We start from the raw sequence: 57,671 nt of genomic DNA on the forward strand, positions 1-57,671 counted from the left end.
ATCATTTACGCCCAAACAACTTATGTTATTTACAATGACGCCGCTAAAGGAAAAGCGCCATCCGGCATACACCAACCACAACACACATACAATGCATCACGGCCAGCATGAATAAAATCAACCAACACAAAAAGTACATTGGCACACTATTGAGTTCTCAAACATCGTTCGCACACCACAAACAAAATTAACCAAACGTTAACCTCTCTGCAGCGGCCCGAACAACCTTACCCAACAAGCTCAACCAAAGTCAAACCCGCCGAACAAACATTGTCCGAACATCTACCACCAGTTAACCTCCCGGCTACCTCGCGGCGACTCGGATAAATATACGCACACCCCCAACAAACAACAAATCCCCAGGAAAATACGCATTTTGGCGCTCTTCCTGGGGCGGTTTTCTGACTGTCGGGCAGTCCACCCGAATGTTAATAGCTAGTGGTAGCAGGCCAAGAGCCCATCCGGTCCGTCGATGACTGTGATGGGAGTTTCAAAGATTGGAGTCAGGATGTCATCGCGCATGATGTCCTCCGGCCCACCGAAGGCAACGATGCTACCGTCCTTGGCCGCACAGATATAGTCGGCGTAGCGGGCAGCGAAGTTGATGTCGTGCAACACGATGATGATCGTGCGGCCGAATTCCTTGGCGGCCTTTCGCAGGTGCTTCATCATCTCGACCGAATGAGAAATGTCGAGGTTATTGAGGGGTTCGTCGAGAAGCACGTAGTCCGTCTCCTGGCACAGCACCATCGCCACGTAGGCGCGCTGTCGCTGGCCGCCGGAGAGTTCATCGAGGTAGCGGTTCTCCAGTTCGCCAAGGCGGAAGAAGTCAATGTAGCGCGAGACTACCTCTTCGTCTTCTGCAGTCAGTCGCCCCTTTGAGTAAGGGAACCGGCCGAAGCTCACCAGCTGGCGCACGGTCAGCTTGGTAATGAAGTGGTTTTCTTGGCGCAGGATGGAGAGGATCTTTGCCAGATCCTGCGACTTCGTGGAAGCGACGTCGTAGCCGGCGACCTCGATGGTGCCCTCGTCGACGTCGAGAAGCCGACCAATCATCGTCAGCATCGTAGATTTGCCCGCGCCATTCGGACCGATGAGGGCCGTGATGCCACCGGAGGGGATCTCCAGATCGATGGGACCGATGTTGGCCTCGCCGGAGTAGGACTTCGAGACATTGGAAAGCTTGATCACAGCTTGCCCTTTCGCAGAATGACCAGGAGGAAGACGCTGCCGCCCACCAACTCAATGATGATGGAGACCACGCCCTGTGCATAAAAGACGTGCTCCATCAGGAAGTAGGCGCCGGTGAGTACAGCGAAGGCGGTGGCAATAGCCATTGGGAAGAGGAAACGGTGGTCATAAGTCTCCGCCGCCTGGTAGGCCAACGTTGCTACGAGGAATCCGAGGAAGGTCATGGGCCCAACGAGCGCGGTGCTCGTGGCCATGAGGATGGAGACCAAAATCAGCGTGTAGATGGCGTTGACCTTGTGGTTAACGCCCAGGTTTGTGGCGGCATCTCTTCCTAATGCCAACACGTTGAGCTGACGGGAGTTGAGGAACATCAACAGTGTCACCGCAATGACCAGCGGAATCGCGATGGGATAGTACTCACTTTCCGCGTTGTTAACGGAGCCAAAAAGCCGCGCGGTGAGCACGTCGAACTCGCTGGGGGTGAGCATGCGCTGCATAAACGTTGCCAACGAGCCGAGGCCGCCGCCGATAATGATGCCCACGAGCAACATCGCATGCATGTTGTTGCGGCGGCTAGTCAGCAGCCACGAATACAGCACCACAGACAGCGCCACCATGAGCACGAGCTGCATGAGAAAGGTTCCCATGGTCCGCGCCTGGGTCAGGCCGGCAGCACCGAGGAAGAAAACCGTAGCCGTATTGATGGCCACGTACAAGGATTCAAAGCCCATGATGGAGGGCGTGAGGATTCGGTTGTTGGTCACCGTGTGGAAAGCCACCGTGGCGACTGCTTGGCACACGGCGACAACCGCCATGGCGGTCACCGCATCAGCGCGGCGACGCGCAATGAGCCACCACTTCCGGGTCCCAAAGTCCATGGGGTTGTCATAGGCCAAGAGGCCGAAGGCGAAGAGCAGCCCGGCGAAGATCAAAGCACCGAGGATGATCCAGTACTTTCGCGCCGCAGCCGCAGACTGGAAGCTGCCCACGTTTCGCCGGGCTCGTGAAACTTGCACAGCTTCCTTCGTCGCAGGGATAGAGATACTCACACTCACTTGGTCGACCTCACGATCAAGACGACGAAAACGATAGCACCCACAACGCCCAGGATGACCGATACGGGCATCTCAAACGGGGCAATGATGATGCGGCCAATCAGGTCGCACAAGGTCACCGTGGCGATGCCGAGCAGGCAGACCCACGGAAGATTAGAGCGCAGATCATCGCCGCGCACCATGCTCACCACATTGGGCACGATGAGGCCCAGGAAAGGCAGGGCGCCAACGACGACGGTGACCACGCCCGTCGCCACCGCGATGAGGCCGGTTCCCAGCAGGATCATCCGCTGGTAATTCAGGCCGATATTGGTGGCGATGTCCTCCCCTAGCCCGGCGACGGTGAGTTTATCCGCGTAGAAATACACCGCCAGCAAAACCAGCAGCACGATCCACAGGACTTCGTATTGCCCCTCATAGACAGAGGTAAAGGATCCCATGAACCAGATGCCGAGCTGCTGCAAGGTATCCGTCGCTAGCGCCACGTAGGACGATACCGCACTGACGACCGCGCCCAGCATGATGCCGATGATCGGCACGATGAGTGAAGAGCGCAACGCCACGCGGCGCAAGAACGCGAAGAACACCATGGTGCCCACAAATGCGAAGAGCACCGAAATGATCATCTTCACCAACACCGATGCGTGCGGGAAGAGGATAAGGGAAAAGAGTAGGCCTAACCCGGCCCACTCGGTGGTACCCGTCGTCGTGGGTTCCACGAAGCGGTTTTGAGTCAGCAGCTGCATAACCAAACCGCTCATTGCCATCGCAGCGCCCGCCAAGACGAGCGCTACGGTGCGCGGCACGCGAGTGGTGAAGAACATGTCCCAGCCATCCTCGTTATCGAGGATGCTGTACTCGCCCACCATGAGGGAAAGGAGGAGTAGCGCGACGACGCCAAGTACGCCAAGGCCCAGCTTCCAGGTCAGCACAGAACCGCGCGAGCTGCGCTTGTTCGCGGCTGGCCGCTGTGCAGCAGCGCTACTCTTCACCGTCACGTTGTGAATCTTCTCCTTCGCTAACGCAGAACTGTTTAGGCTTGGGCCTTCTCGAAGGCGTCGGCAAGCGCGTTCAAGATCTCGGTGTAGGTAATGATGGACTCATCAATGTAGGTGTCATTCGGCGCCACGTAAACGTTGCCGTCCTTTACCGCGCTCACGCTCTTCAGCGCCGCATTGTCCTTGACCAGCTTCTCACCCGGGGTGACCTGCTCGCCTTCCTTGGAAATGGCAGCGTCGCGGTCCATAACGAGGATCCAATCCGGGTTGGACTGAGCAATCGCCTCAACGGAGATATCGTCACCCTCGTGGTCGTCAGAAGCATTGTCGACCTCTAGGGCTGGGGTCAGGCCGAGCAAATCGAAGACCGGCCCATACACGCGCCCGATACCAGGGGCGATGTAGCCGATTTCACCACCGGAGGTATTCACGGCCATCACCTTCTGCTCAGGGTCATAGGCCTTCTTAGCGCGCTCAGCGGCAGCGTCGAAGTCCGCGATGAGCTTCTCAGCGTCTTCCTCGTGACCAAAGACCTGGCCCAGCGCCTCGGTGTGGCGCTTGAGCTCTTCGAAAAAGTCCTTGTCATCGCGCGGTTCGAAGTCAACAACTGGAACATCTTCGAGCAGCTTCTCGATGTCCTCCTGGTGCTGCTCGAAACGCTGACCGTTCCACACCACGTCCGGCTCCGCCGCCACGAGTCCTTCAAGGTCCGGTTCCTTATGGGAGCCCAGATCAACCTCGACGGTGTCCTTGTTGTAGGTATCACGCAGGGACTTCGGCACCAGCGGAAGCGGCGCGGCGGCAAGGTCGATATCCCACTGAGCCAGAACGGAGAAGGCGCGGTTATCCGTCACCGCGGGGTTCTCTACCGGTAGCGCGACCTCCTTCGAACCAAAGTTATCCTCCAGCGTGATCGTGGAGGAGTCCGCGGCTGCGGAGTTGGTCGGCTCAGCAGAATCCTGGGACTGGTTTGCGGAGCAACCCGTTAGAGCGAGCGCAGCCACGGAGAGGGTGGCGGCAACTTTGGTGACGGTCGCGCCTGCGGCACGGCGAGAAAGAGTAAACATAGCTTCCTTGCATATTAGGTGTGGCTAACCACAGCTGGCAAATAATGTCAGCGCATAACCTAACCTATGTAAGGCTTACCTTTCAAGCACACAATTGTTTCTTAATTCATCGCGGGGGTACGCATACGCTGGGCGACGCCCCGTGACGTGCCATTACAAGAACGCGGCCCACTACCCCTTCTCCGCGATGAGGTCGGCCACCGATACCGGCCCTTCCCTGTCAAAGTCTTCCTGCGCCGCACGGCGAAAGTCTGAGTCCACCAAGAAATCTAGCGCTACTTGCGCCAACCCGGCAGCCGAATCGACAGCCGCATCCACCGCCTGCGGCGTGGCCGCCCAGCGGGCGAAGTCCTCGGTGTGCAAGGCCACGTCGGTGGGTGAAACCTGCACCATCGGGTGTAGCCCCGGAACTAGGTGGGACACGTTGCCGAAGTCCGTCGAGGCAGCCACCGTATCCGGCACCGTCCCAGCGGGCAGCGCGGTGCGCCCCCGGCGCACTTGCGTCGCCGTCCAGCGGTCCACCAGCGCCGCATTGTTGCGCACGGGCAGCGTCATCGGATGCTCGTCCCAATCCACATCCACCTCAACGCCGGCCATGAGCGCTGCACCCTGGACGATATCTTCCACCCTGGCGGACAAATCCATGAGCGTGCACGTTCCCAACGAGCGCACGTAAATAGTCATCTCCGCCTCGCTCGGAATAATGGAAGGGCGGTCACCACCGCTCATGATGGCGTGCACACGATCCGAAGGCGGCATCTGCTGCCGCATCAGACCAATGCCCTGGTAGGCCAAGCTCGCAGCGTCGAGGGCATTGCGACCCATAAACGGCTGGGAGCTCGCATGTGCAGCCACACCACGAAATGTCACACGCAAGATGCGGCGGCCTACCCAGGCGTGCGCGCCGATGTCATAACCAAAGCCATGGATCATCACCGCGGCATCCACGCCGTCGAGGCTGCCGCCGCGAATCATGTATTCCTTGCCGGAATGGCCTTCCTCCGCTGGGGTGCCCTGGAGAAGGACGCGGCCGGATAAGGAAGGAGCAGAGTCAAGCGCGGCTACTGCAGCGAGAAAACCAGTAACACCTGCCGCGGCGATGACATTGTGCCCGCACGCGTGCCCAATATGTGGCAGGGCATCATATTCCGCCAGGATGGCCACGGTGGGATGCTGCTCGGGATCGAAATCTGCGCTCTGCCACGAGGCTTCGAACGCGGTCTCCACACCATAGGCCCCGCGGCGCGTGGAAAAACCATGCTCCTCCACGAGATCCGCGAGTACCGCCATGGAGCGATGCTCCTCAAAAGCGGTTTCGGGGTGGGCGTGCAGATCCGCAACGATGTGCGCTGCCTGCTCCCGCAGGGCATCTGCCTGTGCGGCAGCAGCGTCCCAGAGCCGCGATTGGCCCGGGTAGTCCTCTCCGTGCTTTTCCGGTGGGGCGGCGGACGCCACGCGCTTGGCGACGCCCTCCTCCATCGCTTCCAAATACGCTGTCGACGGATTGTTACGTTCGCCCATTCGATTAACCAATCATGACGTTGTTGCCCGGTCCCAGCGGAAGGTCCACATAGAACCAGATGGCCAGCAGAATTGCCCAAGCGGTAAAGAACGGGATAACGAAGGGCACAAGGCGCGACATCAGTGTTCCCAGGCCTGCCCCGCGCTCATAGCGCTGGAGGAAGCCAAGCATGACGATCATGTACGGGTTCAGCGGGGTGATGATCTGGGTCGCGGAATCACCAACGCGGAACGCACCCTGAATGAAGGCCGGCTCATAACCCAGCAGGGCAAACATCGGAACGAAGACCGCTGCCATGAGCGTCCACATGGAGGAACCGGAAATGATCAGCAGGTTCAGGCACGACGCGAGCGCGATGAAGGCGAAAATGGCTGGGAAGCCGGTAAGCCCGATGGATTCGAGGAAGGCCGCACCCTTCACGGCAGTAAAGGTACCGATACCGGTCCACGCAAAGAGCGCCACGAACTGGCCCAGGATGAAGGCCAGAATAAGGAAGCTCATCATGTCTTTGAGAGCACCGATCATCATGTTCACGACGTCGGTGATCCCCTTGACCGTGCCCACAACCTTGCCGTAGACAACGCCGAGCACCAAGAAGTAGGCGAAAACGATGAAGACGATGGAATTCAGTAGCGGGGACTTGGGCAAGAAGCTGCCCTCCTCATTGCGCCACGGCGATTCTGGTAGAAGGACCGCGAAGAGGATGATAGCGGTGAGGATGACCGTGGCCACACCGGACCAGATGAGGCCCTTGGATTCGGCCGGGCGCAGTTCAGCGGTGAGCTCCTCGCCGTTTTCATCGCGGTCACCACGCTCAGCGGCGTCCTCGGGATCAATATCTTCCTCAGTGGGAACTTCCTGCTGCCACATGCGCGGCTCGATGACCTTGTCGATGATGAAACCAGCCAGCACACCCAGCACGATGGAGGAGGCCACGTTGAAGTAGTAATTCGACATGGCGTTAACCGGCGCGAAGTCGGTATTCGGCAGCGTCTCCATGACCGCGGTCGTAATACCGGCAAAGAGCGCATCCAAGGAAGTCGGCACCAAGGATGTGGAATAGCCAGCGCCCACGGCGGCGAAGCCACCAATCAGGCCAGCCACTGGGTGGCGGCCCGCGGCCTTGAAGACCATCGCCGCCAGCGGCGGGACGATAACGAAGGCGGCATCCGCCATGACCGAAGCGGTCACGCCGATGACGCCGACCGCATAGGGCAGCAGCCACGGCTTCGCAGAACCGAAGAGCTTACGGATGAGCGCCGAGAGCATGCCGGAGCGCTCCGCCACACCTACCGCCAGCATGATGGGAAGTACCGTCACCAGCGGCGGAAAGTTGATATAGTTCTCCCCCATTGTCGTGGTGAACCAGGTCAGCCCCTCACCGGTGAACAGGCCTTTAACTGGCTGAATTTCATCGCTACCGGGAATCTTAATTTCCACGCCCATCTTCGCCATGATGGTGGAAAGCACACCTGTGATCAGGAAGAGGATCAGGAAGATGGTGAAGGGCTCCGGCAGCTTGTTGCCGATGTATTCGACACCATTGAGGAACTTATCCAGCATTCCCCCGCTGGATTGTTGGCTCTGCTTTTGCTCAGCCTTTGCGGGATGCGACTTCGGCTTTTCCGCGGTACCAGCGCCGCCTTGTGGCGCTGCATTGGATGGGCTGTTCATGGGTACTCCTGTCGTAGGGGTCAGTCCCAGTGCTCCACGTCACACTGTTGGGGAAAGGCTACCACGGGAATGTAACTTGGGTAACAAATATTTTCCTTCTTCGTCACATTTTCCCGGCCAGCCGTCCTCCGCTTTCGCCCCGCGCCCCTACACCCCTCACGGGATTCTCATTACGCTCACTGCAAATAGCGCCCCAAAATCGACGCCGTTTTTAGCCCCTTATCTACCGTGAACAACACTGAGAGGTGTCCATTAGCCCTGAGTTGGCAATGATGCTCGCTTTTCACGATTTTGTTGGAGACTATCTGCGCTCCCAACGGACTTCGCCGTCAACGACCTGTGCCGTGGGGCTCATCCCTGCATAGGCAGCGACATGCTGTGAGGCTAAGTGCTCGGGATGGATATGAGCGATGAGATGCGTAATGCCTCGCTCCGCAAGATAAGCGCTAAGCAGTTTCACGGCTTCCTTGGCGTATCCATGCCCCTGCCACTGTTTCCCAATCACCCATGCGATCTCCGTCGCATCACCGCTGCGGGGCACAGTCGCCTGGACGTAACCTATCGGTTGCTTACTCGAACCGAGGGTGACGATGAGATTGATCCATTCTTCGGTACCGTCGCTCGAGCCGCCTCGGGTTTGGAACGCGTACCGTCGCGCAAGCTCATCAGCAGAAGGCGGCTCACCACCCGTAAACGTGTACAGGGCACGGCTGGAAAGCACAGTAGCCATCTCGGTAGCATCCTCGACACGAAGCGGCCTTAAGTCGATAGGCATCTTTATCGCCATAGTTCACCACGCAAGATTTGATCAGTCACTAGAACATTAACGCTTCTGCTGACGACGAAGTTCCGAGCGCCCTCTCACCAAGAGCGCTTTTCACCCATCGCTACACTCACGGTAAATAGTGGCCCAAAATCGACCGTTTTTAGCACCTTATCTACCGTGAGCGTCATCGGCTTCCCAGACGTCACTCCCCGCATTCAGCGTCGTCAACGCTCGAGGGCACCAGCCCATAAAGCCGGGCGAAAGGATCCCACTCGCAATCGCGATGCGGCTCGAATTCCGCAAAGTTGGCAGCGTCGATGGCAACAGCTTCGGAGCTGAGGTACTCAATGAGTGCGACCGTCATATCCATCCCCGCCGCCACGCCTGAGGAAGTCCACCGATTACGGTCCTGCACCCACCGCGCCTTGGGCTTCCAAATCACGGACTCCCCGAAGGAGCTCGCCCACGCAAAGGCACGCTTGTTGCTCGTCGCGGCGTAGCCTTCCAAAAGCCCCGCTGCCGCCAAGACCGCAGAACCCGTGCACACGGAGGCAACCCACGGTGCTTGTGCGCCCAACCCACGAAGCCACGACAGAAAAGATTCGTCCCCTACGAGCTGCCGGGTTCCTTTACCGCCGGGAACGAGGAGAGCGTCGGTCAGCCCAATCTGCCCATAAGAAATCGTCGGCACCACTTCCACGCCCTGCGAGCTTGCAACTGGCTCGCCCGTCGGCCCGGCGAAAACCACGGTGATGTCAGGCACCGCTTGAAGCAGCTGGACGGGTCCGAAGACGTCGAGAAGCTCAAAGCCTTCAAACAAGACGACAGCGATGCGGAGAGATTCGGTATCCATGCGGCCATCCTAAAGCAGGCCCTATGAGCACGGACGAGCATCTGGGACCCGGGTTCAATTCCCGGCGGCTCCACACACGAAGAGACCCCAGATAGAACGCTTTCTAACTGGGGATTTTGGCGGAGCAGCCTTAGACCGTGACAATCTGCTGATGGGGCGCTACCCTGGTTGTTGATACGTCACCAATAGGAGTGTTTAGCCAATGAAAGCATTCGGATTCTTAAGCTTCGGACACTACGCCTTCGGCGGCCAGCGTGGACCGTCCGCCGAAAAAGTCGCGAAGATCCACCTGGAAATCGCCCAGGCTGCAGATGAGATCGGCGTGAACAACGCGTCTTTCCGCGTCCACCACTTCGTACCGCAAGCCTCAGCCCCGATGCCGCTGCTCGGCGCAGTCGCCGCCACCACCAAGAACATTGAGGTGGGCACCGGCGTGATCGACATGCGCTACGAAAACCCACTCTACCTCGCCGAAGAGGCCGCATCCCTCTACCAAATCTCCGGCGGCCGCGTGGCCTTGGGCGTCTCGCGCGGCACCCCGGAGGTTGCCGAGCGTGGTTGGGAGGCTTTCGGCTACAAGGGCGAGGCCCCCAACGGCGCGGACGTGGCACGAGCTCACCTCGAGGCGTTCATGGCTGCGGTGGACGGCAACGGGTTTGCCACCGCCGCACCTCTAGACCGCCAGTACCCGAATATGTTCCAGCCCGGCTCCGCCCTCCCTGTCTTCCCCATTGCCCCTGATCTACGCAAGCACATCTTCTACGGCTCCGGTACTCATACTTCGGCAGAGCAGACCGCCAGGGACGGACTGAACCTGATGTCTTCCACCTTGGTTTCCGAGACCACCGCCGCGACCTTAGGTGAGATCCAGGCAGACCAGATCAGCCGCTACCGTGCTGCCTGGAAGGAAGCGGGCCACGACTGGGCCCCGCGCGCGTCCGTCTCCCGCTCCATCTTCCCCATCGTGGACGGCGCCGATATGCAGCGATTCGGCATGCAGGCCTCCGGCTCCGACCAAGTGGGCATGCTGCCCGACGTCGGTGCGTCCACCTTCGGCCGCACCTATGCCGCCGAGCCCGACAAGCTCATCGAGCAGCTCAAGGCCGACCCGGCCGTCATGTCCGCCGACACCCTACTGATCACCATCCCGACCGGCATGGGCGTGGACGTCAACGTGAAGATTCTCGAAAGCTTCGCCACCCATATCGCCCCTGCGCTGGGCTGGCAGCCAAACACTGAGGGCCCGGTCACCGGTTACCCGATCGGTTAATCCACCCCCTTCACACAAGAAACCCGCGGCCTAAACGACAGGATGTGTTGGTGAGGTTGGGTGGTTAGCTGGTCTGGCGTGCTGGTATTAGGATGATTTCACTTATCCGGAGGGATACCCCAGTCTCGGGCCGGAAATACTGCCGGGGAAGTGCCGGTGTGCTAGCTGCCTAGGTTCACGATGAGAGGATGAGTAAGAATCATCCTCGATGCCCCGTCTGTAGCGGGGTGTGCATCAAATACGGAACGACAAGTACTGGTCGCCAACGATGGCGATGCCGCACTTGCAAGGCCACTTTCACCCGCACCAATGACGACGCAGTTCAAGCAAAATGGTTTCGCCTTTTCATCTCGTGGCTCATGTCAGGCCACAGCCTGACAGAGACAGCTAAGACCTGCGGAGTTTCATCACGAACTCTGCAACGCCGGTTCAAAACGTTCTGGCTTATCCAACCTCCCCGAAGCGTTGATAAGCAGCGAATCTACGATCAAATCTTCATCGACGGCACCTACTTCAACACCAAGTGCCTTGTCGTGGCTGCTGACTCCTGCCATGTCATCAACTGGTTCTGGTGCACTAAGGAATCCTCCTGGTCATACATGCGCCTGCTGGACGAACTAGCCCCACCACAACTGGTGACCTGTGATGGGGATTCCGGAGGACTTAAAGCACTACGCCGCCTGTGGCCTGATACCCCGGTTCAACGCTGCATTGTCCACGTCAAACGCAACATTCAGCGCGCCACAGGCCTGCACCCCACCTCGCCGATGGGCAAAGCACTGCGACGGCTTTCCTTCGAACTGCTAGCCGTTACCAACCTAGATGAAGCAGCCGAATGGACTGCCAAGCTACACCAATTCGGCACTGTATTTAGCACCCAGCTCAAAGCCAGAACTTACGTCAAAGACGTCCCTTTCGAGCAGATTCCTAAATCCAAACGTGGCAACAAAAAATGGTGGTACACCCACGATGTTCACCGCGGAATCTACCTACAGCTGAAGAAAATGAGTCAACACGGACACCTCTTTGCCTACCTCACCCAAGCTAAAGAAGGCCAACGCTTAGAGCGCACAACCAACAGCCTGGAAGGCGGAGTGAACTCGCAAATCAAGAAACTGATGCACGCCCACCGAGGACTGCGCGACGAGCAACAACGCATCGCCTGTGACTGGTGGCTGTACTTACACACGCAGCTGCCTGACGACCCCGTAGAAATCGCCAGGCAGCAAAACTGGGGCCAGGACGCACTCGCCAAAGCACAAACCCTAGCCGACCAGGAAACACAAGCCACCAGCGGCCATGAAGACGGCCGACCAGCAACCTACGACAGCGCCATCGACACTGCCTACAACCACTCTATGGGAATACGTAAAGGTCACATACGCTAAACCCCAACCCCCACCAACACAATCTGTCGTTTAACTCGACACGCCGGAAAACAACACGTTTTGTCGTTTAGGCCAAACCCGCTGGCCGTTATGACCAGCGGGTTTCTTGCTCTTCAGTGGAGCCGCCGGGAATTGAACCCGGGTCCTTCGTCACCTCGCCAGGGCTTCTCCGTGCGCAGTCTGCACAGGATCTCTACTCGGCCCTCCGGCTCGGGCAAACTCGCTCCGGATGATGGGCCCAGTTGCTCTTAAAGTCCCCAACCGGCCGAACAACAAACCGGTCAGGCAAGTTCCCTAGTCGATGCCAGGATCTAGGTCAGGAACCAAACCTAGGCTGACAGACACGCGTCGCTGAAATTAGGCAGCGAGGGCGTAGTCACGCTGAGAGTTCTTCTCTGCGTTTATTGGTTGCTACGACGCTTAACGGTGGTCTCTAGCCTGCACCGGCACGCTTCCCCTGGCTCAATGTACGAAGTCGAAACCATGTCGACCCCTCGATTACACATTGCTGTGAAAGCTGCGCAGCACGCGCCTTTGCGCGCCCTACGGTTCGTTCAACGCTACTGCACCCGCCCCTATTCCCGCAAGCTTCACCCCAGGCCACATGAGGCATAGCTTTCATAAGCACCCCCTTGTGATTAACATCAACTTAAACGCTGTTAAGGTGTGTGAGTCCTATTCACCTACTTTGTTAAAGGCTGCAAAGTGAGCGCAACCACCGAAACCTCTAGCTCCCAAGAAACCGCCCACCATCAAGCGAGCAATACCGAATGGGCCATCTCCCTCTTTGGTACCGCCGTGGGCGCCGGCATTTTGTTCCTTCCCATCAACGCCGGCAGCTTCGGCTTCTGGCCGCTACTCGTGGCAACCATCCTGATCGGCCCGATGACGTACTTCTCCCACCGCGGGCTCGCCCGCATGATTTGTGCGTCGCCACGCCAGGGTGAGGACATCACCGCGGTGGTCACGGACTACTTCGGCAAAAGCGCAGGATTTATCATCTCGGTGGTTTATTTCTGCGCAATTTTCCCCATCGTCCTCATTTATGGCGTTTCGATCACCAATACGGTTGATAGTTTCATCGTCAACCAGCTACACGGGCCCTCGGTTCCGCGTCCTCTATTGTCGTTCCTCCTCGTGGGCATCATGACCATCGTCTTCACCTTTGGCCAACGCATGGTGCTCGCCGTCACGCAGTTCCTGGTGTATCCGCTGATCTTCTGTCTCGGCGCGCTGTCCATTTATCTCATCCCGCGCTGGGATATCGCCTCCTTCATGGAAGTTGGCAACAATGATTGGCGCGTCGTCGGTGCTGTCGCCCTCATCATCCCCGTGTTGGTTTTCTCCTTTAACCACTCCCCCGCCATCTCCCAGTTTTCCTTGGCTATGGTCGCTGCACACGGCCGCGAGAAGAGCTCCGAGAATGCGTCGCGCGCGCTGGCGCTGACAGCGATTCTGCTCACCGTGTTCACCATGTTCTTCGTGTGGTCGTGCACCCTCACGCTCGGTGCAGACGGGCTCGCGGAGGCCCGCGAGCAGAACCTGCCGGTCTTGTCCTACTTGGCCAACGTCACCGGCGTTCCGGTCTTGGCCTTCCTTTCCCCCATCATCGCGATGATCGCCATCATCTCCTCCTACTTCGGCCACGTGTTGGGGGCCACCGAGGGCGGCAACTTCCTGCTGCGCAGCGCCGCACCGCACGCTACGGCGAAGCTCTCGGAAAAGCAGCTCAATTCCATCATGCACGGCATCATCTTCGTGGCCGCGTGGGTTGTCGCGATCATCGATCCATCGATCCTGGGGCTTATCGAAGCCATCGGTGGCCCCTTCATCGCCTCGATCCTCTACCTGCTGCCGATGTATGCCATCCACCGCATCGATGCTCTCAAGCAATTCCGCGGCCGCCCCAGCAACGTGTTCGTCGTCGTCACGGGCCTCATCGCCGTAGGCGCCACCATTTGGGGACTATTCGCCTAGCTCTCCTCTAACCACGCCTTCAACACAGTGGCGTGGTTGACCTCGCGGTCCTTGGCAGCAAAGAGGAGGGTGACGTCGCCAAGCTCAGCAAGGTGGCGCAGTTGTTCCAGCTCCTCGCTGTCATTCGCGTCGAGCTCCGCGCGGTAACGCCGGGCAAACTCTTCGAAAGCATCGACATCGTGCCCCCACCACTTACGCAACCCCGGACTGGGCGCGACATCCTTGAACCAGTGGTCATAGGGCAGGCGCTCCTTGGCCACGCCACGGGGCCAGAGCTTATCGACGAGCACCGCTACCCCACGCGGTTGCTCCTCGCCCCGAATAACGTCATGAACCTTGGCCGTATAAATCATGGCTCCCAGGTTAGGCGTTGATCCCCTTGACGCGGCGACCCAGCTCGCGGGTAATGTCGCGGTCCTGGTCACGGCGCTTAATTGCTTCACGCTTGTCATAGTCCTGTTTACCCTTGGCCAGGCCGAGTTCACACTTGGCGCGTCCGTCCTTCAGGTAGACCTTGAGCGGGATCAGGGTCTTGTTGCCGTCGCGCACCTGCCCCATGAGTTTGTCTATCTCCCGGCGGTGCAAGAGCAACTTGCGCGTGCGCTTGGGCGAGTGATTCGTCCACGTTCCCTGGGAGTACTCCGGGATGTGGAGATTGCGGATGTAGACCTCGCCGTCGTCAATAGTGGCGAAGGCATCCGTAAGGGAAATCTTGCCTTCGCGCATCGACTTAATTTCGGTGCCCACGAGCACCATGCCGCATTCCAGGGTGTCGAGGATGGTGTAGTCGTGGCGGGCACGTCGGTTGGTGGCAAGGGTCGAGTTATTGTCGACGGCCGCCTTTTTCTTCTTTGCCTTCTTCGCCATAGTTCGGACTATATTACGCTACTGCCAGGCAAAATCCACATCGCCCCTGCAGCTCTAGGTCCGCACGTAGGCGCGCATGGTCACCTGTGCGGTCAGCGCAGCACACACAATTGCCACAAGCCCGACGATGGGCAGCGCCGTCCAGACGTCCCCAGAGGTCACCGGGGCTAGAAGCTGGTTGTGGTACAGGTCCTTGAGGGCGGGATCGAGCACGGTGTTCTTGCCCAGGATGACGCCAATACCGGCGAGGACAACGCCGCCGACAGCACCGAGGACTGCTTCCATGATGAAGGGCGCGTGAGTAACCCATCGCGAGGCACCGACGATACGCATAATCGCGGTCTCTCGCTGGCGCTGGTAGGCGGCGATCTGCACCATGTTCGCAATCAACATGATGGCTGCGAGCGCCATGACCGCGGCAAGGATGAAGGTGGCATTCCGGATGGCGTCCAAGTTGCCAGCGGCGCTGCGAACCTCCTCCTGCTGGTCGACGATGTCGCTAACAGCGGGGTCGGAAGCAATGGCGTCGATAGGCGCGGTATCCGTCGGATCCTTCAACCGCACGTGGAAGGCAGCCGGCAGCGCATCCGGGGAGGTTTCCTCAACCATGACCGGATCGGTGTCCTTGAACAGCTCCACGAAGCGCTGATAGGAATCCTCGCGGTTGCGGTAGCTCACGGACTCAATGTCCTCATCCGCTTCCAGTTTCTTCTTCAGCCCGGCACACGCGGCATCCTTACAGTCCGGATCGTTGGCTGAAATCTCCTCATTGAGCTGGACCATGACCTCGACACGCTCGAGGTAGATGTCCTTGGTGTCATTGGTCATCTGGGTGACCAAGACGCCGGCCACTACCAACGCCACCGAAATGGCGGTGGTAATCACCATGGCGATAGTCATGGTGATGTTGCGCCCGAGCCCCTTAAAGGCTTCCCTGAAAACAAAGCCTAGATTCACCTAGACCGCCTCCCCGTACATTGCATTCTTCTCGTCACGCACGAGCGTGCCGTTGTGCAGCTCGATGACGCGCTGGCGGGCCTCGTTGACCGCGCGCGCGTTGTGCGTCGACATCACCACGGTGGTTCCGCGGCGATTGATCTTGGTGAGCAAGGCCATGATCTCCGCGGCAGTGGAGGGATCGAGGTTGCCCGTGGGTTCGTCGGCAAGCAGCAGCTTGGGGCGGTTGACAAAGGCCCTCGCAATCGCCACGCGCTGCTGCTCACCGCCGGAAAGCTCGTGCGGCATGCGATGCTGCTTGGCGCCTAGGCCGACCATGTCGAGGACCTCGGGCACTTGCTTGGCAATCCGCGCCTTGCGTTTGCCAATGACCTCGAGGGCAAAGGCGACGTTGTCGTAGACGTTGAGCTTGGGCAGAAGCCGGAAATCCTGGAAGACGTAGCCGATGGATTGGCGCAGGCTATTGACCTCGCGGCCTTTCAACGTGTTGACGTGGAAGTCCCCGAAGTAAATGTCTCCCGAGCTCACATTGGTTTCGCGCACCATGAGCTGGAGGAAGGTCGACTTGCCGGAGCCGGACGGGCCGATGAGGAAGACGAATTCGCCGTCCTCAATCTCAAAGGACACGTTGTCCAGAGCGGGCCTAGTGGAGGTCGGATAGACCTTGGACACATTCTCGAAAGTGATCACTTAAGCCACATTAGCAACATTTGCCACTCGGGCCTAGGCCTCCTGCTGCGCCATGCGCCACCGGATTCCGGATTCAAGGAAGCCATCGATATCTCCGTCCAAGACCTTGGAGGGATCCCCTACCTCGTAATTCGTCCGCAGATCCTTGACCATCTGGTACGGATGCAGCACATAAGAGCGCATCTGGTTGCCCCAGGATGCATTGCCACCGGCGCCCAGCGCATCAAGCTCCGCGCGCTCCTCCTGACGCTTGCGCTCCAACAGCTTCGCCTGCAGCACGCGCATGGCAGAGGCCTTGTTCTGGATCTGGGACTTCTCATTCTGACAGGTCACCACGATTCCCGTCGGGATGTGTGTCAGGCGCACCGCCGAGTCCGTCGTATTCACGGACTGACCACCAGGACCCGAAGAGCGGTAGACATCCACGCGCACCTCCGAATCCGGAACCTCGATGGAGTCAGTCTGCTCCACCACCGGCAGCACCTCCACCTCCGCGAAGGAGGTCTGGCGGCGGCCTTGGTTATCAAAAGGCGAGATGCGCACGAGGCGGTGCGCACCCTGTTCCACGGAGAGCTGGCCATACATGTATTCGCCGTGCACCACGAAGGTGGCAGACTTGATACCGGCCTCTTCGGCATAGGAAATGTCATAGACATCGACCTTGTGTCCGTGCTTTTCCGCCCAGCGCGTGTACATACGCATGAGCATCTCCGCCCAGTCCGCCGCATCCACGCCCCCCGCGCCGGAGCGGATGTTGATGACGGCCTCGCGCTCGTCATACTCGCCGGAGAGCATCGTAGTTACCTCAAGCGCCTCGATGGCCGCGCCAAGCTCTTTCAGTTCTGTGTCCACGAGTTCCTTGGAGGCTTCATCGCCCTCCTCCTCCGCCAGCTCGGACATGACCGGAAGGTCCTCGATCCGCCCCCGCAGGGAATTCAGCTTGCGCAGTTTTGCCTGCTGCGCTGAGAGCTCCGAGGTCACCTTCTGCGCATGGTCTGGGTCGTCCCACAGCGACGGATCCCCCGCCTGGGCCTCGAGTTCGCGCACGCGCTCGGACACCGCTTCCGGGTCCATCACCTTTTCTATGGAGGTCAAAGTGGCGCTGAGTTCCTCAAGTCGTGCTGTTTGTTCCGGACGCATAGCCCCCTACTCTACTTATTCTTTCTCCCTGATTAGCCATCGGCCGCGTTTAGCGCGACAATAGGCGGCATGAGTGACCAGCCAAGCCTCACCGAGATGATCGATGCCATCATCAAGACCTTTATCGTTGCCCACGCGGACGATACCGACGCCCACCTTGCCCAGGCGCTTGTCTATAACGCAGGCCGCCTGGCCTGGCGCCTCCGCGAGCAGGGAGTAGACATAGAGCAAAAGACCTCCGTCTCCGATGTCGTCACCGACGCCGACTTCGCCGCCGAGCGCTTCGTCGCCGGTGTGCTCGAAGCCCTGCGCGGAGAGGACGGCATCGTGGGCGAGGAAGGCGCGAACCGCGAGTCGAAGTCCGGCCGGACCTGGGTCATCGACCCCGTCGACGGCACCTACAACTTTGCCTCCGGATCCGATTATTGGTGCTCTGCGCTAGCGCTTGTCGACGCTGAAGGAGTCATCCTCGGCGCCGTCCACCGCCCCGCCATGGGCTACACGTGGTTTGGTGGCCGTGACTTCCCCACCAGCCTGGATGGCAAGGACGTCACCAAGCTCACCGACGCCCCCGCCGACAAGCTGTGCTTGTCGACGTACCTGCACCCCACCTCCATCACGGATCCCGCCATCGCCTCCGCTTGGGAGAAGGTGGCCCCGCACTTTGCCACCGTGCGCATGCTAGGCGCAGGGTCCGTGGACCTCTCCTGCGTGGCGGATGGCACGTGGGGAGCATGGATGCAGCATTCCGTGAAGGATTGGGATTGGTATCCGGGCCAAGCGCTGGTGCTCGCGGCAGGCGGCGCGGCGCGCAAGGTTGAAGCCGGCGGTGTGGAATGGTGTATCGCGGGCAATAAACAGGTAGTTGATCAGATGGAGGAATGGCTCCGTGGGTAAGTACAAAGAAGACCTCGGCTTGGCCTTGGAGATGGCCGGGCATGCGGATGCCATCACGATGCACCGCTTTGAGGCAGCAGACCTGTCCGTCAAGGAGAAGCCGGACATGACTCCGGTATGCGACGCCGACCTGGCCTGCGAAAAGGCCATCCGCGAGGCGCTGAAACGCTCGCGCCCGCGCGATGAAGTTCTGGGTGAAGAATTCGGCGGCGAGGCTTGCTTCGAGGGCCGCCAGTGGGTTATCGATCCCATCGATGGCACGAAGAATTTCGTGCGCGGCGTCCCCGTCTGGGCCACGCTGATCTCACTACTGGAGGACGGCGAGCCGGTCGTCGCCGTCGTCTCCGCCCCGGCCCTGCGCCGCCGCTGGTATGCGGCCAAGGGGGGCGGCGCCTACCGCGTCTTCGGCGGGGAACCCAAGCGCCTACGCGTCTCCGAGGTCTCCGACGTGGCGGATGCCTCCCTTGCTATGAGTTCCTTGTCCGGTTGGGGCTCAAACCGCGATGCTTTCGTGTCCTTGACGGACAAGGTTTGGCGTCTGCGCGGCTACGGCGACTTCTGGAATTACTGCCTCGTGGCCGAGGGTGCCGTCGACATCGCCGCCGAACCCGAGGTCTCCTTGTGGGACTTGGCCGCCCCGGCGCTCCTCGTCACCGAGGCCGGTGGCCGCTTCACCAACGTTCGCGGTGAAGATGGGCCCCACGGCGGCTCAGCGCTTGCCTCCAACGGCAAGCTTCATGGCGTCGCCCTCTCCGCCCTCTCCTAACTCCCCTGCGGCACCGCAGCGCGGCGCCGCACGCCAGCGTCATTCCCCAGCGTCGCGCCCGGTGACGCTTCGATCAAATAGTGCCCCAGATCTTTAAAGATCTGGGGCACTATTTGTTAGAAACGTACTCTCCCGGCCACGCGCCCACGGCTCCGTGACCGGTTTCGCAGTGGTGGTTAGTTCTCCGGAAGCGCGAAACCGGAACCTACGCCCTCGCGGCGGTTCAGATCCGCGATGATGGCATCGGTGTTAGACACAACCGTGGGGTTGTGCAGCGCGCCCTGCCACGGGGTGTGGCACGACGGCAGCCCCGGAATCAGGCCGCGGGATACCGAGCCGACGATGCGGCCGTTGCGGAAGACCGGAGCGCCGGAGTCTCCAACCATGGCGCACACCTGGTTGACGGTGACGCGCTCGGTGTGCTGGAAGGTCATGCCACAGGTACGGCCGGTGGCCACGCCGTTCTTGCAGGTGATATCGCCCGGTTGGGTGGTGCCACCAACCCCATTAGCGGTCACGCCGTTGTAGCTACGGGACACCTCGGCCTTGGAGCCGAACTCGATGAGCGAATAATCCAGCTGCTCATTCTTTGACACCACGGTGCCGGTCGGGCCAACCTGCCAGGAGTCTGCCGAAGAGACCGGATCGCCGACATTTCCGCAGTGACCAGCGGTAATACCGACCTTGCGGCCTTCCGCATCGGTGCCGGCTGCCGTCAGCGTGCACATGGTGTCCTCATGAATGTAGAGCGGGGTACCCGGGCCATACAGGGACTTGCCTTCGGTCATCGCTACATTAGATTCCTCCGGAATCTGAGGAGCGTCATAGTAGGAACCAGGCACTCGGTGCAGGACATAGTCCGCCTGCGGTTTACCGGCAGCGATCTTGGAAAACAGGTCATTCTTCCACGCATAGTTCGGATCAGTGCCCTGTGGCACGAATTCCGGCTGCGTGGCCTCCTCCAGCAATCCGATGGGGACAGGATTCGTCAGCGGTTCACCCGTTCTGGCGTCGGCACCAGCGTAGTCCTGCGGTGCTGCCGGAACCGGTAACTGGGTATCCAGGTTTGCTCGCCCCGCAAGGCGCTGCGCCGCAGGGGAATTCACGGCCCCAGCAACTGCCTGGGACGCATCATTCGACACCGCTGCGGCGGCGCCGTTGACTGTTGAATCGACGGAGTCTGTCAGCCCCTTGTCCACGGGCATGGTCTCAATGCCCACGGACTGCAGATCCTCGCGTACCTGATCAACAAAACCTGCCGAATCAATCTCCGGGATTGTGGGAAGTTCCTGGGCATCCGCCGCTGGGTTACCCAGGAAGAACGCACCTGCGAAAGCCGAGCCCACGAGGACTTTCTTAAGGTGCGGAATTTTTCGCATATTGAGCAATTCCTCTTTCACTTCTTCTCGTAATGGTCTATAAGCCTTCCCCTATGATGGCACGTGCCTTGGACGGCCGTTTTCTAACGTGTGTGACTGTGTCCAACCCGTTACATTACTGACAGCTTTCGGGTGCCCCCTCTCTTTCTTCACCGCTCTCCGCACCCCGCGCAGACCTACTATGGAGGCATGTCTGAGACCTCCAATTCTCCTTCACCCTCTGCAGACATTGAGGAAATTGTCGCCGTTGTTCTGCGTGATACCCACGGCCGCGTGCTCGTCCTCCGCATCACCTCCACCCCGGAGTTTGTCCTGCCGTATGGCTCCATCGATGACACGATCAATCCCGCCCACGCAGCCCAGCTCATCGCTCACGAGGCCGTGCGCGCCGTGGTCGACATATCGAAGCTTCGCCGCCTGGCCACGTATATCTCACCGGCGGCTAACAGCGCCCCACACAACATCCACGCACACGTCTATGTCTACGAGGAAGAAATCTCTGTCGCGCATCCAGACAAGGAGATCGCGGAGCTAGCGTGGGTCGATCCCGCTGCCCCGGATGTCGACATCGCCCCTTTGCTCAAGGAGCGCGTATTCCCCGCTTTGCAAGAACTCTAAAAGCTCAACGCCTAGACTCCGCACCATGACTACACAGCGACTACTCCCCGTTTTCGCCGCATCCCTCGCTCTAGCGCTCACCGGCTGCGCCACCGATGAAAACACTGATGCCACGCTTGACGCTGCCTCCCCTACCACCACCCAACCCGCCGGCACGGAGACTGCAGGTCTAGTTCCCGCGGACCAGCAGACCCCCGACGCAGATCCAGCAGACCCCAGTCAGGCACAGCCTGATACAGGCACGACCGCCCAGGCCGCGGCCAATGGCACGTGCGCCACGGAACAACTCGTCATCGGGCTATCCAACGAGCAGGGTGCCGCGGGCTCACGCTTAGCCGACATCACTTTTACCAACACCTCCTCCGAGCCCTGTACATTGAACGGCTTCCCTGGCGTTTCGGCCGTCACCAATGACGACGGCACCCAACTTGGCGCCGCCGCCGAGCGCGAAACCGGCCAAGAAACGGCACCCGTCACGCTAGAGCCAGGCCACACCGCTTCGGCGAGCCTCAAAATGACCAACGTCGGCGTCCTCGATCCCGCTTCCTGTCAGCCCCAAGCAGCCGACGGCTTGCGCGTCTACCCACCCGGCGAGACCGCCAGCGCCTTCATCCGAGTTCCCGGCTTCGAAGGCTGCGCGGGCGACGTGAACTACCTCTCAATCCAGCCCGTCTCGGCAGGCTAGAACGCTTAACCTTGTTAAGGATCCAAAACGGTCTACACTCGCGCCCATGGAATCCACGAAGCTAACATCACTCGTGTTTGGCAATGTTGTATTGGAATCGCACATGACGAAGACGATCATTGTCGTTTATTCGGAAGACATGCGGTCATGGTACTTCCGCCCGAGTCCGTACACGGAGCTTAAGGTGCCGCTCGATGAGCTGCGCGGGCAGCTGAGTAGAGAGCGCGCGGAACTCATCTCGGAACGTATCTTTGATAACGTAAAACTCGAGCTAGAGGAAAACTACCCCGGTGGCGTGGACCGCGCGCAGAAGGAGCTCTGCGGCTGGCTTCTGCGCGAGAAATCAGCCGTTTAAACCAACATCAAGCCGACCCGAGAGCCGACTTAGACTCAATACGACACGTTGGGCCGTACGCCAGCCGGCGATGCGCCCACTCGAACGGGCCAGGTTTGCCCCAAGCCTCAAGCAGAGCAGCGAGCAGCAGCGTAAGGACAAAGACCAGCAGACCGATTCCAAGCTTGCCGCTCACCGAAGCATCCGCGCCTAGTCCGAAGCCGGCTGGGGTGACAAGAACAATAAACAAAACCGATTGCGCAATGTAGCCCGACATAGAGCGCTTGCCCAACGCCACGAAAGCAAAGGCCCACCCAGGAACGCGATTGTTGAGTTTCTCCGTGAGCAGTGCCAAAACCGCCAGAATGCCAGGACCCGTAAGAAAGCCAAAAGCTTGGTTCAGCATCAAGAACACCGGTTCCAATTCGGTTGACACAACGCCAGCGGCCGCAAGCCCCCACGGAAGACCAACAAAGACAATGACCATACCTGCAATAACAACCCAGGTGACCAAGGTTCGGCGGTGCGCAGAAACGTTTGCAAGCACGCCCTCCCGCGCCCAGATATATCCGATGAGTAAAACGCCTACCAGCCCCACAAATGTGATGGGGATCTGCCCCAGAGCAGCAACCTCACCGCGCAGGTTGCGGGCGAAATAGTCACCGAATGTGACAAGATCAGCGGTCATCGGACGCGAGTTGGGCAGAGGATTGAAGTAGCCAAAATAGGCTCCCACCGCGCCCGAACCGGCGAAAACCGCATAGCCGCCAAAGAACCAGTAGGCAATGCGCCGCAGCGTGCGCGTCGAAAGCGTAAAGCACCAAGCCAAGGCGATGCCCATGAGGCCATAGACCAGCATGATGTCACCGTCGAAAAGCGCGAAGCCATGCGCCAGACCAAAAACTGCAAGCAGCCCGTAGCGGCGGATGAGTACGCGCCGCGATTCTTTAATGGTGTAGCCCTTACGCTGCAAACTAGCAGCAATGAGACCAATGCCGAATCCCAACAGCATGCAGAACATGGGCAGGCCTCGCACACGTACAAACATGCCGGTGAACACCGCCGCCACGATGTCTAAGGTGTTATCGGGACGCACACCGCCCACGGTGGAGCTGGGACCTATCGACCAATCATTGACTACCCAACTCTGCACGGCGTTCGCCATGGCAATCCCCAAAAGCGCCGTGCCGCGCGCTAAGTCAGGAACGATAAGTCGTTGTCGTTTCTCCTGCATACACCCTATTTTACTCTTCTCAAGCATCATCTAAGGGCGGTTTGACTAGGCTAAGCCCCATGCCTGAGCCACTGTCGTACTCCTCCACCGAGGGCTTCCCGCAGCTGCACATGTCCCGCGTCATAGACGCTGAATTCGATGACGCCGCGGACAAACTCTTCCGCTGGGGCCTGCAGCGCAGCGGTCTCTTCCGGGTACGGCCCAGCCACGCCACGGTGGAGGAAGGCGCTGAGGTCAGCCTCGGGCTGGGGCCGTGGAAGTTTCGCTGCCGGGTCGTGGATGTCTTCCGCGAGGAGCGCCGGTGTGGCTTTACCTACGGCACCCTTCCCGGCCATATTGAGCGCGGCGAGGAGACCTTTACCCTGGAGCGCCTACGGGATGGGCGCACGCTGCTGCTTGTCGACGCCTCCTCCCAACCCGCCCGCCTCCCCTTCCTGCGCCCGCTTCTCGATATTCCCCGGCGCGCGCTGATTGGATTCTTTTACCTTAAAGCGCTGGACTGATCCCGCCCGGCGACCTCACCGTCGAATGGCGGCTAGGCGGTGAATCCATCCTTGGGATTCCACGTCTTGCTCACTGCTAGCGATACCGAAGCATCTTCAGCTTCCACATCAGAAACTCGGTAGTAGTGCATGTCCACGTGGTCAGCGAAAAGGTGTGCCACGGCGTAGCCGTGGGAGTCATAGTCCAAGTGCTTCACCCACGGATTCGCGTCTTTGATTGCACCTTCAATAAGCAGCGAAGTCGAATTATCCTCCCCGTGGTAGGTGCCTGTGTAGGTGGTGAGGATTTCGTCGACGTTGGGCGCCGTAATTGAGGTAGTCACCAGCTCACAGGCCACGCGCTTGTCGTGCAGGTAGATGTCGTTGGCCCATTCCGAGTGAATATCACCGGTAATGAAGAAGGAGTTGCCCTCGCGAGCATCAAGAGCCTCGAGTACACGGTCACGGTCGGCGGCGTATCCATCCCATTGATCCGAATTCACGGCGAAGCCAGAAGTATTGCCCTTGACAAAGCGCAAGCCCTCATTGGCGGCATCATTACCTGGGATGGTCAGCAGGCGCATGGGAGCCATCATCACCGAGTTGCCCATCACCATCCACGTGGCGTCTGACATCGAAATAGTGTCCCGCAGCCACTGCAGCTGTTCGTTACCCACGATGGTTCGATTCGGGTCCCCGAAGTTAGCAGCGGTGGTTTCCTGATCGCGGTAGGTACGCAAGTCCATCATGGTGAGCTCCATGAGGGAGCCGAAGCGCAGGTTGCGGTAAAGCTTACCGCCCTCGCTCAGCTGCTTTTGGCGCAGCGGCATCCATTCGTAATAGGCCTGCAAGGCGTCGTTCCAACGGCGGGACCACTCGCCCTCTGCAAACCCAGGTGTGTGGTTTTCGGCGCCCTCGCGCCAGGAGTTGTTGGCTGTCTCGTGGTCATCCCACACCACGACCCACGGGGCCGCAGCATGCGCAGCCTGCAGGTGCTCGTCGGTGCGGTAGCGGCCGTAGCGGATGCGGTAATCCTCCAGCGTGACGATCTCCCACACGGGGTGGTGCTCACGTGCCACACCACTCTTGCCCACGTACTCCCCCGTGGGATATTCGTAGATGTAATCCCCAAGGAAGACCACGAAGTCAAGCTCCCCGGAGCGTCCACGCTCCGCCATGTCCTTGTAGGCGTTAAAGAAGCCCGATTCGTAGTTGGCGCACGAGGCCACGGCGAATTTCAGGTTGTCTACCTGGGCATCGACAGCTGGCGCAGTTTTCGTCCTGCCCACGGGCGAATACGCCCCGCTATGCTCACCCGAGGTCACCTGGAAGCGGTAGTAGTACACGGTGTCCGGGTTCAGGCCAAAGGGATCTACGTGAACGGTATGGTCGTGCTCCGCGGAGGCAACCTCTTGGCCGTGTGCCACCACGGAACCCATCGCCTCATCTGTAGCAATCTCCCATGCCACGTGAACGTCGTCTCCCATGCCAGAACCAGGCAGGGCATCCCGGTCCGGGGTGACGCGGGTCCACAGCACCACCGAGGTGGGCAGCGGATCGCCGGACGCAACGCCGTGGAGGAAAGGCAGCTGGGCGCCGGTGTACTGGTTATACGCTTCCAACGGGGCCTGGCGCGGGGTGCCGTGCTGGGCAGTTGCTGCCGACAGCCCATAGCCAGCGGCCGCGGTGGATGCACCAACGGCGCCCCAACGCAGCGCGGTGCGTCGATTAAAGCGGATAGCGCGAGAGTTTCTTAAAGATTCTGAAGAGTCTGGGGTATCTGTGGACCCGAATTCGTGGGACATGGGGCTAAACATAAGCTCACCAAAACTGCTATTTCAACGCGAAACAGCGCGTGATATCCCCTATACCGGGGGCATGTTCCACAGATTTCTATTCTGCTTAACCGAAGGTTCACCTTGAGATGTTTCTGTGACTAGGTCATGTCTGTTTCTCTGTTTTCTCAGCAGAGAAACACTCTCACATTCAACTTCCGATATTCATCGCAAAAGGCACACAAAGCAATAATGAAGCGTTTTAGTTTTTCTCCCGCCTCCGCTGGCGTAGCCACCATGACCGCGGCCGCTCTTGTCTTCACCTCACAGGTAAGCGTTCCCGTTCTGGCTACCGCTCAAACTAGCCCCATTTCCCGGATGGTGCTCCAACCGGGAAGCAAGGAAAGCTCCGTCATTGTCTCGTGGCGCACCCAGGGCCCGGCAGACAAGGAAGTCCTCGAGGTCACCGGCCCAGGCGGCGCCCAGACCTTTGAAGCAGAGGAAAAGGACGGTGGCGCTATTGCCTACGTGTCCAACTACGCCACCGCTACGGGTCTAAAGGAAAACACCGAGTACACCTACCGCGTCGGCTCCGAGGAGGGCGGCTGGTCCGAGCCTGAAAGCTTTAACACCGGCAGCTTTGGCCAGGACTGGAGCTTCGTCACGGTTTCTGACGCGCAGATTGGAGTCGATGCCGACATCAAGGGTCAGACCGAGCAGTGGAACAAGACCATCGGCAACGCGGTTGCCGACGCCCCTCAAGCCAGCATGATCTGGTCCCTCGGTGACCAGGTTGAGGGCTGGGGCGCGACGATCGCGCAGTACGACGGCTACTTCTCCTCACCGGAGATTCGAAACATTCCCACCAACGCACTGCCGGGCAATCACGAGACGTACCCGTCAGACCTGGCAATGAAGCACTACGATGAGCACTTCATCAACCCGAATCAGGAGCCAGACCTGCGGGATTTCTACTTTGAGCGCAACAACGTTCTCTTCCTTGGGCTCGACACCAACGCCAGCAGTGACGCGGACATTGAGCGCCATGCGGAGTTCATGCGTAAGACCATTGAAAACCGCGGAGCTTTCAATGACTGGATCATCGTGGGCATGCACCACGCCTTCTTCTCTCAAGGCACCCACTACACCGATGGCGATGTAACCAAGCTCCGTGAAAAGCTCGCTCCGGTCATGTCCGAACTGGACGTCGATGCCGTACTCAGCGGCCACGATCACATCTACACCCGTACCCATCTCATGAACGGCCTTGAGCCGGTGAAGGCTCCTGCGAAGCGTGGCGACGTCCTCGCCCCCAATGACGGTGAGGTCCTCTACATCACCACCACCTCGGCGGGCGGCGGCAAGTTCTATGACTTCCAGGGTGAGGACGGGAAGAAGTACCCCAATGCCCGCATGGAAAACATGGACCCTGCTCTGCCGCACGAGTCCACGGCGATCTGGCGCCAGGACTACGACGAGGACTACATGGTCGTCGATGTGACCGGTGATGAGCTCACCTTCCGCACCTACAACGCCAACAACCCGAACTTGGTGGACAAGGTCACGCTGAAGAACAACGACCACGCCATTGCGGACCCGCGCGAAGAGAAGCCGACGACCCCGGCACCGGCGACCACAACTGAGGTCGTCACCACGGAGGTACCGACCACCGTGACCACCACGGAAACCAAAGAGGTCCCCACCACGGTGACCACCACGCTCCCAGCGGAGAAGACCACCAAGACAGTGACCTCGATGGTGCCCACCACTGAGGAAAAGACCATCACCACCAAGGTGCCGACGACCATTACCACTACCAAAACTGCCGAGCCCTCCGAGCCTTCGGATCCCTCCAAGCCAGCCAAGCCAGGTGAGCCAGCCAAGCCGGATGAGAACTGTGACGAGGGCTCTGCGGGGGCGTCGGCAAGCTCGGCAGGCTCCTCCGATGGGTCCTCGGATGATTCGTGCTCGTCCTCTCGCGGCGGCATGATTGGCTTCCTGTTGGGGGCCATCAGCGCGCTGATTGTCGCCGGCGGTGTGGCGGCGCTGGACCCGAACAGCCCGGTCCGCAACAACATTCAGAGCATGCTCGACTCGCTTTACCGGATGTATACCCGGTTGTTCTAAGGCCCCCTAAAACACGCAAACGGAAACGGAATGCACGGGGGTTAATCCCCCTGTATTCCCCGTTCCCAAGCGCAGATCGCCTCCTGTGTGTAATTTAACTCACATGCACACAAAGTCACGTTTCATACCAAAACCATTGCTCACGGCGATTCTTTTCCTCGCAGCAGTCGCTCTCTCCGTCGTAAGCGTTCTCTTTCCCCTCACCGCCACCGCCGAAGATTCACGCTCAACCTCCACTAGTAGCTCCGTGCCGAGCTCCCCCACTGCTTCTAGTGACATGGCCCCGACCATGGTGGTCTTCGATTCCTCCGGTTCCATGATCACCAACGATGCCGGCGGCCAGACCCGCATCGACGCCGCCAAAGATGCCGCCCGCACCTTCATCACCGAAGCCGGGGACGACGCCCCTCTGGGACTTGTCACCTACGGTGGGAACACCGGCGAGGCTCCTGAAGATGAAGCTGCCGGTTGCCAGGACATCACCGTGGTAACGCCACCCGAGGCCGGCAATTCTGAGAAGATGATTGGCCACATGGATGGCCTCCAACCGCGCGGCTTTACGCCCATCGGTGAATCTCTGCGCAAGGCCGCGGCTGAGCTTCCAAAGGAAGGCCAGCGCAGCATCATCTTGGTCTCGGATGGCGTTGCGACATGTACCCCGCCACCGGTCTGCGATGTGGCGAAGGAACTCAAGGAACAGGGTATCGACCTGGTCATCAACACCGTCGGCTTCAACGTTGAGCCCGAGGCTCAGCAGGAACTGCAGTGCATTGCCGACGCCACCGGCGGCACCTATGCCGACGCCTCCGACGCCGATAGCTTGGCCAAGGAGCTTAGCCGCGCAGCACCGCGCACCTTCAACGCCTACGAGTCAGACTTAGAGGAGATCGAAGGCGGCGAAACCGAAGGTTCCCCGGCCACGGTAGACCGTGACGTAGAGGCCTTCTCCACCACTCTTCTTCCGACGGAGGGCAAAGGGCACTCAGCTGAATCCACTACCTTCTTCACTACCCCATTGCTGAAGGCGAGCGCGTGGTGATTGGGCCTGACCCCTTTTTGGTGGACACCTTTCATTCCAGCCCAGTCGGGCTGGGAAGAAAGGTAATCTACCACCATGTCCAGGTACTCCGAACAGTTCAAACGCGATGCTGTGGCCCTCTATGAAAACAATGAGGACCTCTCGCTGAACGCAGCATCAGCAGAGCTCGGTATCAACCGTGCCTCGCTGCATTCTTGGGTCACCAAGTACGGCACCGGAAAGCGTGCCCGCATTAGAGCCGTGCATGATAAAGCCCAAGCGGCGACTGATTCTGAGCGAATCCGCCAGCTGGAAAAAGAAAACGCGAAGCTGCGCGAAGAACGCGATATTCTACGTAAAGCTGCTAAATATTTTGCCGAAGAGACACGCTGGTGATCCGCTTCCAGTTTGTCTATGACCACCGAACCGAATACTCGGTCAAGCGGATGTGCCACGTTTTAAAGCTCAATCGCTCCTCGTTCTATAAATGGGTCCAAACCCGTGAAAAGCGCAGGTTAAAGATGTGTTCCGATGCCCTTATTGGTGCGAGAATTACAACCATCTTCGATGATGAGCACGGGCTTTATGGTGCTAAACGCATCGCTGCAAGCCTCAACGACGATACGGACTTTCCTCCGATCAACCACAAGAAGGTCGCACGCATCATGAAATCCATGGGACTTAAAGGCTTTACCAAGCGCCGCCGATGTGTCACTACCAGGCGCAAGCCTGGCCACCGTGTCATGCCGGACTTAGTAGGCCGTACATTCACAGCCAACGAGCCGAACCGCGTTTATCTTGGCGACATTACCTACCCGCCCTGTAAGGGTGGCAAGAACATGTATTTGGCCACAGTCATTGACACGTATTCACGAAACTTGCAGGTTATGCGATCGCAGACCACATGCGAGTGTCACTGGTCGTCGATGCACTAGCCCACGCGCACGGTGTGCGTGGCAGTCTTGACGGGGCTGTATTCCATTCCGATCACGGCAGTGTGTACACCTCACAAGCCTTTAGGGACCACTGCACCCAGCTTGGTGTTCGCCAATCCATGGGAGCGGTGGGAACGAGTGCTGATAATGCCCTGGCAGAATCATTTAACGCCACCTTAAAGCGTGAAGTCCTGCGTGATCGGAAAGTCTTTGACAATCCCATCGTCTGCCGCCAAGAAGTCTTTCGATGGTGCATGCGCTACAACACGCGCAGACGGCATTCCTGGTGCAACCTTCTAGCCCCCGATGACTTCGAAGCACTCACATCAGCTACACTGACCCAAGCAGCATAGCTAACCCCCGACGTGTCCACTGTCCGGGGGTCAGGCCCGTCTCCACCTCGTACGCCTCAATCCCATCATCACGCGCAGCGAGCTCGTGGAGGCCACCGGACTGTCCCAGCCCACCATCACCCGCGCCACCGCCGCTCTCCTCAAGGCCGGCCTCATCCAAGAGCGCACGGACCTCACCCGCTCCCAAGGTCGCGGCCGCCCCACGGTTCCGCTCGAGGCCTCCGATAACGGCTGGCTCCTTTCCGGCATCGCGGTCGGCACCACCTCGACGTATATCGGCCTCTACGACACCCGCGGCCGCATTATCCGCGAAGACAACGTTCCCACCCCGGTCTCGAAGCTCAGCCCCGATGACTTCGTCGAGCACGTCATCGCTGGCGTCAACCGGCTCACCACCGGTGTCGACCGCACACTCGTTTCCGTCGGCGTGACCACCTCCGGCTCCGTCGACGAAGAAGGCAAGGTCCACGCGGCCAACCTCGGCTGGGACGGCATGGATATCGCAGGACGCCTCGACTTCCAGTTCGGCGTCCCCGTCACTGTCACCCCGGCCGTGCCCGCCATCCTCGCTTCGGAGACGCAGGCCGCTCCTCTCGGCGACGAAGCCCGCACGCTCGTCCTCTTCGCGGATGACTCGATTGGCGCCGCCCTGTCCGATGAGGACGGCGTTGCCTCCATCGAGCTCCCACAGTTCGACGGCGCCGACCCACGCGACACCCTCGTCAACGCCGCGCTTGCGCCCCGTCTCGCTGAGGCTGCCGATGCCCCCTCGGTCCTTGCCCAGCGCGCCTCCGACCTCGGCCGCCTTACGGCCCAGCTTATCGATGCCCACCGCCCCGACACCGTGGTCATCGCCGGCTCCGCCTTCTACGACGTGCCCACCGCGCCGAAGCTCTTTGCCTCGGCCGCACGCGGCGAGCTCGACCCCGATCTCGCGTCCGCGACGGAGCTGCGCATGATCCCCAACCACAAGGAGATCGTCCGCTCCATCGCCCGCGCCGTCGCGCTCGACCCGCTCCTGCGCACGCCGCTTGAGCTGAACACCGCGAAGGTGCGCGCCGCCTAGGCCAGCCCGCACTCCGCACGCAGTTCGGCAAGGTTGCCGTCGTAGAGATACCCGCGCAGCCCTGCCGCCCGTGCTGCGTCGACGTTGCCCTGGGTGTCATCAATAAAGAGTGTGTCTTTCGCACTCGCACCCAACGCGTCCATCGCCACGTCGAAGGCCCGCTTGTCGGGCTTGACCACGCCAATCTCGCCACTGAGCACCACGGCGGTGAATTCCTTGAGTCACGAGTCGTTGCGCTCGCGCACCATACGACCGAGTCCCACCGGAATATTGGACAGCACGCCCACCGCATTGCCCGCGCCAAGCAACTCCTGGGCGACCCCACGACGTCGAGGTCCGGCGCCGTACACGGCTCGAAGTCCTGAGCGACGGCCTCAGAGATATCGAAGTCCGGAAGGCCTAGGCGCACCTGCATCTGGCGCCACCAGCGTTCGTCGCTCACCACGCCCGCGTCATAGGCCGGGCGCAATTCGTTATACGCCGTCCAAAAAGCGGCCGGATCCTCGGCACCGACGAGACGTAGCAGCGCCTCCTTCGGCTCCGGTGGGCGATGACGGAGCAAGACTCCGTAGAAATCGAAAAGATACGTCGACATACATCCAGACTACGGAAAGCCGCGCAGACTCGTCCCAAAACGACAGAGTTCTAGAAACGGAACAAGCGTCCGGGCAGCCCCGTGGGCACGAGCAGCACCGCCACGGCACCCAGCGCCGCGCCTCCTGCATACAGCGGCACAATGGCGTCCGGAATGATGCCGAGCGGCGTGAAGATCACCAAGCCCACGGCGGCAAGCACGAGCGCGCCGCCGACTGACGCAATGGACTTCTGCGGCAGGCTCACCGCGATGAGCGCAGCAAAAAGAAAGAGACCCGCCCCCGCGAAGGGCCCCAGCATGAGTGCCGCACCAAGCAGAAAAGTGCCGAGCGCAACGTGCGTACTGCTCAACGCCATGCCGACGCCCAAGGCGACGGCGAGCGCGAGGAGCACGACCACGGTCCAGGTTTTCTGCTTCATAGACATATAAAACGCAGTCTCCCACCAACCATGGGGTTGGTGGGAGATATTAGGACAATCTTGATGGGTTTGTTACCGCATGGTCACTGTCCCTTGACCTTTGTGTATTAGCTAGGCCTTGATGGCCACGCGTGACTACTTTGCGCGGGAGCCCAGAGTGGCGTCGATGCGCAGGAGGCCGGAGCCATCGTTGCCCACGAGCTTGATCTGGTCAATAATCTCGGTGACGGTGTCCTCTTCCTCAATCTGCTCGTCGAGGAACCAGTTCACGATCTGGCGGGACTCAAGGTCCTTCACCTCATCAGCGGTACGAGCGATCTCGCGGATCTGCTCGGAGACCTTCTGCTCGTGTGCGTAGGCAGCCTCGAAAGCGTCGAGCGGGGTCGCGGCCTTCACAGACGGAACCGGGACATCGGTGAGCTCCACGCGGTAACCGCGTGCGAGGAGGTGGTTGGCAAACTTCTGAGCGTGCTCGCGCTCCTCCGCAGCCTGAGCGTAGAACCAGTCACGCATGCCCGGGAAGGAAAGATCATCCATCTCGTAGGCCAGCTGGGTGTAGATGAGGGCGGCGCCGTGCTCGTTAATAACCTGTGCGTTCAGCAGGCTCTGCAGCTTCTCGTTCATTGAATATCCTTGCCTTTCGGTACCTGTTCAATAGGTAAATTTCTGTCTTTTCCGACGGCTATCCAACGGGTTTCCGGCGGTATAGTCTCCCATAATACAGATATTCAAAAATGCCGCTAGCTAGGTTAGGGTTCCCAAACATGCAGGCCAAAGACAATTTTGGTCACGGTAACCTAAGTTACCGCAACCTGATCAACGCCCGAATCCACACAAACGGAAGCAATCGAACTAGAGTCGGATGCCCGCCCGCTTGAGCGCATCAAGCACCAAAGGCATCCCTGCCACCGCGGTACCCACGAGCGCCACAACGCCCGCAATCACCCCCACGAGGATGCCGATACCCTCGCTCGACGGTTCCTCCGAGCTCAGCGTTCCCAACTGCGCGGAAGCCCGGGCAAGTCCCGTCGACTTATGCCCCTCGACTACCCCGGCATCCTTGCCATCAGCGAAGTCCAGCACGAGATCAACGTCGCCGCCCTCAAGTATCTGACCTTCCTTATAGCGCAGTAGCGAGCCCTCCAGGCCTGCACCCGCGGTGGCCTGGCGATCCTGCGCGCTCACATCGGTCCCAACCGCGATGGGGGCATCGAGGGTGAACGTGACCAGCACGTCATCATCGCCATCCCTGTCGACCTGCGCGCCCTTATCGCCCGGATCCCCGGACAAAACGTAGTCTCCAACGAGCTCGACCTTCGTGCCTTGCACCTGCAGCTTGAGATCTGAGTAGGTGAGATCGAGGCCGGCCGAGCCGCCCGCGCCCAGGCCTTTGTAGGCCACGATATGCGCCGAACCGTCAAGGACGATGGTGCCGTTGCCGTCCGCATCTAACGTCGTCTCAGCGACGTTGACCGGAAAGAGCAGCTGATTGTCCTTATACGTCGCCCCATCCGTGGTCGTCCAACGGCCAGCTGCCATTGGGCCAGCAAGATGCTCCATAAATGAGGTCTTGATGGGCCAGGCGAATGTACCCGCCGTCAGGTCCTGCGTTGCAGCAGTAGCCGGAACAGCCATTGCAGAGACGATAAGAGCAGATGCGAGAGAAGCAGAAGAGATTTTCTTCACGCGACAGACCTCCAGGTCACTTTAGAAATACAGATAAAACAAGAAGGGGGAAGAGAGGAAATAGTGAACCCGGCGCTACGCTGCGCCCGGATACAGCTTCGCTAGCTCGGCGAAGACTGCCGAGTTACACGCGAAGGCGGCCTGTGCCTCGGCGATGAGAGCGGCACGCTGGGCATCAGAAAGCGCGAGCTCGTCGAGCGCCTTGCGGTACGCGCTGCGGTAGGGCGGAATCTTGCCAATCGCCGCGAAGTTATAGAAATTGAGCGCATCCGGGTCGATACCGTAGAGAGCCCCCAGGCGCGCGGCAATAACCTGCCCACCCGAGATATCGCCAAGGTAGCGCACGTAGTGGTGAGCAACGACCCGGGGCTCCGATCCCGGCGTATCGAGCGATTCCAGGCGCGCGACGTAGCGTGCGGTGGCGGGAAGGATACGCACCTCGTCGCGCCACTGCGGGCCGTACATTTCCGCGAGGTCGAGTTCCAGCGCATCGCGGCGTTCCAACCGGGGGTCGGCCACCGCTCCGGCGATGCGAGTATCCGCTACCGTGCGGACCGCGCGCTCAAGCGCCTCATAGATAAACCACAACTGCCCAGTAAAGGTGGCGAGTGCCTCTGCGCTGAGCTCACCCGCCATCAAGCGGGTCATAAAATCTGAGCCCTCTGCGCTGGCGTGCGCTCGCGCGGTTTCCTCACGCAGCATCTGCGAAAGCGGCGTCGTGGTCATGGCAACGGTCATGGCCAAATTCCTCCTGATTAAGTAACGCTTGCCTAACCTTAATGTGGATAGTCTAAACAAGGCAAGCCTTACATATCAAGACCTATGCCATACTTCATGCCCACAGTGACGCATATTCGACCGAAAGTATGACTAATCGTCGCACCCCCATGCTCAGCGCACATCTCTCCCCCAGGTTTTAGTCCCCCAAATTGCCCGAGAGCCGGTCGAGGCGCTGCTGACTGACCGGATCAAGACCCCGAATATCCACGGTCACGCCGCGCTGCGCGTATTTCTCACGCACCGCATCCAGCGTCGCCACAGTCGAGGCATCCCATACCTGCGCAGCCGACATGTCGATATCGACCTCAGAGACTCCCAGCGTGTAGTCAAAGGAATAGACAAGGTCGTTGGACGAAGCAAAGAAAAGCTGGCCGGTGACGCGGTACGCGGCGCGGGTGGCATCGGAAGCAACGAGCTCGACCTGGGTGAGGTGCGCGACGCGACGCGCGAACGCAATCATGGCCGTGAGCACGCCGGCGATGACGCCGACCGCCAGGTTGTGAGTAACCAATGTCCCCACAACCGTCACGAGCATGACCAGCGTTTCCGACAGCGGCATGCGGTGGATGGTGCGCACCGAGTGCCAATCCACCGTGTCCGCGGCGACGAGGATCATGACGGCGACAAGCGCAGTCATGGGAATCGCACCCACGGTATCGCCCAACACAAGGATGAGAATGAGGAGGAAGATGCCAGCGAGCAGGCTCGACAGGCGCGTGCGAGCACCAGAAGCTTTGACGCCAATCATCGTCTGGCCAATCATCGCACACACGCCCATGCCGCCGATGCTCGCCGCAAGGACGTTGCCAATACCCTGACCGAGGGACTCGCGCGTTTTATCCGAGTGGCTGTCCGTAATGTCGTCGACAAGTTTGGCTGTGAGCAGCGACTCCATGAGGCCGACGAGGGCCACGCCTACCGCGTACGGGCCGATGAGCGTGAGCGTGTCGAGCGTGAGCGGCACGTCAGGGAAAACGAAGCCCGGCAGGCTCGTGGGTAGCTCGCCTTGGTCCGCGACGTCCGGAATGTCCCAGCGGAAGACGACGACGAGCACTGTGATGACGAGGATCGTGATGAGCGGGGCGGGGACGACCTCCGTGAGCCTCGGCCACAGAAGCATGATGACCACACCGAGCGCCACGAGGGGATAGACGATCCACGGGACGTGCATGAGGTGCGGCAGCTGCGCGGTAAACATCATGATGCCCAACGCGTTGACGAAGCCAGTCATAACGGAGCGCGGGATAAAACGCATGAGCTTGGCGACCCCGAGGAAAGCGAGAACGATCTGCAGGACTCCCGCCAGCAGCACCGCCGCGAGGACGTACTGCAGACCGTGGGAGGCAGACAAGGGAGCAATGACCAACGCGACCGAGCCGGCCGCGGCGGAGATCATGGCAGGACGACCACCAGTAAAGGAGATGGAGATTGCCATGATGACGGACGCGAAGAGTCCAACGCGTGGATCCAGCCCCGCCAGGATCGAAAAGCTTAAGACCTCGGGGATAAGCGCGAGGGCGACGGCGAGGCCGCCGAAGACTTCCATGCGCAGGCGCGCGGGGGAAGAAAAGACGTAGCGAAAGCTCGCGAGCACGCCGGTAGGCGCAGGAATTTGGGCTCGTCCCCCAACTACCACTTCCAGAGATAAACGAAGGCCCGTCAGCTGCGCGCTGACGGGCCTTCTCCCCATGACTAATCTTTCGGCACTTACCGTGAGAAGGAAGTGGAGCGCGACCTTCCTAGTAAGCAACCGCCCGTGATTAGGCAAGGCTTAGTTTATAAACCTTTAGTTGGATGGTCAAGGGGGAACGAGAACTTTCTCCCGCGATCCCGCGAAATATCACCGTTACCACTAATAATTCCGAAAAATTAATGTATCGCGGCACGAAATAGGATGAGAGTTATGGCAACAGATTCGTTCAAAGAACCGCTCAAAGAACTCGAAACCCTCATCTCCGAGGGACTCGGGCGGTTCTGGCGTTCAGACCCGACTCCCCCTTCCGTCAGCTACGACGCCACCGAAGGCCTGCCGGAGACACCGGCGGCGGAACAAGTTTCAGACTCTCCGCGCCACGGCATTACCACCCCTGCGCCCGCTAACGCCTTGCGCGAGGAAGTGGCCGACGAAATCGCCGAGCTATTGCGTGCCGAGCGCCGCAGCTTCTTCGACCTCGACTTTCGCCATCCACGCGGGTCCGCAGGCGACGACCACGAGGCAGAGACCGCGGCACGCCTGGCATCGCTACCGCTCGGCGCACGCCTGAAGCCACGCGGCGTTTTCGAAGACGACTGGGCAGCGCGCCCGGATGAAGACCACCCATGGCCCATCATTCTCATCCACGGGACGACGGATACGAAAGGCGTATGGCAGCTGCTCGGCTCCGAGCTGCGCGAGGACGGCTGGACCGTGTTCGCACCGGACTATGGCGCCCGCGCCACCGGCCCCATCGCCGCCTCCGCCGATCAGGTCGGCGCGTATATCGACGCGGTCCAAGCCGTCACCGGCGCGGAACAGGTCGTGCTCATCGGACACTCTCAAGTCGGTATCGTCGCCCGCTACTGGATGCATAACCACGATGCGGTGGACCGCGTGCGCCACATCATCTGCCTGTCGGCGCCCAACCACGGCACCACCCAAGGTGGAATCGTCAGCTCGTTGATTTCCAGCCGCCGCCAAGAACACGTCATGCGCTCCATCATCGACGCTTACTTCGGCCCAGCCGGCATGGAACAAATCGTGGGCAGCGCGACGCTGGAGGAGCTCAACCGCAACGGTGACCTGGCCCCCGGTGTGAGCTACACGTGCGTGGCCACTAAGCAAGACTCCATCGTCGTGCCGCCGGAAACCTGTTTCTTGGATCCCGGCGACACTCCCGACGGAACGGTGCGCAATGTCTATGTGCAAGACGTCGACAAACGCGCCGTCGTCTCACACATGGATATGCCCATGGACAAGCGCGTGCGCGCCATCGTGCGCACGGTGCTCAAACAGCTCTCCCCCACCCTGGACAATCCTCACGACGCCCAAAGCCACGCCCTTGCCAACGCGGGTCACGCCGACTCGGAATAGACCCGTGCAGGTTCGCTAACGCAGGCGCGCCAGCAGGGGATTAAGAACGCCGGACTGCACGATGGCGCCGCCGATGACCGCAAACATGCCGCCCAGAGCGGTCAGCGCCAACACGATATTCCACACGTTGGAAAAAGAAGAGCCTTCTTCGCCCTTGTTATCCGTGCCGCCTTGGTTCTGATCCCGCCCCTTTTCCGGCTTCTTCTCTGGGTCCTTCTCAGGAGTCTTTCCTTGGTCTCCTGCCTGGTCCTTGCCCTGCTCGTCGCGGCCCGGCTCGTCCTGCTCCCCTGGGGTGGTCTCGGTGCCCTCATCGGCAGGACCCACACACTCGGACGCGGTCTTCAAGGTCACCTGTGCATCATCAAGTTCCGGCTTGTAGCTCTCGTTGTACATGCCCATGAAGATCACGTCGATACCCTCGATGTGCTGGATCTTCGACTCGCGATCGTAGTAGGTACCCGCCTTCGGCTTGTACGTCACGTCGGTCGCATTCAGCGTGAGCATATCGCCGTCCTTCGACCATGCGGCATTGCCCTCAGCGAAGGTATCCGTGCCCGACTTCTTGTTTTCTTCCGTGCGGTCCTCCGGGGTGTATTCCGTCATGCCCTTGCCCGGCACGTAGTAGCCCTCGTAGGACGTGCCCGCCTTTGCCTGCCCTGCCTCCGTGAGGACATAAGGCGAGAGCATCTTGGTGTACAGCGCACCGTGGTGGCCCTCAAACTCCAGCGTCGAATCCTTGGTTCGAATATCGGCTTTCGTGACGGTGCCGTCTTCGCCCAGGCTCACCGAGGACGCAGAAGGATCCACCTCGAAGTGGAACTGAAAGTCTGCTCCGCCTTTGTTACCCTCGTCCTGCGTTACCGCGCCGGACGTGGTCCACCCACCCCTCGCGATGGGGCCGGTGATGTAGTTGCGGAAAGATTCCTTGATGCCCCAATTCACAGTTCCGGAGACAATGCGGGTCTCCAGGGTCTGGCCAGGGGCGCAGGTGGGGGCATCGGCAGCAAAGGCTGCCGGAACGGTCAGCGCCGAGGCGGTCAGCGCCAGCGCGAGAGAAGAAGAGACAATACGCATGAGTTAAGACTCCTTAAGTAGATCGACAAAAGACTGCTCGGGATCGGCGACCTGACATCGCGCGGGATGGACTGAGATGTGGCCGTCTGCCTTGCTCACCTGGATGGGCCAGCGATAGACCTGCGACAAAATCTCGTCGGTGTAGACCTCGCGCACCGGGCCGGCGGCGGCAACTGCCCCGTCTGCTAGGCACACGATGTGATCGCAATAGGCCGCAGCGGCGCCCAAATCGTGGAGTACCACCAGCACCGCCACTCCAGCCTGCGCCGCGATCGAGCGCACCAATCCCAAGACTTGTTCTTGGTGGCGGATGTCCAGCGCCGCAGTCGGCTCATCGAGAAGAATCACCGGGGTCTGCTGCGCCAGTACACGGGCCAACGCCACACGCGCACGCTCCCCGCCAGAGAGCGTGGCAATATCGCGGCCGACCAAGTGCGTCGCATCCACCGCCGCAAGCGCTGCGTCGATGATCGCGGCGTCCTCGGCCTGCCTGGCGGTGCCCTCCCAAGGGCGCCGGCCCATGGCCACTACATCACGCACGAGAAACTGGAAGGACACAGTAACGTCCTGCAGCATCACCGCACGCGCACGGGCCAACGCCCCTGGGGAGGACACCGCCGGATCCTGCCCCACGAGGGAAACGGAACCGGTGTAATCAATATCGCCGGCGATGGCCGCCAGCAGCGTGGACTTGCCCGCACCATTCGGGCCGATGAGGCCGGTGACCTCCCCTGGGCGGGCGACAAAGGAGACATCGGAAAGCAGGTTCCGCTCGCCGATCGAAACGGAAAGATTCGCAACGTTAATCATCAATGCATTCCCTTCTTCATCATCCGGCGCAACAGCACGAAGAAGGTGGGGCCACCCACGAGCGCGGTAAAGATACCGATGGGAAGGTCGGCGAAAGGAATGAGCGTGCGCGCAGCGACGTCGGCAAAGCCAATGAGTACGGCGCCCGCCACCGCAGAGGCCGGCAGCAAGACCCTGTTTTCTGGGCCGATGATCGTACGCAGCAGGTGCGGCACGATAAGGCCGACGAACCCAATAAGTCCGGCGAAAGCAACTGCGCCGGCGGTAAGGATCGCCGAGGCAGCGATGGCGATAATGCGCAGTCGCTTGACGTCGACGCCAGTGTGTTCCGCGGCGCGCTCGCCCAGCGCGAGCACATCTAGCTGGCGGCCAAGACGCAGCGCAATGGCCATCCCGAGGAGGGCGATGGGGAGGCCCACCCACACGTGTTTCCACTGGGAACCGTTGAGCGAACCCATTTGCCAAAAGATGATTTGCTCGCGGTTCGCGGTAGGCGCCAGGTACATCATGAAGGAGATGATGGCGTTGCACACCGCGTTGATAGCAATGCCGGTCAGGATCAGATTGACCACCGCCACACGCCCTCGTGAGCGCGCCAACTGGTAGATCAGCGCGGTAACCAGCAGCGCCGTAGCAAACGCCGCGAGCGGCACCGTGAAGGTACCCAGGACGGAGATATTAAAGACGATTACCACGGCCGCGCCTACACCGGCACCGGAGGTCACGCCCACGATGGAGGGCTCAGCCAGCGGGTTGGCGAACACGGCCTGCATGAGCGTGCCCGCCACTCCCAAGCACGCGCCGACCAAGAAACCGAGCAGAATGCGCGGCAGGCGGATCTGCCACACGACGTTGGCCGTCAAGCCACCGCCAGGGCCCGCGGCCATAATCTGCACCAAGTCACCCAGCGCGACGTAGTACTGCCCCAGCGCAAGCGACAGGATGAAGGCGACACCAAGCAGCACCCCAAGCGATACGAATACACCAACCCGCAGGCGGGAGCGCCGAGCGAAAACCTCCGTGGGGGCCGCCGGTTTAAGCATTGTCTGGGTCATAGATTGCCTGCGCAAGTTTGAGAAGGGTCTGTCCGGTCAAGGGCCCGAAGGCGAGCGATTGCCCGTCTGGGATGGTCACGATCCGCTGCTTTTGGCCCGCGGTGGTTTGTGCAATGCCGGGGCGCTCGAGGAGGCCTTCGACGCCGCCGGTCGACTCCAGGCCGCCCGTCATCATGATGATGACCTCAGGGTTAATCTTTGCCAAAGATTCGGCGTTGGCAGGTTCGGCGTAAGAGAGGTGGTATTCGGTGCCGAGGTCTACGCCGCCCACACCCTCAATGAGGTCCTTGGCACCCGTGCCTTCTCCCATGATGAAGAAGATGCCGCCGTTGCCGCGCGCGTAGAGGAACGCCATGCGCATTGGCTCCTCCGGCACGATGTCTGCGATGGCCGCCTTATCTTTTTCGATTTCTTCGACGGAGCGGTTGGCCAGCGTTTCGCCTTCGTCTGGCAGACCCACGACCGCGGCCAGGTTTGTGATGTCCTCGGCCACCGAGTCAATGGTGCGTTTCGGCTCCATGACCACGGTGGTCACCCCTGCGGCGCGAATCTGGTCGATGGCGTCGCGTGGGCCGATCGAATGATCGACGATGACCAGCGTGGGCCGGAGTTCGAGCACGGCTTCCACGTTGATGTTGTGTCCGCCCTGGGTCACGACGGGGCGATCGGCGATAGCGTTTTCCGTCGACGACACCGTGCGACCCACGATATTGTCCGTAAGCCCTAGGCCCTCGAGGGTTTTCGTATACGTACCGTAGAGATCCAATGCCACGATTCGGGACACATCCGTAACGGAGACGTCGTAGCCGTCAGCATCCGTGAGCTCTACCGGCAGCGCGGGAGTAGGCGACTCCGCCACCGCGACGACATCCTCGAAGTCCGTCACATTCGACACACCCGTAAACGAGCGCGGGTCTTTGGCCGACTGCGCGTCTGGGAGGGCGTCGCGCAGCTGCGCGTCTTGGGATTCATAGGCGCCTTGGACGCCGCACCCTGTGAGGGCGAAGACACACGCCAACGCCACCAAAAGTCGTTTCATGCGAAACGTATCCTTTCTCAAGTCTTGGGTAACAAGGGGTGCGCTACGCCGGGTTGCGCAGGACGACGGAGCCCATGGAACCGCCGGCGATGGCGAGGCCTGCGATAAGCAGCAGGAGCCACGTGCTCGCCTCCGGCGAGGAGCCCGCGGCCGCGGCCTTCTTGATCTGGAAGTTGCCGCTGCCGTCTTCATAACCAGACGTGCTCGTGCCGGCCGCGGCCTGCGGGCCGTCTCCCGCAGAGCTTTCCGATGCCGCCCGCTTTGCCGCCGCAGCGCTCTGACCGCCGGAGGTCGTCGCCGCACCAGTGTGTGCCGTAGTTCCGCTCGCCCCGGCGCAGTCCCCGGATCCGCCAAGTTGTGCATGCAACGAAAGCGGATCAAGGGTCGTGCCCGGCTCATAGAAATTCGCGAACGCATCATTGCCCGCTGCGGTCAGCGTGACGGTGGCTTCGCCGTCGACGGCGGAGTCACTCACGTCGAGCAGGCTAAACGACACGTCTCCGAGCACCGTGCGTCCAAAGTCCTTGCGCTCGCCCTCCATGTTGGAGGAACGCACGTCGGCGATGAGTTGACCGCTCGTCCCGTTGAACCGGACTTCCAGGTTCGCGATATTGAGATCGAGGACTCCGTTGTGGCCGGTAAAATGCATAGCGCCGCCGTAGCGGATGGAACCTGACTGCGCCGCAGTATCCACATCTCCGCCGGTGCCCGTGAACTGGAAACGCGAGTTGTCGTACCCTACGCCGTCGAGCGTCCAGGCGCCCTTGGCGATGGAGCCGGTGATATACGACTGGAAGGACTTCTTGACACCCCACTCGGCGGTCGCAGCCTGCACGCCCGTGGCTACGCAGGTTTCTGACTGCCCATCACTAGCCGCGGACCCGGGGTCCTGTGGCCGCGCGGTTCTTGTGGTTCCAGTAGCACCAGTAGTGCCGGAAGTACCCGAAGTACTGCCCGAAGTACTACCCGAAGTGCTCGAAGTACTACCCGAAGCACCCGAAGGGCTCGCGGTGCCCGAAGTGTTGGCTCCCGACGCGCCTGAACCACTCGTGGTGCTAGTGGTAGTGCTGGTGGTCGTGCCCGTGGCGGCTTCCGTGCGAGAACGGAAGGATTCTAGCTGGTCTAGGAAGGACTCCGTGTTGCCCATGAAGGTGGTCAGGCCATTCATGGTGTCGTTCGTTTCCTTCAGAATCGCCATGGCTTCTGCATTGCGACCAGTAAACGTGCCCGAGATTGTCCCCAAGGACTTCGAACCGCTGCCTGAACCGCCAGAGGACCCGCCGCAGCTGCCATCCGTGGCCACGGTCCCTGACGAGGGGTCCATCGACTGTCCCGACTCATAGGCAATGAAGAGTTTGTGTCCTTCGTCGGTGAGCGTGACGTCGCCGGAAAGGTCGAGCGTGTGCGCGGACGCGTCGACGGGTTGATCTAGATCGATCCCCGCGATGACCACGTTATCGCCGGTAATCTGCGGGCCGCGTGCGGACTTATCCACCATGTCAGATTCATAAGAGACGTAATCCACCACGATCGCCGCCCGGTTGCCGGAGGCCTGAATCTGCCAGTCTGTCAGCGTCATATCCAACAGATCGTCGCCGCCGTAGTTGTGTCCAGTGAAGTGGATGACGCCGCCGAAGGGGACGGTGACGGTATCGCCGTTTACGGAAGCCTTGCCCGGAGTGAAGGTAAAAGCACCGTCTGCGCCGGTTTCGGAACCGGTAAAACCAATGCCGTCCGTTTCCCACTGGCCCTTGGCGACTTGGCCTTGGATATAGCTTCGGTAGGACTGCTTAATGCCCCAATTCCAGGAGCAAGTGCCGGCAGCCGAGGCGACAGGAGCGTTGAGCGCGACCGAAGGGAGTGCGATGAGAGTACTGGCAGCAAGAGTGCCCAATATTCGACGGAGAATCACGGAGAGAGTCCTCATGAAGTATTGATGCGATGAACAAAAAGAATCAGAAGTTAGGCTACACATACCTAAGCAGTTTTGTATAGGCTATACTAACCTAGATTAGGTAAGCAACCCCCAACAAAGGACACCCTCATTCGGTCATGACATCGTCGTCTACCAGCGCCTTCAAAAATCTGTATCCCGACGTAGACCCCACGCGTGGGCTACCTCTCAGCGTCTCCGAGCGCCTTGCGCTGTCTCTCGCGCTCGCGATTGCAGCTTATGGAGCCGTCACCGCAGACATGCTCGTTGCAGGCGCCGGCGTGGCCTTCACCCTCATCGCCTCGGTGCTGCAACAGCACAAGACCGCGCGTCGGATTCGCTCCGAAGCGCGCACTCGCTTCCCCGGCGAAGACTGGGCCGAATACCGCGCCACGCGGCGGCTCAACCTCGGCGTCCTAGTCCCCTTGTGGGTCTGCATCATCATCGCCTTGTGCGCGGCCGGATACTGGTTCGTGCCGCTCGAATATGCAACTCCCGCCGCCATCGTCATCGCGGTTCTCGTTGCCCTGCTCGCCTGGTTCATGCCAGGCATCAGCCCCCTGTGGCGAGGCAAGCAGACCGATCCCCCGGCACCAGAGAAAAACACCGACACCGCAGTCATGTACTTCGAGAAGCTTTAGGCCTGCCGTACCCCAGCCTTACACATCAAGCAGATCCAGTAGCTCATCAAAAGCCGGCGCTACCTGCGTGCGCCACAGCGTCGTCGCCTTCGGGTCGCCGCGTCCGGGGCCGCCGTTCACCACAGAGACCTCTTTGCCCTGCTTGAGCGCGTCGAGCATGAAGCGATAGCCACTCATCACGGCGAGCGACGAACCGGCGACAAGCAGCGAGCGCGAGTCCGCAAGCAGCGCACGCGCGGCGTCCCGCCGCTCCACCGGAACCGGCTCGCCGAAGTAGACGACGTCCGGCTTGAGCAGCTCCGAACCGCAGCGGACGCACGGCGCCATCACGAACTCGTCGACCGCCTGCTGCGACAGCGCGACGTCGCCGTCCGGGTTAACTTCATCCGCGCGCACGACCCAGCGCTCCAGATAGCCCGGATTCGCGGCTCGTTGTTGAAGTCTGCCCAGTGGAAGAAGTAGTCCGGGTTGAACTTGCCTGCGCCCGGGTTGGCGAAGTAGATCGTCTCTTCTGGGGTCATGGCGACGAAGATTTGCACCAGTGAGAAGATTCCCTGGTAGACGCCCTCGTGGGCGTACTTGGCTATCTGGTTCGCACCTTGGGAGACCGGCACGCCGGAGCGCTTCAGCTCGATGTGGAAGACCGGCATACCGTTAATGAGCAGCATCAAGTCGCCACGTCGGGTGGGCAGCAGCTCATTGGCGGTCTGGAAGCGCGGCTGGACGGCAATCTGGTAGCGCGACTGGCCACCGGCAATCTCTAGGCGATCGTAGATTTTCAGGCTAACCTCAGAGCCGAAGTTGGCGGCCTGCGGTGCATCTCGGGTAATGGTCACGGTGCTACCGTTGATGAACTCGTTGAGCGCCAGCGGCGTACGCAGGTTGTTGACCTGCTCGATGATTTGCGCCATCTCGCCCTCGGTGAGCGGCACGTCGCCAAGCAGGTTACGGCCCCGGTTGTTGGCGTAAAGAATGTTCGCCCAGTTGTCGATGAGCTGCTGCTCTGTCGGGAAGCGCAGCAACTCCTTGCTCCAGCCGTGGCGGGTTAGCAGGTCGATGAGTACCGCCTCGAACTCAGCCTCAGAACGAAATGGTGTGGTCATAGCTGCTCCTTAGATGAACATCCGTTGCAGCAGCGCCGCCTTGGCCTGCTTAAGGGACTCGATGTACTTGGCCTCGGTAGCAATGAGCGTGTCCAGCCGTGTGAACACTGCACCGATGGCCTGTTGTTCTTCAAGGGTGGGTGGAATGGTAGCCGCCGCCTCTGCCAAGTGACGGGCGTTCAGTGACGGCAAAGCACCGCTCTGAGTGAATCGGGTCAGGTCCACCGTCTTGAGGTAGGTATCGGCAAACTGAACATCCCAAGATTTGGTGTCCAAGGAAAACGCCATGAGATTGTTGTCGAGGAGGAATGTATCGGTAGCGAGTCTTTTGCGCCCTAGGAAGACAGCAGCACCAACCTTGGCGAACAGAATCGCAGGTACAGCTGTTACAGGCACCCAGTGATTACGAACAATCTGTTCCTCCGTCACATAGTGGTTGGCGGAGCGCAGTTGCAGCTCATTCCCTGGTGCGGAGAGGTCCGATACCTTGTAGAAAGGTAGGCCTGCTTCCCCGCCTTGTTCACGTTCCGGGAATCCGACGCCTGACTTGAACGAGCCGAGTTCACCCAGTGTTGTCGTCTTCCACTCACCGTCGAAGCCCTCCAGCCGCAACTCCGGCACCGTCTGCCCCTCCTCCTGCGGGAACATCCGTTGCATGAGAGCAGTTTTGGCCTGCTGCAGGGCCTGGTGCTTCTTGGTGTGCTGGTTGATGGCATCGTCGAGGTTGGTGAAGATAGCGCCGATGGCCTACTGTTCTTCGAGAGCGGGCGGGAAATAAACAGCCTGATTGAACAGCTCAGTCTTCGTGATACCTTTGATGGTGCTACCCTGCAGCTGGTCAGCGAGTCCCTCCATACGCCGCTTAACAGTAAGAGCGATGTATTCAGGGTCACCGGAAAGGTCTGATAGCGATACAAAGTCCTGGCTGGTGGCGTAAGGGAACGGCATAAAAGAGACCTTGCCAACGCCAACACGAGTGACGACTGCAACAGAGTCGGCAGGAATCTGCATAGCAGCAGAGCGTGAAATAGCTTCCTCGGTGATGTGCTTACGAGGGGCGACCGGGGCGACCCCCTGCTCCGCAACATCAGAGGATTGAATCCAAGGGATGTCCCCGGACCAGTAGCCCGGTTCATCGCTAGATGGCGTACCGCCACCGTAAGTCCTTTCGCTGAGGTCTCCAATGGCTTTCAATTCCCACTCACCATCGAAGCCCTCCAGGCGCAGTGCGGGCACGTTGTGACTATGCATCGCGACCACCGCCCAGCAGCTCCTGGAGTGCAGCCACGGCCTGCATGTCGGCGGCGTTGCCGGTAAGCCCGCTCAGTAGGCCAGCGAGTTCTTGCTCCGTCTCGCGAATCTTCACGTCGAGGTCGGTCAGCGCGACGGCGTACTTGTCGTGCAGCGCCTGGACGCGGCCGGCCAGGCCTGCAAGCACGTGACCAGGGATTTCGCGCAGGTCATCCATAAGTGAAGTAATCCACTTGGCGGTGAGCACCTCATCGACCTGCGCTTCGGTAAGCGCTTCAATGGTCGCGTAGGTGTCTTTCTCCAACTGCTCTTGCGCAGCCTTGAGGTTCTTCTTGAGCTTGTCCCGCTGGGCGATAAGTGCCTTGGCGCTGAGCATGGCAGCCTCAGTGCTGTCCTCCGGCCAGGTCTCGCCCTTGGCCAGCTTCGGCAGGTCCTTGATGGCCTTGTTCAGCTCGGTCTTCTTGAAGGCGTCCTGCTTGTCGTTAAGTATCTCGGTCAGGTCGGTCTTGTCGACTTCGCTTAAGCCCTCGACAAGCTGTGTTAGCTCAGATACAGCTGTGTCCACGTCGCGACTTAGCTGCGTTACCTGGTCCTTCTGTTGCGCCAGGTAGAAGGTCTGCACCAACTCGTTGGGAGCAACGCGCCCGTCCCATCCGATTTGGACATAGACCTTTTTCTTTTCCTTGGTCTTCCACTCCATCACGGGGTGGTTGACCCGCAGGGCATCGAAGCCTTCGGTCTGGATGACTTCTAGGTCACCGGCGGTTTTGACCCAGCTGTCATGCAGTACCTGGTAGCCCTCGTAGGCATCAACCAACGGTACAGGGTCGAGTCGGTCGAACAGGTCTGCCTTAAGCTGGTCCTCGGTGGTGGTAATGGGCACGGTGGCCGCGCCGTCCACCAGCAGCGCGTGCAGCTTCTCCGGGAGGTCGGATAGTGCAGCGTCAACCTGGTTACGCAGTGCCTGGGCTGCAGGGTGCTTGTCGATGGTCTCGCGCAGGTTGGCGGTCTTCAGCTCCGCGTAGCCTTCTACCTTCTCGGTGAACAGCGCCTCACGCAGTCCCGGTAGGGCGGTCCAGTAGTGCTCCAAGGCGGCAATCTCACTGGTGGGGATGCCGCCGTGCATGGTGGCGTACAGGTCTACAGACTCTGGCGGCAGGGTGGCGGACACGTAGCGCGGGATGTTGAGGTTGTGGTCGTTGGCACGAATCTCGTCGCGGGTCACGACCTTAGCGAAGTGTGGCACGTCAACGCGGTTGCGGACGGCATCGACGATGCGCTGGATGTCGCGGGCACGCAGGTGGTTGTACTTACCCTGCTTGATGAAGCCCTGCGAGGCGTCGATGAACAGCACGTCATCGCGGTCACGTTCTTGCTTGAGCACCATGATGATGGTCGCGATACCGGTGCCGTAGAAGATGTTGGAAGGCAGGCCGATAATGGCATCGATGTGGTTGGCCTCGATGAGATTGCGGCGGATGTCGGCCTCCGAGCTGCCACGGAACAGCACGCCGTGCGGCAGGACGATGGTGAGGATACCGTCGGGTTTGACGTGGAACAGCTCATGCAGCAAGAAGGCGTAGTCGGCCTTGGTCTTCGGAGCTAGACCAAACCGTGCGAATCGCGGGTCAGCCTCGTTGCCTTCGGGTTCCCACTTCTGGGAGTAGGGCGGGTCGGAGACTACGGCGTCCACATAGAGCGGCTGGTAGGTCTGTACCGGGTCGAACTCGTCGAACATCGGCCAGTCATGGGCCAAGCTGTCACCGTTGCGGGCGACGATGTTGTCCGCCTTCACGCCGCGCATGACCAGGTTCATGCGGGTGAGGTTGTAGGTGTTCTCGCGCAGCTCCTGGGCGAAGTACTTAATACGGTCTGGGTCCCCCATGCGCTTGGCGACGGCATGGCCGATGTTAAGCAGCAGGGAGCCAGAGCCGGAGGTCGGGTCGTAAATCTGAATCTCGTCGCGGTCCTTGAGGTGGTCAGCGACGATGTTGCTCATGATGAGCGAGACCTCATGCGGGGTGTAGAACTCGCCTGCCTTCTTGCCCGCGTTAGCCGCGAACTTCTCGATGAGGTACTCGTAGATGTATCCCAGCACGTCATAGCCCTGCTTGCCATCAGTGGGGATGTCATCGATAAGGTCCAGTAGCTTCTTGATGGCTGAGGTACGGGCAGCGTCGGTTGTGCCCAGCTTCGACAGGCTGGTGTCCAGGGTGTTAAGGATGCCCTCGAAGACGTGCTTGTGCTCCGGGGCGATGTTGCGCTTGAAGGTAGCCAGGCCGTCGCGCACGTGAGCGATGGAAAAGTCGTTACCCATGTCCCGCCACGTCGAGTACAGGTTCTCGTAAGTGAGGAAGTAGCCCAAGTTGTTACGCACCAGGGCCACGGTGTCAGTGTCGGTCTCAACGAGCGCATCGGGCAGGTCTTCCGGTTCAGCGTCGTTATTGAGCATGAACTGCTCTACTTGGTCGGACAGGAACTTATAGAAGATGAAGCCGAGAATGTAGTCCTTGTAATCCTGCGCTTCGATCTTTGAGCGTACCGACGATACCGTACAGCGAGAAGATTTTACTTTCTAAGTGCATGGCTTGGGGGGAGCGGCGAAGTCCTACGTGGTGCAGGATTCAAAGCCCCAAATGGCGATTCCAGCACAAAACAGAAAAGGCCCCTACCGGTGTTTCCACTGGTAGGGGCGGGAGAGGGATTCGCGAAACTCCCCTACCACCCGAAACACACCCCTCCCCCAGACCGTCCCCGGAAGTATTCCCCGAATTCCCCGGAACCACCACGACAATCCCCAAAGAACACCCCTGACCAGCAAAAACGCCCCCTAGAACAACCACCCACCAGCACAAACGCCCCGAAAACATCACGCCACCACTACCTAGCGTCCTATCCCGCACCACTTCACCGAAACTCCCCACAAGCCACCCCGAATCCCTTCATCCCGCGCAACTGTCGCGCCCCGTACAAACCAAAACGGTGCCACTGAGAAAAGACTTACAGTGACACCGTTTCATGCGAGTAAATGAAAAAGAAACAAAACTCAATCACCACGGGACGTTTCCGTACGTGAAGGATGAGTGCATAAACATGCGCTAGTACTCATAATACCAATATTGCACACATGTTCGTCAGAATGAACAGGAATCGTTTGTAGCGGTGTGCTGACATGAAAAACACCCCCGTAAAACCACGAGGGTGCAATAGCGCGTTGAGTGATCTACCGGATTAACGGAAGATGTTCGCGATCTTTGTCCAGAAGGACTCGTGAACAGCGCCACCAGTATTTACCACTGGACCATGTTGAGATACTGGTCCAGGAATTGCTGCTGGTTGAGCAGGAACAAATGGTGGAGTGTTCACACGAGAAGGATTCTGTGGAACTGGTTGTTTTTCGGGGAACGTGTGATTCACCACTGGCGGAACAGGTTTTGGTTCAGTCTTGTTCTCTATAATCCTTGCCCCCGGCTCAGTAGTCTTCTCCGTGGTCGTTGGCACGTTCTCAGTGCCTTTTGGATCAGGAGTAGGGATTACTGGTGGTGTCGAAGTATCTGTTTTAGGAGTTCCTGATGGTTCAGGAGTTGGTTCTTCACTCGGTGATGGAGTGGCGGACTCGCTCGGTGAAGGAGTTGGTGACTCGCTCGGTGATGGGTCTGGTGACGGTGTTGGTGACTCGCTAGGGGATGGTGCTGGTTCCTCTTCTGGGGTTGGTTGTTCGCGCAGTTTGATTCTTAGCGCAGCCTGGTCACAAGAATCGTTCTTTAAAGAATATGAATTAACAAAATCGGGAATATCAAAACGCCACTTATTTCGACGCTTCCAGCCATTCCCATCATCGATATCTTCGTCGTACTTATATGTTGCAATATTATTTTCTGCGTCATATTCTAAGTACTTACGACTTTTATCGTAATCCCCATCATTTTGCGTCAGAACCCCATCGACTGCAAAAATATCATTGATACGTTCACTTGATTGTCCTATCAAAAGTTTCGGATCAACTTCATCATCATTAATCTTTTCCAGTCCAGCAGTATTAATGATCGATGACCCTTCTTCATAAGTGTTTGTTACAGGTTTACACTTCTCCGTCGTATCAAAACCGGCAATCGTATTAATCGGTTTCGCGTAAATTTCAGCATTACGCTTATTTACTTCAGGATCAGTAATGCTAAATTCTGGTAGAGGTCCAGGGTTGATCCAATCAGCGGTTTTCGTCTTACCTGTTTGTGGATCAGTGAACTCTTTTCCCACACGATCTACAATCTTGCGGTCAAAATCGACATAACGTAAACGGTTTGTAGCGCGTAGGGGAACGTACACATCAGATTTAGCGCCGTTGACATTGATCGTTCCGGACACGCGGACTGTGTGCATTCCCTTCTTGTCGGAAGCAATGCGGATCATCTTGTACTCAGACAAGTTCGATTTATCAATTCCTTCGGGAAGGTTTACCCCTTCAGGAAGTTTTGTTAGATCTTCTTGCACGTACGCAAACGATCCGACATCGAGCATATTTTGTGCAGTTCTTTTTTCTTTACTACCATCACCAGCGTATAAGCGTTTCCAGTTACCGTTATCGTCTTGGTAGAAACTGTTGAAGTCCACCCCGCCTTTATCTGGTCGCAACTCAATCATTTCGCGAACGTCATTACGAGTGATGTTTGGTTTCCAGGAATAGTAATTGTCATTTTCAAGATACTCAAGAAGTTGTTCCGCACTCTTTTCACTATCTCCTAGCGACTGTGCTTGTCCAAGGGTAAGATGAATATCTTTAACCGCTTTAGGAACGAAAATATCAGTTTCATTCAACATATAGGGATAGTGCTCAAGCCAATCCCCATGATCTCCAGGAGCATACACAGGAGACCATTGCACATCCCACATAACCTGAGCAGTGTTTTTATCATTTGCGTAATCGCCTTCTTGCTTTGAATAGTTTCCTACTGCTTGAACATTTACACCCCCTTCTAAAATATCTTGGTAAGTCGCAACCTCTACTCCAGCGGGACCAAAGTAAAAACTTCCAAAATACCAATCTCTAGCGCCATTTCCAGGTTCATACCCGTTTTTTCTCCATTCATTCCAGTCAACGTAACCTTCTTCATCTTCGAAATTCGGTGTTGGAGGTGCCGGGGGTTGAGTGGTCTGATCCGCATAACTATGGACCTCTTTATCCTCAACAAATTCACCATTAACAACGGTGTTCTTGTCGAACTGCTTTATGTCATCGTCAGCGTTCGCAATCGCGTTTACCCCGCTTACTGCGCTACCTGCAAACACAGCGGTAGCAGCAGCGGAGTAAACGATCTTTTTCGTTACATTCTTTTTCATATCTAATTTTCCTTTTGTGTACGTACACGCATACGCGCAAATAAACCTCTTAACGCGACATAGTGTTTAAAAATTCGAATTCGTGAACACGAATAGTGTTCATTTATTAGAATAACTCATACGCACACCTGTTCGTCAGAATCACTTTTGGACCTCCACCCCGCATCGTGTCGCGCGCGCTAGTGCGCTCATCCAGCCCAACGCGCAGAACGTCCTGTACCTACAACGCGATCCAGGAGTTGGCTCAGATAATCATGCACGCGAACGACTACTTCAACGACAGAACATCGAGGACTTCTACAAACTATTGCATTCATGCAGGTAGAAGAGAATTTCCATATCGAGAACCACGAGAACAATTACGCCAATAGTTGTTCGAGGAAAATCCCTTGGAGTACCAATTGTCACCTCGCGCCACCCACCAGAAAATCGGCATAATGCCTGTTTAACGCCCCTTTTCGTGCCATAGCGTAGTCCGTTACCACATTTATCGCTTCATGAGTTATTCCATCCGTTAAAGACCCGTTCACGAAAACGATGCATGGTTGGTGCTTGCGCCACATTCTACGATTCTCACAAGTGCGAACTACACGGACAGTATTCGCACTCGCAGTCGAATAGGGAGGATGTGGAGTTGGACGTTTGGAGCATTGTCAGTTTGGGTATCGGTGTCGCTGGGATCATCTACGCCGTGTTCACGAACAGGCGCGGTGAGAAGCAACATGAAGCACTTGTCACGAAGTACGACCACGAGCGCGAGATTGATCAGCAGCGCTACGAGGAAGAAAAACAGCGCGCTATCGAAGCGCAAAAACAGGCGGATTATGACCGTCAAGCACAGCAGGAGCGCCTTGCACGAGAAGATCAGTACCGCGAGCAGCAACGCTTAATCAAGCAGCGCGAGGACGAGGAAGAGCAGAACTACCGGGATAGCCTTCGACGGTTCCAGCGCATGGATGGAGCGCGTACCCGCTTTAATCCGAAAGACGCAGGTTGGGATGCGCATGTCACTGATGACGGAGCCAATATCGAGATCGAGAAGTTGACGGATAAGGAGTACTATCTCGTCATTTTTGAAGTGGTGCGTCCAAACGACAATTATCGTACTGAACCACCGTTTGGCGAAATTCGCGGACTTGGCGCAAGCGGTAGCGTCAAAATCTCACGTTTTGGCGGTTTTGACAATGTAGAAGGGGTGCTTGTGCAGGCGTATAGCAATTTGTCGTACCCGGATCAGGTGACGATTCCGCTCGATCCGAACGAGACGATGCCGGAGTATCGCGCAGCATAAGCGCAGGACAGTCCTAGCGCTATGATGAGAATGTCTTTTTACCCCGTGTCATACGTTTTACCAAGGAAGTGTTTTTCACAGTGCCTAACCCACAACAACTCATGCAGTACGCCGGTGCTGCTATCACAGTCATCGCCTTGATCCTGGGACTGGTTTTCGGGACGGGGGATTTATCCTCGTCTTCTGATCATGGGGCGCAAACGTCCCCGTCGAACAGTGCGAAACCGTCGAATAGTCCTAACCCCTCGAACGGTACTCGCAAACCAGATGCTGACGGGTGCGTATATGGCACGCCAAACTACTGGGAATGCAAACAATCCAACAGTTCTATTGGTAAGAAGAACCCACCATTAACATCTAGTGATATTCAACAAGCGCGTAGAACACAGTTTATGCAACTTGTTGAATGGAGGTCCAATGATAAACACCTGAACCCAATTACGTACGATCTTTCTCTAGAAGCGACAGCGCAACGGTTTGCTAATGAGTTGGCGCAGACTCCTGGGGATAGGATTTGGCACTCGAATTACAATACTCGTGGACTAGAAAACGTGGCGATTGACCCATTCTTCTACGATAAATTCGTTAATATTTTCTCGCATTCCCCTGGTCACAGGAGTGCTATGGGAACGGATGGGCGTGCTCCTAAGGTCGGTATTGGTATTGCTCAAGACCCCGTGACCGGAAAATACTTCTGCGTACAACACTTCGCAGACAAGTAATTAGGCAGGGGGGAGAGCACACCTACTAGGTAGTTGGAGTAAGTCCTACCTAGTAGGTCCGTTAGTAGTATTCAACCGCGTACATGACTGCGCCCTGATATAGGGCACCACCTAGAGGGATAAGCAGTACCCCATCACCCCAAAAGTACTTACTCGCAGACAAGGAGAATGCCCCCAAGCATGATGCAAGACCATCAAGGTAACTATGTTAGTTCCAACATTCGCGGGCTGGTCTATGAAGTAAGCAAGTTTGTGTCCACTTCCGACGTGGAACGGTCGTTTCAGAGAAGCGGTTTGACGATCAAGCACGCTCCGGGAAAACGACCTGACACCCCGCAGGCAATGTTTACGGCTTGGTCTACTTCTATCGATTGGAAAGATAAACGCCGTGCCATAGATGGGTTGAAAGCGTTGAGCCGAATCACGCAGCGAGCGAGAGCGGTCGAAATGGAGCAATATGACGGAACCTGGGTGGTGGGTTTTTCCGAATACGACGGATGGGTAGAAGAACTCGAACGAGATTGCGCTGACGAGGGATTGCAATACGACCGTGGCACAGGGCGAATCACCCCTAATCCTGACGCTCACACAGAAGACTTCGTAGACCTCGATCTAGAGGTCTTGGAATACCAGGAATCGGTGGTAAAAGCGCAGCGAAAACTGAACGATACAATCCGGGATGACGTGACTTCCTGGACCGTTGCAGCCCGCTGTAAATACTTGGTTGAAGCGGTAAGCAAGGTGATCCTAAATCAGAGCGCGCCCGAGCGACTTAAGAACCTGGAGAACCCCTATTTGGACACTCTCACCAAGGAAGTTTCGGAGTATCTAGGGCTTAAGGAAGGTAAGAACTCTTCCCCAGCCATGAAAGATTTTGCCGCTGGACTGCAAAAACTCGCTAAAGGGTTGGCTGAAGCGCGAAACCGAACAGATGATAATCACCCCCAGATCAACTTCGATCCTCCAACCGTCAGAGAAGTGAGATTGAGCCTGGACGTAACGCATGCATGGTGCAGATTCGTACTTGCTGAATATCGCGCGAAATTGGAAGAACCGCCATTTTGACACCCCGCAGTTCGGTCGTGACACGCAGCCATAAGAAACACCTACTAGGTCGCGCACTCGTCACTTAGTAGGTGTCGTAATCCAGTTCCTGACATGACACTACTAGGTAGTGAGAGTAAGCCTGCCTAGTAGGTGTTTTATGTTTGCGCTGGATGATGCAGGAAATGGAGTGTGCCAGAATGACACGACTCGCCCTCACGCGCGAACCATCCTTAACTCGATGGAGGATTCTTCTTCTTGCGCGTTGAATTCGCTTCAAGATCAAACCCGAGTTGATCAAACAGTTTCTGCTGGTGTCCTAGCACCCGTTGAGCATCTGCCTGGATCACTTTCTGCCTGACACTTAACTCGACACTGCGAACTACCATTTCTTCAGCAGAGAACTTCCCCGAATCTTTATCCGCTTCGAACTCCTGCACATCTTCAGCGAACTTCGCTGCTTGCTCGATGACTCTTTTCGTGTCATCTTCTATTTCGAATACTTCATTGCGCCGTGGCAGTCCCTCCCAGAGATTCTGATACGGCAACTCGCTCACATCTCGCATGTACGCCACCGGCTGAAAACCGAAACAGAATGTTTCTGTTCGTCGGGATGGATTCTCAATCCAGTGAAACGTCGCCCCGATAAAACCATCTTGAAGACACGCACCAAAACCAATCTCGTGCATCTGCAAATCGAGAATCTGACAAGCGTTCGAATACGGTGCGAACCAGTCCTCTGGGCGGGTTGGATCAAGTCCTCGCACGTGCTCGTAATCCTTGTAAAGCAGAAGATTGAACGTTTGAACCATGTCAAGATCGTGCAAGTAGCACCGAAGATCTTCCGGTACCTCATAACCTGTGTCGTACATCTTGCACCCAAAATGCTTCACGTAATACCGCGCAAGGTGACGCTGATCAAAAGGGGTATCCGCGAAAATCTCATCCCAGTTGAATTCGCGCCGATGCTTGAAATACTCCAAGTCATCCAGGATGAAGTCCATGAAGTGGTCATACGCCATGTCAAACGGCTGCGAAAACTGGTTATTGCAGTAAGAGCAGATGGTAGATTGCAGTGGTTAACAATTGTTATACTTGGTATTACTTGTAAATACTCATGGACAATTATGAGTAAAATCACTGGTTAAAGACTCTTTTGACAATGGTTATTGACTATGTTATGATGATAGTGATAAGTCGGGTATAACATAGCCGTTTGTAACCTGAGTAAGATAGATTTGCATGAGTAAATCATGTCCCAAAACCTTATAATGTTTAGAACATTCTTATCATTAAAAATGATAATATTCCATACTTTATGATTACCTACTCTATGTAAGTATGTTAAAGTATAACGATATTATCAACGGTTTTACCGAACATGAAGATCCCATGATTTGGACCACTCATCTTGTAAAAGCGCCCGTCACTGCCGATAGTGCCTAACGGTTGTCTACCTCCCGCTTCCCAAATCTTCTTGATCCGGGAACTCTTGAAAGCGTGTTCTTGGGTATCCGCAGGGCGTTTCTCGCAGATCCAGCAGATCTTGCGGTCACGCCGAGGAAACGCCGGGTTCGACTTTTTCTTCACCATTTACTCGCCCGCTTTCGTCCTCGCTTTCACTCCCACGGACTCACCCGCATACAAGTCCTCAATGATCTCGATGACCCCATCTGAGTTCAGCACGGATGTGAAGTACACGTCCACGTCGTTGTTCCGCAGTTGCTCGAAGAACTTAGATGCGCTCGTAATTGCTTTTACTTCAGTCCCGCGCAGTTGCGAATCCTCATCCATTCCCTTCGTTTCAGCCACGAAGTTGACTGATTTGCGCCCGTTCTTGCGCTTGATCACGTACATAAAGTCAGGCGAAGTCGTTTGCCCCGAGTAGGTGGGGATCTTGATCGAGCGGGTGGGGATCTTGCCGAATACTTCAACTACTCCGTCGAATTTCTTCGAGAGTGAATCCATGATGGTGTCGCGCTCAATCGAACTATCCCAGTCGAACACGTCATACAGGTACGTCTCCGGGGGAACCTTTTCGTTGTCCTGGAAACGTCCCAAGCGGGTGCGCTCGATGGTGTCTTTCGGGGAACCGTCAGTCTTGGTCAGCGGATCGTCACCACCGCGCACGCCGACGTGGGCGTATTCAAACCGGGTAGCGAACTCCCTGTCAAACCATTCGTGGAACCGGCGCACGAACCTGTTGAGACTTTCTATGTTGAAGTGAGAGTCTTGCAGGTTAAGCACGTCATTATTCCGCGCGAGCGCACGGTGGATCGTGTCCACGGGAAGTGCCGTGGACGTGTGCGCCCGCTTCAAGAACTCCCCATAAGGCAGATGCGTGTTCGACTCGTGGTGTCCCGCGACCGTATAAGTCTTCGGCAGGGACAGTTCCCGCCCGCGTCGAACCTCTTTTTCTAAGACCTTCCTCGTATCGCGCACGAAAATGCGGTCATTGTTTTGCAAGACCTCATCCAGCCCCGCGTCGATCTGCTCCGGCGACAACTCTTGGATGATCAGGACGTACTTCTGCGTGAGCGTTTCCCACAGAGAGCGCAAACGCTCGTAAGCCTTCGGGCGAATCGTGGCGCTGCGCTTGCGGGCTTCCTTGTGTCCTGGTTTCTCTTTCCTGATGCGATTCTTGTTCACGCCCGTTGCGAACTCGGGATAGGTCTGGAGGAACGCGCCTAGTTTGTCCTCTTTCACCTCGCCGGACGGTTCGATGAAGCCACCCATA

General features: G+C 58.5%; 51 protein-coding genes, 1 other RNA gene and 3 pseudogenes (1 of these 55 running past the window's edge). 18 read left to right on the forward strand and 37 right to left on the reverse strand.

Going from position 1 to position 57,671, the window contains the following annotated elements; translation table 11 throughout:
- Positions 1 to 435 precede the first annotated feature (435 nt).
- From QP999_RS12460 to QP999_RS12495, 8 genes are all read right to left on the reverse strand, one after another.
- Positions 436 to 1,191 carry an iron ABC transporter ATP-binding protein gene (locus QP999_RS12460; protein WP_284848414.1) on the reverse strand — a complete coding sequence of 252 codons (756 nt, stop codon included), beginning with the start codon at positions 1,189 to 1,191 and terminating at the stop codon, positions 436 to 438.
- Positions 1,188 to 2,207, reverse strand: coding sequence for an iron chelate uptake ABC transporter family permease subunit (locus QP999_RS12465; RefSeq protein ID WP_070530293.1), 1,020 nt, complete (start codon positions 2,205 to 2,207; stop codon positions 1,188 to 1,190). The genes QP999_RS12460 and QP999_RS12465 overlap by 4 nt, the downstream gene beginning before the upstream one ends.
- 35 nt (positions 2,208 to 2,242) lie before the next feature.
- Positions 2,243 to 3,244 (reverse strand): ABC transporter permease, encoded by a 1,002-nt coding sequence (locus QP999_RS12470; RefSeq protein WP_284848415.1) that lies wholly within the window; start codon positions 3,242 to 3,244, stop codon positions 2,243 to 2,245.
- A gap of 35 nt (positions 3,245 to 3,279) precedes the next feature.
- Positions 3,280 to 4,311, reverse strand: a complete 1,032-nt coding sequence (locus QP999_RS12475; protein ID WP_284848416.1) for a siderophore ABC transporter substrate-binding protein — start codon at positions 4,309 to 4,311, stop codon at positions 3,280 to 3,282.
- 171 nt (positions 4,312 to 4,482) lie between these two features.
- Positions 4,483 to 5,832, reverse strand: coding sequence for a M20 family metallopeptidase (locus QP999_RS12480; RefSeq protein ID WP_284848417.1), 1,350 nt, complete (start codon positions 5,830 to 5,832; stop codon positions 4,483 to 4,485).
- A gap of 4 nt (positions 5,833 to 5,836) precedes the next feature.
- Positions 5,837 to 7,507 (reverse strand): AbgT family transporter, encoded by a 1,671-nt coding sequence (locus QP999_RS12485; protein ID WP_070562792.1) that lies wholly within the window; start codon positions 7,505 to 7,507, stop codon positions 5,837 to 5,839.
- A 301-nt stretch (positions 7,508 to 7,808) separates the two neighbouring features.
- Positions 7,809 to 8,294 carry a GNAT family N-acetyltransferase gene (locus QP999_RS12490; RefSeq protein ID WP_070530305.1) on the reverse strand — a complete coding sequence of 162 codons (486 nt, stop codon included), beginning with the start codon at positions 8,292 to 8,294 and terminating at the stop codon, positions 7,809 to 7,811.
- Positions 8,295 to 8,475: 181 nt separating this feature from the next.
- A complete protein-coding gene (locus QP999_RS12495) occupies positions 8,476 to 9,126 on the reverse strand; it encodes a DJ-1/PfpI family protein (RefSeq protein ID WP_284848418.1) in 651 nt (216 codons plus the stop codon).
- A gap of 202 nt (positions 9,127 to 9,328) precedes the next feature.
- Between QP999_RS12495 and QP999_RS12500 the strand changes: the two genes are divergently transcribed.
- Both QP999_RS12500 and QP999_RS12505 read left to right on the forward strand, forming a co-directional pair.
- On the forward strand, positions 9,329 to 10,396 hold the full coding sequence (locus QP999_RS12500; protein WP_070684185.1) for an LLM class flavin-dependent oxidoreductase: 1,068 nt from the start codon (positions 9,329 to 9,331) through the stop codon (positions 10,394 to 10,396).
- 188 nt (positions 10,397 to 10,584) lie between these two features.
- Entirely contained in the window at positions 10,585 to 11,784 is a 1,200-nt protein-coding gene (locus QP999_RS12505; RefSeq protein ID WP_269949031.1) for an IS1249 family transposase, read from the forward strand.
- A 114-nt stretch (positions 11,785 to 11,898) separates the two neighbouring features.
- Here the strand turns inward: QP999_RS12505 and ssrA are convergent.
- Positions 11,899 to 12,278, reverse strand: a transfer-messenger RNA (tmRNA) gene (ssrA, locus tag QP999_RS12510).
- A gap of 211 nt (positions 12,279 to 12,489) precedes the next feature.
- Between ssrA and QP999_RS12515 the strand changes: the two genes are divergently transcribed.
- Complete coding sequence (locus QP999_RS12515; RefSeq protein WP_070563543.1) at positions 12,490 to 13,761, forward strand: SLC5/6 family protein; 1,272 nt, start codon at positions 12,490 to 12,492, stop codon at positions 13,759 to 13,761.
- Here QP999_RS12515 and QP999_RS12520 read toward each other — a convergent pair.
- Genes QP999_RS12520 through prfB form a run of 5 tightly spaced genes read right to left on the reverse strand, consistent with a single transcriptional unit; the run spans position 13,758 to position 17,415 of the window.
- Positions 13,758 to 14,114: a DUF488 domain-containing protein gene (locus tag QP999_RS12520; protein ID WP_102234029.1), complete on the reverse strand. Its 357-nt coding sequence runs from the start codon at positions 14,112 to 14,114 to the stop codon at positions 13,758 to 13,760. The genes QP999_RS12515 and QP999_RS12520 overlap by 4 nt on opposite strands.
- A gap of 10 nt (positions 14,115 to 14,124) precedes the next feature.
- On the reverse strand, positions 14,125 to 14,628 hold the full coding sequence (smpB, locus tag QP999_RS12525; RefSeq protein ID WP_070563537.1) for an SsrA-binding protein SmpB: 504 nt from the start codon (positions 14,626 to 14,628) through the stop codon (positions 14,125 to 14,127).
- A gap of 54 nt (positions 14,629 to 14,682) precedes the next feature.
- A complete protein-coding gene (ftsX, locus tag QP999_RS12530; protein WP_070563535.1) occupies positions 14,683 to 15,585 on the reverse strand; it encodes a permease-like cell division protein FtsX in 903 nt (300 codons plus the stop codon).
- A complete protein-coding gene (gene ftsE / locus QP999_RS12535) occupies positions 15,586 to 16,275 on the reverse strand; it encodes a cell division ATP-binding protein FtsE (protein ID WP_070530317.1) in 690 nt (229 codons plus the stop codon).
- Between the two features lie 33 nt (positions 16,276 to 16,308).
- Positions 16,309 to 17,415: a peptide chain release factor 2 gene (gene prfB / locus QP999_RS12540; protein WP_070524678.1), complete on the reverse strand. Its 1,107-nt coding sequence runs from the start codon at positions 17,413 to 17,415 to the stop codon at positions 16,309 to 16,311.
- A 69-nt stretch (positions 17,416 to 17,484) separates the two neighbouring features.
- Between prfB and QP999_RS12545 the strand changes: the two genes are divergently transcribed.
- Together QP999_RS12545 and hisN are read left to right on the forward strand one after the other, a co-directional pair.
- The gene (locus QP999_RS12545; RefSeq protein ID WP_284848419.1) at positions 17,485 to 18,312 is read left to right on the forward strand and encodes an inositol monophosphatase family protein; all 828 of its coding nucleotides are present in this window, start codon (positions 17,485 to 17,487) and stop codon (positions 18,310 to 18,312) included.
- Positions 18,305 to 19,078: a histidinol-phosphatase gene (gene hisN, locus QP999_RS12550; RefSeq protein WP_284848420.1), complete on the forward strand. Its 774-nt coding sequence runs from the start codon at positions 18,305 to 18,307 to the stop codon at positions 19,076 to 19,078. Before QP999_RS12545 ends, hisN begins: the two co-directional genes overlap by 8 nt.
- A gap of 176 nt (positions 19,079 to 19,254) precedes the next feature.
- Here hisN and QP999_RS12555 read toward each other — a convergent pair whose 3' ends face one another.
- Positions 19,255 to 20,457: a S1 family peptidase gene (locus QP999_RS12555; protein ID WP_284848421.1), complete on the reverse strand. Its 1,203-nt coding sequence runs from the start codon at positions 20,455 to 20,457 to the stop codon at positions 19,255 to 19,257.
- 189 nt (positions 20,458 to 20,646) lie between these two features.
- On the opposite strand from QP999_RS12555, the gene QP999_RS12560 reads away from it, so the two are divergent.
- From QP999_RS12560 to QP999_RS12570, 3 genes are read left to right on the forward strand one after another with little or no spacing between them, the layout of a single operon-like run.
- Positions 20,647 to 21,075, forward strand: coding sequence for an NUDIX hydrolase (locus QP999_RS12560; RefSeq protein ID WP_284848422.1), 429 nt, complete (start codon positions 20,647 to 20,649; stop codon positions 21,073 to 21,075).
- Positions 21,076 to 21,100: 25 nt separating this feature from the next.
- Complete coding sequence (locus tag QP999_RS12565) at positions 21,101 to 21,760, forward strand: DUF4232 domain-containing protein (protein ID WP_284848423.1); 660 nt, start codon at positions 21,101 to 21,103, stop codon at positions 21,758 to 21,760.
- Positions 21,761 to 21,806: 46 nt separating this feature from the next.
- Positions 21,807 to 22,115: a hypothetical protein gene (locus QP999_RS12570; RefSeq protein WP_070530331.1), complete on the forward strand. Its 309-nt coding sequence runs from the start codon at positions 21,807 to 21,809 to the stop codon at positions 22,113 to 22,115.
- A 7-nt stretch (positions 22,116 to 22,122) separates the two neighbouring features.
- Here the strand turns inward: QP999_RS12570 and QP999_RS12575 are convergent, their stop codons facing one another.
- Entirely contained in the window at positions 22,123 to 23,328 is a 1,206-nt protein-coding gene (locus QP999_RS12575; protein WP_284848424.1) for a DUF418 domain-containing protein, read from the reverse strand.
- A gap of 59 nt (positions 23,329 to 23,387) precedes the next feature.
- Here QP999_RS12575 and QP999_RS12580 point away from each other — a divergent pair, with 59 nt between their 5' ends.
- A complete protein-coding gene (locus QP999_RS12580) occupies positions 23,388 to 23,831 on the forward strand; it encodes a DUF1990 domain-containing protein (protein WP_284848425.1) in 444 nt (147 codons plus the stop codon).
- A 32-nt stretch (positions 23,832 to 23,863) separates the two neighbouring features.
- Here the strand turns inward: QP999_RS12580 and QP999_RS12585 are convergent, their stop codons facing one another.
- Entirely contained in the window at positions 23,864 to 25,615 is a 1,752-nt protein-coding gene (locus QP999_RS12585) for an alkaline phosphatase D family protein (RefSeq protein ID WP_284848426.1), read from the reverse strand.
- Between the two features lie 222 nt (positions 25,616 to 25,837).
- Between QP999_RS12585 and QP999_RS12590 the strand changes: the two genes are divergently transcribed.
- From QP999_RS12590 to QP999_RS12605, 4 genes and pseudogenes are all read left to right on the forward strand, one after another.
- Positions 25,838 to 27,712: a purple acid phosphatase family protein gene (locus QP999_RS12590; RefSeq protein WP_284848427.1), complete on the forward strand. Its 1,875-nt coding sequence runs from the start codon at positions 25,838 to 25,840 to the stop codon at positions 27,710 to 27,712.
- A 103-nt stretch (positions 27,713 to 27,815) separates the two neighbouring features.
- Positions 27,816 to 28,751: a vWA domain-containing protein gene (locus QP999_RS12595; protein ID WP_227486303.1), complete on the forward strand. Its 936-nt coding sequence runs from the start codon at positions 27,816 to 27,818 to the stop codon at positions 28,749 to 28,751.
- Positions 28,752 to 28,826: 75 nt separating this feature from the next.
- Positions 28,827 to 30,018: pseudogene (locus tag QP999_RS12600) on the forward strand (IS3 family transposase).
- 19 nt (positions 30,019 to 30,037) lie between these two features.
- Positions 30,038 to 31,084 carry an ROK family transcriptional regulator gene (locus QP999_RS12605; RefSeq protein WP_070532436.1) on the forward strand — a complete coding sequence of 349 codons (1,047 nt, stop codon included), beginning with the start codon at positions 30,038 to 30,040 and terminating at the stop codon, positions 31,082 to 31,084.
- Here QP999_RS12605 and QP999_RS12610 read toward each other — a convergent pair.
- The 7 genes from QP999_RS12610 to QP999_RS12640 form a co-directional block, all read right to left on the reverse strand.
- Complete coding sequence (locus QP999_RS12610) at positions 31,081 to 31,287, reverse strand: HAD-IA family hydrolase (RefSeq protein WP_070524703.1); 207 nt, start codon at positions 31,285 to 31,287, stop codon at positions 31,081 to 31,083. The genes QP999_RS12605 and QP999_RS12610 overlap by 4 nt on opposite strands.
- A gap of 18 nt (positions 31,288 to 31,305) precedes the next feature.
- Positions 31,306 to 31,434, reverse strand: a complete 129-nt coding sequence (locus QP999_RS12615) for a hypothetical protein (protein WP_256375375.1) — start codon at positions 31,432 to 31,434, stop codon at positions 31,306 to 31,308.
- Between the two features lie 295 nt (positions 31,435 to 31,729).
- On the reverse strand, positions 31,730 to 32,098 hold the full coding sequence (locus QP999_RS12620) for a hypothetical protein (RefSeq protein ID WP_083299238.1): 369 nt from the start codon (positions 32,096 to 32,098) through the stop codon (positions 31,730 to 31,732).
- 135 nt (positions 32,099 to 32,233) lie between these two features.
- Positions 32,234 to 32,722, reverse strand: coding sequence for a ferritin (locus tag QP999_RS12625; protein WP_070524707.1), 489 nt, complete (start codon positions 32,720 to 32,722; stop codon positions 32,234 to 32,236).
- 228 nt (positions 32,723 to 32,950) lie between these two features.
- A complete protein-coding gene (locus QP999_RS12630) occupies positions 32,951 to 33,733 on the reverse strand; it encodes an HtaA domain-containing protein (RefSeq protein WP_083299245.1) in 783 nt (260 codons plus the stop codon).
- Between the two features lie 126 nt (positions 33,734 to 33,859).
- On the reverse strand, positions 33,860 to 34,522 hold the full coding sequence (locus QP999_RS12635; protein WP_180963879.1) for a biliverdin-producing heme oxygenase: 663 nt from the start codon (positions 34,520 to 34,522) through the stop codon (positions 33,860 to 33,862).
- 178 nt (positions 34,523 to 34,700) lie between these two features.
- A complete protein-coding gene (locus QP999_RS12640; RefSeq protein WP_070524759.1) occupies positions 34,701 to 36,110 on the reverse strand; it encodes a SulP family inorganic anion transporter in 1,410 nt (469 codons plus the stop codon).
- 348 nt (positions 36,111 to 36,458) lie between these two features.
- Between QP999_RS12640 and QP999_RS12645 the strand changes: the two genes are divergently transcribed.
- Positions 36,459 to 37,634, forward strand: coding sequence for an esterase/lipase family protein (locus QP999_RS12645; protein ID WP_070524711.1), 1,176 nt, complete (start codon positions 36,459 to 36,461; stop codon positions 37,632 to 37,634).
- Positions 37,635 to 37,649: 15 nt separating this feature from the next.
- Here QP999_RS12645 and QP999_RS12650 read toward each other — a convergent pair whose 3' ends face one another.
- The 5 genes from QP999_RS12650 to QP999_RS12670 are packed head-to-tail and all read right to left on the reverse strand — an operon-like array spanning position 37,650 to position 43,539.
- On the reverse strand, positions 37,650 to 38,708 hold the full coding sequence (locus tag QP999_RS12650; RefSeq protein WP_070524713.1) for an HtaA domain-containing protein: 1,059 nt from the start codon (positions 38,706 to 38,708) through the stop codon (positions 37,650 to 37,652).
- A 3-nt stretch (positions 38,709 to 38,711) separates the two neighbouring features.
- Entirely contained in the window at positions 38,712 to 39,518 is an 807-nt protein-coding gene (locus tag QP999_RS12655; RefSeq protein ID WP_284848428.1) for a heme ABC transporter ATP-binding protein, read from the reverse strand.
- A complete protein-coding gene (locus tag QP999_RS12660) occupies positions 39,518 to 40,573 on the reverse strand; it encodes a FecCD family ABC transporter permease (protein WP_070524716.1) in 1,056 nt (351 codons plus the stop codon). The genes QP999_RS12655 and QP999_RS12660 overlap by 1 nt, the downstream gene beginning before the upstream one ends.
- A complete protein-coding gene (locus tag QP999_RS12665) occupies positions 40,554 to 41,612 on the reverse strand; it encodes a heme/hemin ABC transporter substrate-binding protein (RefSeq protein ID WP_070532438.1) in 1,059 nt (352 codons plus the stop codon). Before QP999_RS12665 ends, QP999_RS12660 begins: the two co-directional genes overlap by 20 nt.
- Positions 41,613 to 41,655: 43 nt before the next feature.
- Positions 41,656 to 43,539, reverse strand: a complete 1,884-nt coding sequence (locus QP999_RS12670) for an HtaA domain-containing protein (protein ID WP_070524721.1) — start codon at positions 43,537 to 43,539, stop codon at positions 41,656 to 41,658.
- A gap of 125 nt (positions 43,540 to 43,664) precedes the next feature.
- Between QP999_RS12670 and QP999_RS12675 the strand changes: the two genes are divergently transcribed.
- Positions 43,665 to 44,186, forward strand: a complete 522-nt coding sequence (locus QP999_RS12675) for a hypothetical protein (protein ID WP_070524723.1) — start codon at positions 43,665 to 43,667, stop codon at positions 44,184 to 44,186.
- An 18-nt stretch (positions 44,187 to 44,204) separates the two neighbouring features.
- Here the strand turns inward: QP999_RS12675 and QP999_RS12680 are convergent.
- The 6 genes and pseudogenes from QP999_RS12680 to QP999_RS12705 form a co-directional block, all read right to left on the reverse strand.
- Positions 44,205 to 44,615: pseudogene (locus QP999_RS12680) on the reverse strand (Sir2 family NAD-dependent protein deacetylase); the annotation flags it as partial.
- Positions 44,513 to 45,289, reverse strand: coding sequence for a type I restriction endonuclease (locus QP999_RS12685; RefSeq protein ID WP_070524725.1), 777 nt, complete (start codon positions 45,287 to 45,289; stop codon positions 44,513 to 44,515). The gene QP999_RS12685 and the pseudogene QP999_RS12680, both read right to left, overlap by 103 nt.
- Before the next feature lie 9 nt (positions 45,290 to 45,298).
- Positions 45,299 to 45,946 carry a restriction endonuclease subunit S gene (locus tag QP999_RS12690; protein ID WP_227485839.1) on the reverse strand — a complete coding sequence of 216 codons (648 nt, stop codon included), beginning with the start codon at positions 45,944 to 45,946 and terminating at the stop codon, positions 45,299 to 45,301.
- Positions 45,947 to 46,036: 90 nt separating this feature from the next.
- Positions 46,037 to 46,540, reverse strand: a complete 504-nt coding sequence (locus tag QP999_RS12695) for a restriction endonuclease subunit S (RefSeq protein ID WP_227486283.1) — start codon at positions 46,538 to 46,540, stop codon at positions 46,037 to 46,039.
- A pseudogene (locus QP999_RS12700) lies at positions 46,533 to 49,073 on the reverse strand (type I restriction-modification system subunit M); the annotation flags it as partial. The pseudogene QP999_RS12700 and the gene QP999_RS12695, both read right to left, overlap by 8 nt.
- A gap of 698 nt (positions 49,074 to 49,771) precedes the next feature.
- The gene (locus QP999_RS12705) at positions 49,772 to 51,877 is read right to left on the reverse strand and encodes a hypothetical protein (RefSeq protein ID WP_284848429.1); all 2,106 of its coding nucleotides are present in this window, start codon (positions 51,875 to 51,877) and stop codon (positions 49,772 to 49,774) included.
- Between the two features lie 628 nt (positions 51,878 to 52,505).
- Between QP999_RS12705 and QP999_RS12710 the strand changes: the two genes are divergently transcribed.
- From QP999_RS12710 to QP999_RS12720, 3 genes are all read left to right on the forward strand, one after another.
- The gene (locus tag QP999_RS12710) at positions 52,506 to 53,168 is read left to right on the forward strand and encodes a hypothetical protein (RefSeq protein WP_284848430.1); all 663 of its coding nucleotides are present in this window, start codon (positions 52,506 to 52,508) and stop codon (positions 53,166 to 53,168) included.
- An 80-nt stretch (positions 53,169 to 53,248) separates the two neighbouring features.
- The gene (locus QP999_RS12715; RefSeq protein ID WP_284848431.1) at positions 53,249 to 53,890 is read left to right on the forward strand and encodes a CAP domain-containing protein; all 642 of its coding nucleotides are present in this window, start codon (positions 53,249 to 53,251) and stop codon (positions 53,888 to 53,890) included.
- Between the two features lie 180 nt (positions 53,891 to 54,070).
- Complete coding sequence (locus QP999_RS12720) at positions 54,071 to 54,955, forward strand: abortive infection family protein (RefSeq protein WP_284848432.1); 885 nt, start codon at positions 54,071 to 54,073, stop codon at positions 54,953 to 54,955.
- Positions 54,956 to 55,167: 212 nt separating this feature from the next.
- Here the strand turns inward: QP999_RS12720 and QP999_RS12725 are convergent, their stop codons facing one another.
- Positions 55,168 to 55,956 (reverse strand): hypothetical protein, encoded by a 789-nt coding sequence (locus tag QP999_RS12725; protein WP_284848433.1) that lies wholly within the window; start codon positions 55,954 to 55,956, stop codon positions 55,168 to 55,170.
- Positions 55,957 to 56,527: 571 nt separating this feature from the next.
- A protein-coding gene (locus tag QP999_RS12730; protein WP_284848434.1) for a type III restriction-modification system endonuclease crosses the window boundary here: on the reverse strand, positions 56,528 to 57,671 show its final stretch. Its footprint extends 1,922 nt past the window's final position; only the last 1,144 of its 3,066 coding nucleotides appear in the window; the start codon falls outside the window, past its right edge; its stop codon occupies positions 56,528 to 56,530.

The sequence above is a fragment of the Corynebacterium sp. MSK004 genome (assembly GCF_030232515.1).
In the GTDB taxonomy this organism is placed as follows: domain Bacteria; phylum Actinomycetota; class Actinomycetes; order Mycobacteriales; family Mycobacteriaceae; genus Corynebacterium; species Corynebacterium hesseae.

Bases quoted from the DNA above. Each gene is read 5' to 3' on its own strand.
- QP999_RS12475 (WP_284848416.1), bottom strand. From the start codon at position 4,311: ATGTTTACTCTTTCTCGCCGTGCCGCAGGCGCGACCGTCACCAAAGTT.
- QP999_RS12480 (WP_284848417.1), bottom strand. From the start codon at position 5,832: ATGGGCGAACGTAACAATCCGTCGACAGCGTATTTGGAAGCGATGGAG.
- QP999_RS12485 (WP_070562792.1), bottom strand. From the start codon at position 7,507: ATGAACAGCCCATCCAATGCAGCGCCACAAGGCGGCGCTGGTACCGCG.
- QP999_RS12490 (WP_070530305.1), bottom strand. From the start codon at position 8,294: ATGGCGATAAAGATGCCTATCGACTTAAGGCCGCTTCGTGTCGAGGAT.
- QP999_RS12495 (WP_284848418.1), bottom strand. From the start codon at position 9,126: ATGGATACCGAATCTCTCCGCATCGCTGTCGTCTTGTTTGAAGGCTTT.
- QP999_RS12500 (WP_070684185.1), top strand. From the start codon at position 9,329: ATGAAAGCATTCGGATTCTTAAGCTTCGGACACTACGCCTTCGGCGGC.
- QP999_RS12505 (WP_269949031.1), top strand. From the start codon at position 10,585: ATGAGTAAGAATCATCCTCGATGCCCCGTCTGTAGCGGGGTGTGCATC.
- QP999_RS12520 (WP_102234029.1), bottom strand. From the start codon at position 14,114: ATGATTTATACGGCCAAGGTTCATGACGTTATTCGGGGCGAGGAGCAA.
- smpB (WP_070563537.1), bottom strand. From the start codon at position 14,628: ATGGCGAAGAAGGCAAAGAAGAAAAAGGCGGCCGTCGACAATAACTCG.
- prfB (WP_070524678.1), bottom strand. From the start codon at position 17,415: ATGCGTCCGGAACAAACAGCACGACTTGAGGAACTCAGCGCCACTTTG.
- QP999_RS12545 (WP_284848419.1), top strand. From the start codon at position 17,485: ATGAGTGACCAGCCAAGCCTCACCGAGATGATCGATGCCATCATCAAG.
- QP999_RS12555 (WP_284848421.1), bottom strand. From the start codon at position 20,457: ATGCGAAAAATTCCGCACCTTAAGAAAGTCCTCGTGGGCTCGGCTTTC.
- QP999_RS12560 (WP_284848422.1), top strand. From the start codon at position 20,647: ATGTCTGAGACCTCCAATTCTCCTTCACCCTCTGCAGACATTGAGGAA.
- QP999_RS12565 (WP_284848423.1), top strand. From the start codon at position 21,101: ATGACTACACAGCGACTACTCCCCGTTTTCGCCGCATCCCTCGCTCTA.
- QP999_RS12570 (WP_070530331.1), top strand. From the start codon at position 21,807: ATGGAATCCACGAAGCTAACATCACTCGTGTTTGGCAATGTTGTATTG.
- QP999_RS12575 (WP_284848424.1), bottom strand. From the start codon at position 23,328: ATGCAGGAGAAACGACAACGACTTATCGTTCCTGACTTAGCGCGCGGC.
- QP999_RS12580 (WP_284848425.1), top strand. From the start codon at position 23,388: ATGCCTGAGCCACTGTCGTACTCCTCCACCGAGGGCTTCCCGCAGCTG.
- QP999_RS12585 (WP_284848426.1), bottom strand. From the start codon at position 25,615: ATGTCCCACGAATTCGGGTCCACAGATACCCCAGACTCTTCAGAATCT.
- QP999_RS12590 (WP_284848427.1), top strand. From the start codon at position 25,838: ATGAAGCGTTTTAGTTTTTCTCCCGCCTCCGCTGGCGTAGCCACCATG.
- QP999_RS12595 (WP_227486303.1), top strand. From the start codon at position 27,816: ATGCACACAAAGTCACGTTTCATACCAAAACCATTGCTCACGGCGATT.
- QP999_RS12620 (WP_083299238.1), bottom strand. From the start codon at position 32,098: ATGAAGCAGAAAACCTGGACCGTGGTCGTGCTCCTCGCGCTCGCCGTC.
- QP999_RS12625 (WP_070524707.1), bottom strand. From the start codon at position 32,722: ATGAACGAGAAGCTGCAGAGCCTGCTGAACGCACAGGTTATTAACGAG.
- QP999_RS12630 (WP_083299245.1), bottom strand. From the start codon at position 33,733: ATGGCTGTTCCGGCTACTGCTGCAACGCAGGACCTGACGGCGGGTACA.
- QP999_RS12635 (WP_180963879.1), bottom strand. From the start codon at position 34,522: ATGACCGTTGCCATGACCACGACGCCGCTTTCGCAGATGCTGCGTGAG.
- QP999_RS12640 (WP_070524759.1), bottom strand. From the start codon at position 36,110: ATGGAAGTCTTCGGCGGCCTCGCCGTCGCCCTCGCGCTTATCCCCGAG.
- QP999_RS12645 (WP_070524711.1), top strand. From the start codon at position 36,459: ATGAGAGTTATGGCAACAGATTCGTTCAAAGAACCGCTCAAAGAACTC.
- QP999_RS12650 (WP_070524713.1), bottom strand. From the start codon at position 38,708: ATGCGTATTGTCTCTTCTTCTCTCGCGCTGGCGCTGACCGCCTCGGCG.
- QP999_RS12655 (WP_284848428.1), bottom strand. From the start codon at position 39,518: ATGATTAACGTTGCGAATCTTTCCGTTTCGATCGGCGAGCGGAACCTG.
- QP999_RS12660 (WP_070524716.1), bottom strand. From the start codon at position 40,573: ATGACCCAGACAATGCTTAAACCGGCGGCCCCCACGGAGGTTTTCGCT.
- QP999_RS12665 (WP_070532438.1), bottom strand. From the start codon at position 41,612: ATGAAACGACTTTTGGTGGCGTTGGCGTGTGTCTTCGCCCTCACAGGG.
- QP999_RS12670 (WP_070524721.1), bottom strand. From the start codon at position 43,539: ATGAGGACTCTCTCCGTGATTCTCCGTCGAATATTGGGCACTCTTGCT.
- QP999_RS12675 (WP_070524723.1), top strand. From the start codon at position 43,665: ATGACATCGTCGTCTACCAGCGCCTTCAAAAATCTGTATCCCGACGTA.
- QP999_RS12685 (WP_070524725.1), bottom strand. From the start codon at position 45,289: ATGACCACACCATTTCGTTCTGAGGCTGAGTTCGAGGCGGTACTCATC.
- QP999_RS12690 (WP_227485839.1), bottom strand. From the start codon at position 45,946: ATGCAACGGATGTTCCCGCAGGAGGAGGGGCAGACGGTGCCGGAGTTG.
- QP999_RS12695 (WP_227486283.1), bottom strand. From the start codon at position 46,540: ATGCATAGTCACAACGTGCCCGCACTGCGCCTGGAGGGCTTCGATGGT.
- QP999_RS12705 (WP_284848429.1), bottom strand. From the start codon at position 51,877: ATGAAAAAGAATGTAACGAAAAAGATCGTTTACTCCGCTGCTGCTACC.
- QP999_RS12720 (WP_284848432.1), top strand. From the start codon at position 54,071: ATGATGCAAGACCATCAAGGTAACTATGTTAGTTCCAACATTCGCGGG.
- QP999_RS12725 (WP_284848433.1), bottom strand. From the start codon at position 55,956: ATGGCGTATGACCACTTCATGGACTTCATCCTGGATGACTTGGAGTAT.